Origin of the sequence: Noviherbaspirillum saxi (assembly GCF_003591035.1) — a bacterium.
GTDB classification, from domain to species: domain Bacteria; phylum Pseudomonadota; class Gammaproteobacteria; order Burkholderiales; family Burkholderiaceae_D; genus Noviherbaspirillum; species Noviherbaspirillum saxi.
Map to the genome: position 1 here is coordinate 563302 of NZ_QYUO01000001.1, position 57671 is coordinate 620972.

Sequence of the window (57671 nt, forward strand, 5' to 3'; positions counted from 1 at the left end):
GTGATCACCGACTATGCGGACAATCTCAAGCGCCTCGGCCGCATCATTGCCGCGCTCGATTCGCCGGCGGTCGGCGATCTGGATGTGGTGCCGATCCGATTTGCGGTTGCCACCGATATCGCCGTGCTCGCCAACCGCCTGCTGGAACAGAGCGGGCCGGTCGCCGGCGGCGACGCCGGCCGGGTGTCGGTGCTGGCCGATAACCGGACCAACTCGGTCATTATTCGTGCCCCGTCGGCGGCGCGCGCCAACCTGGCCAAATCGCTGATTGCCAAGCTGGACCAGCAAACCGCGCAACCGGGCAATGTGCATGTCGTCTATCTACGCAATGCGGATGCGGTCAGGCTGGCGCAGACGCTGCGCGCGGTGGTCGCATCCGATCCTTCCGCGCAAGGCGGCGCCGCACAGCAGCCGCCGCAGCAGCAGCAGGCGCAGGCGGTATCGCCGGGACAGCAGGCACAGCTCGGACAAGGCGCTCTGAGCCAGAGTCAGCCGACGCCGACCGCATTGCCGACCGGCGGCGCAGGCGGCTTCATCCAGGCCGACCCCGCAACCAATGCGCTCATCATTACGGCGAGCGAAGCCGTGTACCGCAACCTGCGTACCGTGATCGACCAGCTCGACGCGCGGCGCGCGCAGATTTACGTGGAATCGCTGATCGTTGAAGTCAGCGCGGATCGCGCGGCCGAATTCGGCATCCAGTGGGCCGGACTGTCCGGCGACGTGACCAGCAGCTATCGCATCGGCGGTGCAACCGGTTTCACCACCCAGGGTGGAGGCAACAACCTGATCAGCCAGGCCGTTTCCAAAGCGACCAACAATACCCTCTTGCCGCCTGGCAATGGCCTCAATCTCGGCATCTTCCGCCAGATCAACGGCTCGCTGACACTTGGTGCGCTGGCCCGTGCGCTGGAATCCGAAGGCAATGCCAACATCCTGTCGATGCCGAACCTCATTACGCTTGACAATGAAGAAGCCCGCATCATCGTCGGCCAGAACGTGCCGTTCGTGACCGGCCAGTTCACGACCGCCGCATCCGGCGGCGGGGCTGGCATCAATCCTTTCCAGACCATCGAACGCAAGGACGTCGGCCTGTCGCTGCGCGTGCGTCCACAGGTGTCGGAAGGCGGCACGGTCAAGATGGCGATCTACCAGGAAACCTCGAACATCCAGCCGACCAGCAATGCGTCCGACATCATCACCAACAAACGTTCGATCGAGACCAACGTACTGGTCGATGACGGCCAGATCATCGTGCTGGGCGGCTTGATCGAAGACCGCGTCACCGATGGCAACGAGCAGGTGCCGGTACTGGGTGATATTCCGATCGTCGGCAATCTGTTCAAGTACCGCAGCCGCACCGGCAAGAAGACGAACCTGATGGTATTCCTGAAACCGACGGTCCTGCGCAGCAATGAGCAAAGCGTCAGCGTCACCGGCGACCGCTATGAATACATACGGAACGTCCAGGGAAATTCGCAGTCCACCGATTCTCTGCTGCTGCGTCAGGTAACGACGCCGGTGCTGCCGCCGCTCAAGGATGGTCGCCCGGTCGGCGGTAGCGTCGTCAATGTCGATCCGCGCGATCCGGTACCGCAATCGCCGCCGGCCGGCACGGTAGCCAATCCGCCGCCGCTTGCGCCCGGACCGGCACCAGTGCCGCCGCCGGCACCGGCTCCCGATATGGCGCCGCCGCGCAGCACCAACCCGAACGCACAGTAGGACAGTTGCAATGAGCACAATCTTGACCGACGCCCGACTTTTGCCATATGCCTTCGCCCGCGACCATGCCTTGCTCGCGCGGCGCAGCGAAACGGCTGGCAATGCCGTTGAGGTATGGGTGTCGGATGCCACCGTTCCCTCAGCGATCGCCGAGGTCAGCCGCCGTTTCGGCCGCGTCAAGCTCAAATCCTTGCCGCGCGAAGACCTGGAAGCGGCAATCGCCAAAGCCTACGCCGGTTCCGGCAACGATGCGGCGCAGGTGGTCGACGAAGTCGAATCCGATCTCGATCTGGCCAAACTGATGCTGGATATGCCAGCGATCGAAGACTTGCTCGAATCGGCCGACGACGCACCGGTCATTCGCATGATCAATGCCCTGCTCACGCAGGCCTTGCGCGAAGAAGCTTCCGATATCCACATTGAGCCGTTTGAACAGGTATCGGTGGTGCGCTTTCGCGTCGACGGTGCATTGCGCGACATCGTGCGGCCGAAGAAGGCGATTCATGCCTCGCTGATATCGCGCATCAAGATCATGGCCCAGCTCGATATCGCCGAAAAACGCCTGCCGCAGGATGGGCGCATCACGCTGCGCGTGGGCGGCAAACCGGTCGACGTGCGGGTATCGACCCTGCCGACCGGCCACGGCGAGCGCGCGGTGCTGCGTCTGCTCGACAAGGAAGGCGGGCGCATGGACTTGAGCCATCTCGGCATGAGTCCGAATGTGCAGCAGCAATTCGACCATCTGATCAGCCAGCCGCACGGCATCGTGCTGGTCACCGGTCCGACCGGTTCCGGCAAGACCACGACACTGTATGCGGCGCTGACCCGGCTGAACGCGCCCGCGACCAATATCCTTACCGTCGAAGATCCGATCGAGTATGAATTGCCTGGTGTCGGTCAGACCCAGGTCAATGCGCGCATCGACATGAGCTTCGCCAAAGCCTTGCGGGCGATCCTGCGCCAGGACCCGGACATCATCATGATCGGCGAGATCCGCGACCTTGAAACCGCACAGATCGCGGTCCAGGCCTCGCTCACCGGTCACCTTGTGCTGGCGACGCTGCACACCAACGATTCCGCTTCCGCCGTCACGCGACTGCTCGATATGGGTATCGAACCTTTCCTCTTGTCATCATCGCTGCTCGGCGTGGTCGCGCAGCGTCTGGTGCGCAAGCTGTGCCCGGTGTGCCGGCGCAACGATGGCCAGCAATGGCATGCGGTCGGCTGCGACAAGTGCGGACATACCGGTTATCAAGGGCGCGTCGGCATCTATGAATTGCTGACGACCACCGATGAAATCCGCAAGCAAATCCATGACCGCGCTTCGGAAGCCGAGATCCGTGTTACCGCCCAGCGCGACGGCATGCGCACCATGCGCGAAGACGGCGAACGCTGGGTCGCCGATGGCACTACCACGCCAGCCGAATTGCTGCGCGTTGCCAAGGAATGAAACCGTGCCCGTCCATGCCGCAGGCACAATAGATCGATTGATGGAAGCCTGACATACCATGCCCGCATTTCGCTACGAAGCCGTCGACGCCGCCGGCGCCACCAGAAAGGGCGTTGTCAATGCCGATAGCGCGCGCGCTGCCCGCTCGGATTTGCGTGCGCAAGGCCTGGTGCCGATCCTGGTGGATGCGATCGCTGCCCAGGTCGACGAACTCGGGCAGGCACGCAGCCGCGCTTTCGGCGACAAGCTGTCTACTACCGAACTCGCTTTGTTCACGCGCCAGCTCGCCAGCCTGCTGGAAGCCAGCCTGCCGCTGGAGCAGGCGTTTACCGCACTGCTCGAACAGGCGGAGCGCGCCTATGTGCGCGACCTGGTCGCCTCGGTCCGCTCCGAAGTGATGGGCGGCTCCTCGCTGTCCGATGCACTGTCGCGCCATCCGCGCGACTTTGCGGATATCTATCGTGCGCTGGTCGCCTCGGGCGAACAGATCGGCCAGCTGTCGCGCGTGCTGTCGCGGCTGGCCGACTATATCGAGCGCCGCAATGCACTGGTGCAAAAGGTGCGGCTGGCGTTCACCTATCCCGCCATCGTCACCGTGGTGGCATTCGCGATCGTGATCTTCCTGTTGGCGTATGTCGTGCCGCAGATCGTATCGGTGTTCGCCAATACCAAGCAAAAGCTGCCCCTGCTAACCGTCATCATGCTGGCGATTTCCGATTTCGTGCGCAGCTATGGCTGGATCGTCGCGCTCACCGCAATAGCCGGCTTCCTGGTGTGGCGCAATGCACTGAAAAACCCCGACATCAAATACCGCTGGCATCGCTGGCTGCTGACCGCACCCTTGTACGGCAAATTTGAACGCAGCCTCAATACCGCACGCTTTGCCAGCACGCTGGCGATCACGACCGGCTCAGGCGTGCCCATCCTGCGGGCACTGCAAACCAGTCGCGATACCCTGTCCAACGTCGCCATGCGCGAACAGGTCGAAGAAGCGACGGCCAGCGTGCGCGAAGGCGTGGGGCTGGCGCGCGCGCTGTCGGCGCACAAGCATTTTCCGCCCATGTTGATCCATATGATCCGCGCCGGCGAAGTGACCGGCGAATTGCCCGCGATGCTGGAACGCGCATCAGATGCACAGGAGCAAGACCTGGAACGGCGTGCACTGACCATTGCCGGTTTGCTGGAACCGGCGCTGATTCTGGTCATGGGCGTAGTGGTGTTGCTGATCGTGCTGGCGGTACTGATGCCGATCATTGAAATCAACCAGCTGGTACGCTGACGTTGACTGCAGGGAGACAGTTGCACAACATGACAAGAAATAGAAAAGGAATGAAATGAAGCGCTTGCCGCTCGCCTTGAGCTTCGTGCTGTTCATGCTGCTGTGCGCATCGATTGCGTACTGGGGGCTGCAACTGTTCAAACCGCCACTGCGACCGGTTGCCGCCCCGCCGCGCGCCGCGCAGCCCGAAGTCCGGCCGGAAGCGGCAGCCGCGCTATTCGGCGGCCGTACCGGGCTGACCCAGGCGGCCAGCAATTTCCAGCTGCGCGGCGTCATCTTTTCCGGCAACGCACGCGACAGCGTGGCCATTCTGAGTACCGAGGGTAAACCGGCGCAAGCGGTACGCGTCGATATGGAGGTCGTGCCCGGCGTCACGGTGAAGGAAGTGCATCGCGGTTACGTGGTGTTGTCCGACAATGGCGTATCCAAACGGGTGGAATTGCCGGAAGACGCGAAGGGTGGTGTCGAGACTACGCCGCCTGTGTCGACCTCGCCGAACCCGCCCGGTCAGGGACGCAACTTCCCGCCGCCGACGCGTGCCCAAGCGGCGACGGGCGCTACGCCCGCGCCGCCAACACCGCCTGCAGCCCCACCTGTGCCCGCAAACCAGCAGGTGCAGCCGCAACTGCGCCCGCCGCCCGCACCAGCCACCCCGGTACAGCCAGCAGCGCCGCAAACTCCCCAGGTTGGAGCCGGCACGCCAAGTCCGACACCACCGCTGACGCCGCAGAATGCGCCGGCTCCGCCCGGACAAGCCATTACCGCTCCGCCGACAGTGGTCGTCACGCCGCCGCCCGCCATACAGTCTGGCGTGACCGGCGCGCCGCTCACCAACGCGCCGAACGCGGTTCCGAATACCCTGCCGGTAACCCCTCCGGCAACCGGTTCGACAGTGCCGGGCGAGCCGCCGCTGCAGAGCCGGTAGTGTGATCAGTCGTATCGACGGTACAGTCAGTCCGACACTTAGAAGCCAGTCGACAATGAACTGGCTGTCGCAGGCTATTTTTGTGCGACTGGCGGGGGCGGATGCCGGAGGTGTGGGTGCGATAGTTGGCTGAGCTTGAGCCGGAGGAGCCTGAGTCGTGCTTTCTCCCATGATGACGCTGATCAGGGTAGGGTAGTCGTATACGGCACCTGAGCTGGTATCCACGGCTGTGCCAATGATGCCACCAAAAAGGATGTTTCCAAATGCCATCGGCTTGGTACTCGATTTAACAGCGACCATGCCTGGCTGCAGGCCGTCTTTCTCGCACTTTACATTCAGGTCGTCATAAGCGCGGTGAATGGTCACTGTGCCTGGAGTCGTAACGTAGAACGTGCCTTTCGGATTGACCGGCGTGCATTGCGCGCCGGTCGAACAGGTCGAGTTGCGCCTCCTTGATGCGATTCTCGGCTTTGCCGCGGCCGCAGTAGAGCTGTTTATACAAAGCCTCGCAATCACCGTGCAAGGTGGTGACGACGAAGCGGGGATTGGCGCCACGGGCATCGTGTTCCAGCCGCGTAATCACATGACGCTCTCGATCCCCCAGGTACCGGCGGCATACACCTCGGCGATCGCCAGTTCGGTCAGTTCCACCCGCTTCAACAGCGCCGCGTTCTTTTGCAAGCCGATGATGTAATGCATGCCCCATTTCTCGAAGCGGCGCAAGGCGGCTGGCCGGCAAAAGCCGGAGTCGCCGTGCACAATCAGGCGTACGTCGGGCCAGACCTGGCACAGACGTTACGCGATCAGCTTGATCAGTGCCGACAGGATGCTGGGCGGATCGCGGCTGGACGGGCACAGCACGCAAGCCAGCAAGTCCTGGCCGCAAAACACGTGCAGCGGCAGTTAGCAATAGTGGTCGTAGTAGCGGTGGAAATGCGCCTTTTCCTGATCGCCAAAGAGCGGCACATAGATGGCGTCGATGTCGAGAATCAATTTCTGAGGCGCCTCGGTGCGGCTGGCAATGAACTGGTCGAGCAGCACGCCATGCAACGCAGTCGTGTGGACCGCAGTGGCGGCCGCTTCCAAGCGGCACAGCGTCGGCCCGGAAGCCAGTGCAGCATCGCGTCCGACAGCCGTCTGCAGCGCCAGATCATGACGCAGCGTATTGTGATCGGTAACGTTCTCCCAGCCGCAGCACAGGGCATAGATGCGCTGGGCGAGTAAGGAATGGATCGGGGGCGTGACGTTGGCGGCACGGCGCTCATCGGCGAACACCCGGGCGATCGCGCGCGTCAGCCCGATCCGCTCATCGGCGCGCCGCAACAGCAAGATGCCCGCATCACTGCTGAGGTCGCCACCATCGAACGATGCCTCGATCACGCGGCGTCCGACCTTGCCCAATTCGATCAATTCAGAGATGCGGTCAACGGTACAATGTGGCGGGGCCACCGAGGCATCGGCGATTCCGATTTTTGTTTGGCGCAGGATCCAATAACAACGCGCTTCGGCACGGAATCGCCGACCTGCGTCATAAAATATCCGGGTTTAGGGCAACGACGGGTGCGTGCTAGACTACCTTCCCCATCGCGTTTCGTTTTAGTACCATGCGTCACCCGCATATTTACCGCTGCAATACGCCGCCGCTCTATGTCAACAAATGACACCGTGCTGAGGCAGATAACGATGCTGCGGCTTATCCCCCGACAGCCACGCAGGATCGACGCGAAAACTATCAGGGAGAGGCTGAAAGAGGCCGGATACGACATTGACGTCCGTACGGTACAGCGTGACCTGAATAAACTGTCACAGACCGTGCCAATCGTCGCCGACAATGCCAAGCCACAGGGCTGGTCATGGCAAGCTGGCGCAGCATCGTTGGACGTGGCGGCGCTGGATGCACCGGCTGCACTGACCTTCAAGCTGGTCGAGCAATACCTTAGCCCTTTGCTACCGCAAACCGTGTTGGAGCACCTGCAGCCGTGGTTTGACACTGCCGAGGGTGCCCTGAACACTAGCGACAACGGATTTGCCCGTTGGTGCGACAAGATCCGCATTCTGCCAGCCGTCCAACCGCAAATCCCGCCGCCGGTCGGATCCGACGCGCAAGCCGTGCTATACCAAGCGCTGCTAGAACAACGTCGCGTCGTGCTGCACTATCAGCGACGCGGCGCGACGGCTCCACGCGACTATGTGGTATCGCCGTTGGCGCTTGTCGTGTCGGAAAACGTGATCTATATCGTCTGTACGCTGGGCGAGCGGCCCGATGTCAGGCACCTGGCACTGCACCGGCTGCGCGAGGCACGCTTACTCAACGAAACCTTTGCGCCGCCCGATGGCTTCGACATTGATCAGCATATCGCTCAAGGGGCCTTCGGGTTTCCAATATCGGGCAAAAACCTCCATCTCGAAGCGGAATTTACCACCCGCGTGGCTGGGCTTCTGCAAGAGCGGCCATTGTCAGCGGATCAGATTGTGGTTGCGGTCAACGACACGCGCAGTATTGTGCGTGCCACGGTGCAGGACACGAAGGGGTTGCGCTGGTGGCTACAGGGTTTCGGCACTGAAGTCCGCGTGCTCGGCCCGGACTTCTTGAAGGAGGAATTCCGCCGCACGGCCCAGCAGCTCGCTCAGATGTACGAGTAGGCACAGTAAGCGAGACCCGCGCGAATGCGACATACGGTGTCGCCACCGACGGCTACAGTAATGCCTGACACAACAACAACGGAGTCAGATATGCTGGGTGAGGCAATAGGCGGCGCGCTCCGGGCGGTATTCGTGGCGGCCTTTTTCAAGCCGCTCTACCAGTGGCTGCGCAGCGAGATCAGTTTTGGACGAATGCTTGCTAGATTGGCGTGTGTTTTCCTGTGCTGGCTCCTCACCCTGGCAGTCCTGTTTGCGATGCTTATGGCGCTACTCCATTCGATGGCGCAGGGCTAGCGCGGAATCGCCAATGAGGAGGTTAGCTATGAAGCTTTCCAAAATTTTCAGCAGGGTTCTTGGCCGCGCACGGCAGTCGCTGCCGGAAGAGCACGCGGCGTATGACTACTTGGTTGCCTATTTCGGCGACTTTACGGTGAGCCAGGCGTTACAACTGGAGGTCGCCGACTACGACACGCCAAACGTGCGGCGGGAGTACGACACCTTCCATGCTAAGGATCGACACATGGGGTTTAACGGTGCGGCGTTGCATGCCAATCAGCTACCGTATCTGATGCGGCTGCGCTTATGTCGGCTGATACTACAGCGACAGATCGAGACGGAACTGCGGGTCGACTGCCGTGATTAAGAACGGGGGCGCCGTCAAGGAACCGTCCACTGGTCGAGCGTAGGTTGGGGCCATACGCCATCGGTGAAGCGGCGATCGAATAACCTGTGTCCAATAATCAACTATAGGAGTATTGCGTAATGGCGCCGACAATGACCTTTGACCCGCCCGACATCACCGGCATTGATGTGGACAAGCCGCTGATTTACATGTGGGAAATTTACAAGCCCGCCGGTGAACTCGTTGGACGGTACGTTGGTAAAGCAATCCGCGGCGAGAAACGCCCGACGGAGCGTTACACGCAGAACGTGAACAAGCTTCTCCAGAAGCGGCCGTATAAGAGCGGAAAGTCCTATCGGCGCGTGCATCATGCGCTGGGCGAGGCGGTGCAGAAAGGATATCACATTGAGCTTAGCTATCTGTGCAACGTTGATCCGGCAGAGAACATCTTTCAGGTCGAGATGCGCTATATCCGTGAATTGAACTGTTTGGACGCGGCGGGCTACGGATTGAACGGGCGTGGCTTGACACCTCTGCGCAACACCAGCAAGAAGACGCGTGCCGTCCCCGGCAAGGCGACGCCATTCAAGGAAGAGCAGACTGCGCCCGTCGCCGAGGCCGCAACCAATCTCGACCACCTGATGGAACTGGTTCAGACCCGATACAGTGAGCTACTTGAGCTCGAATGCGGCAAGCGCCGCTACTCCTGGTACGTCGGGAATCAGCGCATCCTTCGTGCCAAGCAGCAAAGCCCGCGCGGCAAGGTCCGCATCAAGCTGGCGGTGTCGTCAATTTTGGATCGGGATGCAAACGAGCATACATGGGACGGCACTGAAGAACAGCTGACGCAGTTCATCGCGCAAGAACTGCAACGGTTTAGAGCTGCGCTCACATAATGCACTGGACGCGCCGCTGGCGCGCAGCAAAGATTGATTCATCGGTACAATTTTGCATCGGCGATTCCGATTGTTGTATGGCTTGAGCACCAATAACAACGCGCTTCGGCACGGAATCGCCGACCTCATTCATGAAATATCCGGGCTAAGCCGTATCAGGAAAGTTATTGCGGGCAGCGCTGCATTCATCCAATCCTGACGCCAGCAAAATGCTTGTCACTCTTTGGCGTTGAACGCCTCATGGTAGGTTACAGCGGCGGTCGGTATAGCTCCGCGCAAACCGAGCGCTTGAAAATACTCCGGCGGAACACCGGGCAAGACAAGCGCCGGTTCGGCCTTGAAGCCGAAGCGGCTATAGTAAGCCGGCTCTCCCAGCAGCACACAGCCTTTCGCATCCAGGCTTTTCAATTCGACTAAGGCCTGCCTCATGAGTCGGGTGCCGATTCCTTGCCGCTGGCGTTCGGGCGCTACCGATATCGGTCCCAGGCCATACCATCCATTCGTACCGTCAGACAGCGAAACGGGCGACACCGCGACGTGTCCGACGATGACGCCATGCTCTTCGGCGACTAGCGAAACAGATAATTGATGGGTCTTGCGCAGCGCGTTGACGATAAAGTGTTCGGTGCGGCTGGTATGCGGGGCGCGAAGGAAAGCTGCAGCGGTTAATGCTTCGATGGCTGCGATATCTGATGGTTTTTCGCGCCGGATGATCATAATCATGGAAAAGCCGATGTCGAAGATGCCGTCAAAGGTGCCAGTGCGGCGGGACGGAAGCCTCTCTCTATATGCGCTTGGTTGGCGAGATGCTTGCAGAAGCTTGATGCTAAGTTTCTTCTAGTCCGCCTATCTTATTTTCGGTCCGATTTCCCCAATATTCTGCTAAGCAAGCTCGCCTGCACCGACCCGGTCGGCTGGCTCGCCTTCTGCTTCGCGCCCGGAACCACCGCATTGCGGCCTTTCAAGGGCCGCTGCGATGGTTCCACGCGTATCGTCATTTTCTGACGCTGCGCCAATGCCTTGTTCGCCATGAGCGCTTGCAGATCACAGCACGTAGCGCGACAGGTCTTCGTCGATCGCCAATGCGCCTAGCTTGTCGTCGACATAGGCGCCATCGATCGCCACCGTTTTGCCCGACGATTCGCTGGCGGTAAACGACATTTCCTCCAGCAGTTTTTCCATCACCGTGTACAGGCGGCGTGCACCGATGTTTTCGGTTTTTTCATTGACCGAAAACGCGATCTCCGCGAGGCGCTGAATACCGTCGTCGGTGAACTCGATGGTCACGCCTTCGGTTTGCAGCAAGGCTTCGTATTGCCGCGTCAGGCAGGCATCGGTACTGGTCAGGATGCGTTCGAAATCGGCGATCGCCAGCGATTCGAGTTCGACGCGGATCGGAAAGCGGCCCTGCAGTTCCGGGATCAGGTCCGACGGTTTGGCAAGATGAAACGCGCCCGACGCGATGAACAGGATATGGTCGGTCTTGATCATGCCGTACTTGGTATTGACCGTCGTGCCCTCCACCAGTGGCAGCAGGTCGCGCTGCACACCGGCGCGCGATACATCGGCGCCGCCCACTTCCGAACGGGAAGCGATCTTGTCGATTTCATCGAGGAAGACGATGCCGTTCTGCTCGACGTTGGCAATCGCCTTTTGCTTGAGTTCGTCTTCGTTGACCAGCTTGGCGGCTTCTTCATCGATCAGGATCTTTATCGCCTCCTTGATCTTCATCTTGCGCTTTTTCTTGCGCCCGCTGCCCAGACCGGAAAACATCGACTTGATCTGCTCGGTCATTTCTTCCATGCCGGGCGGCGCCATGATTTCCATGTGCGGCGCCGCTTCGGAAATGTCGATCTCGACTTCGCGATCGTCCAGCGCGCCTTCGCGCAGACGCTTGCGAAAGGTCTGGCGCGTGGTGTTGCTGCTGCTGCCGGCGTCGCTTTCCACGGCACTCGGCGTTGCGCTGAATCCGAAGTCGCGTGCCGGCGGCAACAGAATGTCCAGCACCCGGTCTTCCGCGGCATCTTCGGCGCGCGCTCGCACCTTGCGCATTTCGGATTCGCGCGTCTGCTTGATGCCGATGTCGATCAGGTCGCGGATGATGGTGTCGACATCGCGGCCGACATAGCCGACTTCAGTGAATTTGGTCGCCTCGATCTTGATGAACGGGGCATCCGCCAATTTCGCAAGACGACGCGCGATTTCGGTCTTGCCTACCCCGGTGGGCCCGATCATCAGAATATTCTTGGGCGTGATCTCGTGGCGCAGCGGATCGGCCACCTGCTGTCGACGCCAGCGGTTGCGCAAGGCAATGGCGACCGCGCGCTTGGCGCGTGACTGGCCGACCACATGCTTGTCGAGTTCGGAAACTATCTCTTGAGGAGTCATGTTCATGATGGATATTCGGGACGATGGAAACGCGTTATTCAAGGGTTTCGATGGTGTGCGACAGGTTCGTGTAAATGCAGAGCTCGCCGGCGATAGTGAGCGCTTTCTTCACGATTTCGCCTGGCGGCAAGTCGGTGTTTTCCTGCAGCGCCTTCGCAGCCGATTGCGCATACACGCCGCCCGAACCGATGGCGCCGATGCCGCTTTCCGGTTCCAGTACATCGCCGTTGCCGGTAATGATCAAGGTTGCTTCGCGATCGGCCACCAGCAGCATGGCTTCCAGCCGGCGCAGGATGCGGTCGGTGCGCCAGTCCTTTGCCAGTTCGACCGACGCGCGCATCAGGTTGCCCTGGTGCTTTTCCAGCTTGGCTTCGAAACGCTCGATCAGGGTGAAGGCATCCGCTGTGCCGCCGGCAAATCCGGCCAGGACCTTGCCCTGGTACAACTTGCGTACCTTGCGCGCCGTGCCTTTCATCACCACATTGCCGAGCGTCACCTGACCATCGCCGCCCAATGCAACGGTGTTTCCGCGCCGCACCGAAAGGATGGTCGTGCCGTGAAATTGTTCCATGCTTTCCCCAACAGGATGAGAGTCTGTAATCCAGCGCAGATGAGGGCGGACAGGATTAATACAAGTGTAATTGAGGATCGGGGATGCGACAGACTGGCCTCCGAAATGGGAGGACCATAGGGAAACATAATCAGTTTTTGCGTGGCAATATACGCACGATATTTTTCAACCCGATCACGTTCAACAATGCAAGGACAAGATGGTTGACGTGGTGAAATTCAAGCGATTTGCCATTGCCGCAAAATGGGCTCAAGCCGGTAACCAGCCGTCCCGCGGCGTTGAAGTCGACCCGGTTGAGCCGAGAGCAGTCGACGATCGCCGGATCGTGGTCGTCGGAATAAGTGGCAATCGCGACGATCAGTTCGTCGATGCGGCCCTCGACTACCGCCGGCATCATGAAGCCTTCTGCCTGCGCGGTGTTCGCCGGCTCGGCCGTTGCCGTGGTGACCTTGTTTTGCGGCGCAATGAAAGCAGGGGGGAGACTTCGAAGGTCACGCAATAATCGATGCTGATTTCTTCGAATTCTTTCTCGCGATTGAGCAGGCGCAGTACTTCGAGCAGCAGCAGCCAGGCGTCTTCGGTGTCGTCGCGACGACCGACTTCAAGAATCGCGCGGATCTTGTCGGTCAGTTCCGGCGCGCCGACCAGGATCAGGTCATGGCTGGATTTCTGCAGCTTGCGCAGGATGCCGAGCAATAGCCTGCATCCGGCAGCATCGACTTCGGTCACACGCACGAACTCAAGGCGCAAGGCACGGAAGTTTTCCGCCAGCTTCTGGATACGCTCGATTTGCTTGGCGCAGCTGGCGTCCAGCTTTGTATTGAACGGCACCATGGGGGTGGTGCCGGCCGCAGGCGTTGCAGACGTGGCGGTTCGCGCATCGGCTCCATGCCAGGCCGGCGGCGAGGTCTCGAACTTGTTCGTGTATTCGATTGCAAGGTTGTCGAATTCCTGCTGCTTGCCGACGATCTGGTACAGGTCCAGCAGCATCAGCCACGCGGTCTTCTCGACCTCGCCAAGATCGCCGGCGGCGATTGCCGCATGCAGCATGTGCTCGACCATGTCGGACTGGCCGTTGGCAAACATGATCGCGGCTTCTTCGATCACGGCAACCGCTTCGGAAGATGGCGATGCGATGTCGCTGACGGCCGTCTGGCCGTCAAGCAGGAATTCGGTGGTGCTGCCTATCCCGGTTGCCAGCGGCTGCAGTGTCAGGTTTTCTGTCGTGAGTGCCGCGCTGTCCGGGTTTTCCGGCGAAGGCTTCGGTGTTGCGGCAGCAAGTTGGGGCGTGGCAGCCGGTTTTATACTTACCGGTTTGGCCTTGGAGCCAGTGGCGGTTTGTACGCTGACGAATTCGGAAGACATTTCCGATTCGATCGCATCGATTTTCAGCGCGGTCTGCAGCGCAGTCTGTGCATCGCGCCTGACCGTGGGTGTCTTGGTATTGGATTTGCCGGCATCCGGGCGCGGCTTCGTCGCGGTGCTCTTGGAACGGGAAGCATCTTTGTCAGCAGGCTTGGCCGGCTGACGATCCTTCTTCCCGAAAAGCGAAAAAATACCCACTTGGTCCTTGGCTTGAAAGGAAACGTCCTCTTCCGGTTACACGGAAGAGGAAATTACAAGTGTGTAAAGGTAACACAGACATACGTCGGGATGCCATTCTAGGGATGGAAAAGATGACTTTCTGTTACTGGCCTGTTGCTTCCCGTACGCGCAATTCAACAGGCCTCGGTACGATCGTCAGAAACGCGTGCGCAGTCCGATCACGATATTGCGGCCCGGTTGGGGCGCGACATCGCGCAGCAGCGAAGTGGACAAGCGGACATCGCGGTTCATCAAATTCTTCGCCAGCGCGAACCAGGTCCATTGAACGCCACCCTGCCTTAGCGTATAGGACAGGTTCGCATCCAGCAGCGTATAAGCCGGCGTCTCCGTTGTCTCGAACGCGGCCAGACGGTCCTGTCGCAACGCGTGCAGCGCCGATACGCCGCCGCGCCATCCGTCTTGCCGATAACCGAGATCGATTCCGACGCGGGTCGCAGGCTGCAAGGGCAGGTTGCCTTGTCCAACCAGGACGCCGCGCGAGGTATCGGCATAGCCGCGCAGGGACAGGCCTTCGCCGCGCTGGTTATAGCTGAGCTCGGCTTCGGCGCCGCGGATCCGCGCGCGGTCTTGCGCCCAGAGGCGACGTACAAACTCGCCTGCTGGATCGTCGATGCCGCTGTCGTCGACCGTGCTGCCGTCGGTGCGGCCATAAACGTAATTGCGCAGCCGGTTCTCAAACAGGTTGGCCTTCCAGCGCACGAGCCCTTCGGTTTTTTGCAGGCTTAGTTCCAGGTTGCGCGAGCGTTCCTTTTGCAGGGAAGGATCGCCGATGTCGAAGGTCGCCGTCGATTCATGCGGGCCGTTGGAATACAGCTCTTCGGGTGCCGGAGCGCGTTGCGCGATCGAATATGTCGCGCCGATGCTATAGCCCGGCAAAAAGCTCCACAGGCCACCGAGCGAATACGAATTCAGGTTGATGCGGCGGTCGCTGAAACCCGGATCGTCGGGTCGTCGCCGTACCGATTCGATGCGCAGGCCGGCGCTCGCACGCAGCGGTCCGAAATCGCGTTCCTCGACCAGGAAAGCGGCAATCGATGAGGACTTCGTGGTAGGTACCGTATCGGAGCGTCCGGTCGCAGCCGATAGCGCAGACAGTTTGCTATTGTCAGTCTGCATGCCGATGGTGCCGCGCCATCCGGCGATCGGCAGGTGGGCAATTTCCCAGCGGGTTTCGAAAGACTTATTGGCGAAGTCGGTGGCAGGCGTGCCGTCTTCTTCCTTTTCGGTATGCGTATAGTCGCTTGCCGCCAGCTTGAATGCGAACGATGCGGCACCGGCGAATGGTTCGCGCACCAGGCCGGCAATATCGCCGCGTGTCTGCGACAGATCGATATAGGCTCGTTCGGCTGTCGGGATGCCGTAGCGGTCGCTGCGGGTATCGATGGAGGCGCCGACATAACCCCAGCCGGCGATATGGGATGCGCCAAAGCCCAGGCTATGCGCACGCGTAAAGGACGATGGCAATCGTCCCGATGGCGACGCCGGATCGTTGCGTAGCGCAGTGCCTGGAATACGGTAATCGCCGCTATCGCGCACGCTGCCATCGACATGAAGCCCCAGGCTGGCCGCCGATCCATCGGCGGAAAACGACAGGCTCTTTTCCCGATCGACGGAGCCGAAACGCATTTCCGCTTCTCCGGTCGGTTTGGGCATCAAGGCGGTCGGGATACGGTCATTGACGACATTGACCAGTCCGCCGATGGCGCCGGAGCCATACAGCAGCGACGCTGGTCCGCGCAGGATTTCGATCTGGCGCGCGGTAGCCGGATCGGTGGCAACCGCATGGTCGTTGGATAGGCTGGACAGGTCAGAGACCGCCATGCCGTTCTGCAGGATTTTCACGCGAGGCCCCTCCATTCCACGAATGATGGGGCGCGATGCCCCCGCGCCAAAGCCGGAAGACGATACGCCCAGTTCTTGGGAAAGCGTGTCGCCCAGCGAGCTGCCGAGTTTGTTGCGCAGCTCGCTGCCGGAAAGCACCTTTGCAGGCGCGAGTATTTGCGCATTTTCGTCGCCGCCGAGAGGTGTCGCCGTCACGGTGACGGTCGGAAGCGACTGTTCCGCGGATTGGGCGAAGGCGAATGAAGTGGAAGCGAGCGCGGACAGAACCGCACTCGTCATGAGTGTGTATTGAATGGCCATGATGGATGCTGAATGAGTCAGAAAGCCGCGAAGCGCATGCAGGGCGTTGCAACGCCTTGCATGCAGCTGGCGGATGGACAGCGTACGGCGCTGTCCTAACGAGATCAGGCGCCGTGATGCATCAGGCGAGGGGCGGTGCGCGGGAAGAGAAATGGCGGACGAGCGGAGCGTCCCAGGACGTGAATGCCGTCCAAAGGGCCAGCACGCGCACGCTGGTGATAAGCGGTGCGGTAAACGGCGGCAAGTGAACGATGTCGCCGACTGTCGTTGCGTCGAAGGCAAGACAGGAATGGGTCAGCTTCTTGTTTTCGTCGGTAACCTTGGAAGAAACCTGCTGCGAGGCCTGTGCGGTGCTCGCATGTTCAATGCGGTGCTGCAATCCTGTCCACTGCGCAAACAGCAGCGCGAGCGCCAGCGATGCCGCGAAGCCGTTGCGTTGCGAGGACAGGCGGAACAGGTTCATGGGCTTATTTTGCCGTCATGGTGACCGGCATTGCATCGGTGAGCCGGTAGTACAGCCCCATGGGATCGTCTTTCAGCACAGCCATCCTGCCGCTCAGGATGACGGGTTCGAAGGTGTACTTCACCGGCGTCTTCGTTTTCACTTCAACTACGCCTTCCGGTCCGGCGGGCAGGCAGAACGAGCAGGATTGCGGGTTCATGGAAATAAGAAAATGCTTTTGCTTCTCGCCCGGTTCCAGCGGCATCATGAAGCCTTGCACTTTGACTTCCTTGTCGTTCAAGGCGACGATTTCCTTGGAAAATTCCGGCAGGATCCGGTCCTTGGTCTTGATCGGCGTGACTTTGGCGAGCGTGTTCCACGACACGACGCCATTGATTTCCGGTAGTTGCTGCATCGCTGCAGGCGGCACGCCGGACGGTACATGTCCGGCCGGCGCGTTCTGAGGCTGCGGGCTCGGTGTTGCCGACAAAGCAAGCAGCGGTACAGCCAGCGTCATTGATAAGACAATGCGAAATGTGAAGTGCATGACATCTCCGGAACTGGACCGTAACGGTCCCGCTATAAACTATCGGCTATTGTAGGTGGCTGCCGAGCCGGCCAGCAATCTTCATCGCGCCAGGGTCGCCGCTATATCGGTACGGTAGGCGCGCAGCGCCGGCAGCAAGGCGGCAAGCACACCGACGGCGACCGCCACGAGCAGTAGCCATGCTTCGTCGGCATACACCGCAAGGCCGGACAATGCGAGATTCTGTTCCTGCGAAAGCAGCCTGCCGACCGCTTCCACCGCGGCATGCCCGACCAGCCAGCCGAGTGCCGCCCCAGCCAGCGCCAGCAGCAAGCCTTCGGACAGCAGCAGCAACACCAGTTTGGCGGGTCCGGCGCCCAAGGTGCGCAGAATCGCGAGATCGGTTTTTCGTTCTTCCAGTGCGTTGTACAACGCGGCGAACATCGACAAGGCAGCCGCGATCAGCATGATGGCGGCGATACCGCGCAATACATCGACTCCGACACCGAGCATGCGTATCAATTTCGCGGATTCGAATGCAGGCTGCGCAGCCTGCAATTCGCTTTGACTATTGATGGCGCGCGGCAGCATCGCGGCGGCGAGAGGCGATGCATACTGGACCAGCAGCGCCGTGATTTCACGCTTTGCGTGTTCATCATCGTCACCATGGTCTTTGTGCTCGGCTTCGTCTTTCGCACCGTTGTCGTGCCCGGCTTCGTGGACGTGCCATACCGATTCCACCGGCGTCAGAACAAGGCGATCGAGTACCGTGCCGGTCGGCTTGAGAATGCCGACGGCGACAAACGGTCGCTCGGCATGCGCGTCGCCGCTTGCAGCCAGTCCATGTGAACCCGAGAAATGTGCATTCAGCCCGATCCCGGCCGCCTTCGCCGCGTGCGCCCCGAATACGGCCTGCATCGGCGCATCGAACAGCTTGCCCTCGGCGAGCGTGCCGCCATAATGCGCTATGTAATCGGTGCTGGTGCCGACGATGCGGAAACCGCGATAACTGTCGCCCAGTGCGAGCGGAATCACTTTCTTGACCAACCGGTTGCGTGCCAGTTGCGCTTGGGCGGCGAGCGGAATATTGCCGGTCGGGATATCGATGTGATACAGCGACGACAGGATGAGTTGCAGCGGCGAGCCTTTGGCACCGACCACCAGGTCGATCCCTTGTGCATCGCGCAGCGCATGGTCTTCCAGTTGTCGGGATGCCGACAGCACAAACGTCATCATGGCGATGCCGACCGCCATCAGCAGCAGGTTCAGCGCGCTCGACAGCGGCTTGTGCCGCAGCGACTTGAGCGCTAGCGCAAAGGCGTTGAGTCGCATCATGCGGTACCTCCCAGGCGCAAGACAGCCGCATCAGGCAGCGCGGCAAGCACGCGTGCGTCATGGGTGGCGATGACGAGTGAGGCGCCGACGGCCGCCGCCTGCGTGTTCAGCAAGCCGATCGACGCTGAGCAGGAAGCATCGTCCAGATTCGCTGTCGGTTCATCTGCCAGCAGCAGGGCAGGGCGATTGAACATCGCCCGCGCGATCGCCGCGCGCTGCTGCTGCCCCTGGCTAAGAGCATGCGGCTTGGCCGTCGCCTTGTCCGCGAGGCCCAACGCGGCAAGCAATTCGGTGGCACGCACGATTTCCGGGGCACGGCCTGTGGCATAGGCGGCAACCGTCAGGTTCTCGAATACGCTCAGGCTGGGAATCAGCGCCAGCTTCTGCGGCAGGAAGCCGACAGTGCGGCCGCGCCATGCATCGGCTTGGCGTGGGGTGAGTGCACGAAGGTCGGTCCCGGCGACATGCAAGCTTCCTTGTTGCGGTGTCAGGATGGCGGCAAGCAGATGCAGCAGGGTGGACTTGCCGCAGCCGGAAGGACCAAGAATGATGGCATGCCGCCCGGCCTCGAGCGAGAACGATGGCACGGTCAGCTGTGCGGAGGTCGATGTCGGATAGCGATAGTGGAGATCTGTAATTTGCAACATGGTTGCATTATATGGATCACAGGCGGGAAAAGAAAGTCAATAAGAGATATATGGCATCGCCGTATCATGTGCCTTCACGTCGCGCAGTCCGCGGCGGGACGCAAAAGCAAACAAGCGTACGAGGCAGGGCATCGTACGCTTGTGGCGTGGGGTTTCCGGAACAGTCCAGTTCCGCTGACGCGGCTTAGTCGCCGTACAGCTTTTGCTTGAGTTCGCGGCGCTGTTGCGCTTCGAGCGACAGCGTCGCGGTCGGGCGGGCCAGCAGGCGAGGAATGCCGATCGGTTCGCCGGTTTCTTCGCACCAGCCGTATTCGCCGGCATCGATACTGGCGATCGACTGCTGGACTTTCTTGAGCAGCTTGCGTTCACGGTCGCGCGTGCGCAATTCCAGGGCATGCTCTTCTTCGATCGTCGCGCGGTCCGCGGGATCGGGCACCAGCACGGTTTCGCGCAAATGCTCGGTGGTTTCGCCGGCGTTTTTCAGCAAGTCTCTCTCAAGCTGCTGCAAGCGCGCCTTGAAGAAGGCCAGCTGCGCCTCGTTCATGTAATCCTTCTCGGTCATCTGAAGGATTTGCGCTTCGGTCAACAGGGTGCCATCGGAGACGGCGGGGGTCGATTTAGTTGTTTTGGTAGCCACTTCGCTTACTTTCGAAACTGCGGGTTTTTCCATTGTATCCATTAATCCGGCACTTGCATTGTTACCGCTCATTGACGCGCCGGACGTCTCTTTGGAACCGACCTTTGAAGCGCCGGCAGTCGGCGACTGCTTCAAATTTGTTGCTGCCTTCTTACTGGCGGGAGCCGCATCGGCAACCGGCGGTGCCGCTTTCGATGCCACCCCTTCGGATTTTTTCCTGGCCGCTGATTTCGCGGCGGTTTTCACTCTGCTTTTTACCGTGCTTTGGGCTGGTTTGGCAATCGATTTTGTTGCTGCGGGGGTATTTTTACGCCCGGATGGCGTTTTCGATACCGCGGCGGCCGGAACGGCGGTCTTTTTTTCCGACGTCGTGCCGGCTTTTTTTGCGGTAGCGCGCTTCACGACAGACCTGGTAACGGTTGCGTTCATGGTGACCTCGCTGATTGAACCGCCCGGCTTTCAGCTTGAAACCGCTGCTTGTCCCCGTGCCGGCGGGCTCAGGCTCGACCAAGCGGTATATGACGTGCTTGCCTATCTTGCCAAATGACACTCTCCATTGCATGAATAAAAATCAAAAGCGACAACAGTTTATACCAAACACTGTTCCAGCCCCTGCACAAACACGTCCTTGGGAAGGTTCTTGCCGATGAAGACCATTTTGCTGCCGCGCGGCTCGGCATCGTCCCATTTGGCGCCGATATCCGTTCCCATCATCTGGTGCACACCCTGGAACAATACCTTGCGATCGGCATCTTCCATCCAGAGTACTCCTTTGTAACGCAGCATGCGCGGCCCGAATACCTGTACCAGGCCGCCGAGGAATTCATCGAGCCGCGCGGTGTTGAACGGACGCTCGCTGCGGAACACGAATGCCGCAATATCGTCGGAATGATGCGCGTGATGATGGTCATGGTGCGCATGCTCATGTCCGCAATGGTCGTCGCAGTCGTGATCCGCGTGTGCGTGCTCGTGTTCTTCGTCAGTCAGGAAATCGGGATCGATTTCCAGCTTGTCGTTGAGATTGAATCCGCGCAGATCGAGCACTTCAGCGATGGGTACGCGGCCGAAGTCCGCAGTCGATACCGGCGCGCGCGGATTGATCCGTTTGAGGCGGGCGGTCAGTGCAGCGACTTCCTCCGCACCGACCAGATCGGTCTTGGATAGCAGCAGCTTGTCGGCGAAGCCTACCTGGCGCTGGGCTTCTTCATGTTCATCGAGCTGATGCATCGCATGCCGGGCATCGACCACTGTGATGATCGCGTCGAGAAGAAAGTGCGCGGCGACTTCATCATCCATGAAAAAGGTCTGTGCGACCGGACCGGGATTGGCCAGCCCGGTCGTTTCAATTACCAAATGGTCGAAATCCAGCTCCCCGGCGTCGCGCTTTTGTGCCAGTGTGCCCAGCGCGACAATCAGATCGCCGCGCACCGTGCAGCAGATGCAGCCGTTGCTCATCTCGACAATCTGTTCCTTGCTGTCCTGGACCAAGATTTCATTATCGATGTTTTCCTCGCCGAACTCGTTCTCGATCACGGCGATGCGGTGGCCATGCGGTTCGCGCAGGATGCGGTTGAGCAGCGTGGTTTTGCCAGCGCCGAGAAAGCCGGTCAGTATCGTGGCGGGTACAAGTTTCATGATGGCCTACCTTTGTTGTGCGCAGTCGGCGCACCATCCCTTAATGGTGAATTCGATGTCATGGCTCTGGAAGCCCTTGCCGAGGCTTTCGTCGAGCGCATTGCGCAACAGGCCGGCTTCGCCGATGCTGTCCAGGCAGAACACTTTCGCGCAGCGGGTGCATTTGAAATGCCCATGCTGATGATGCGGCGCGGCATCATCCTGGGCGACGCCGTGTTCCGCGCCCGAGCTGTAGCGAAATACCCGGTCGTCGCCTGCAATCTTGTGCGCCAGCCCGGCATCGGTCAGGCAGTCGAGCGCACGATACAGCGTGACGCGGTCCATGTCGGTAAACGCATCCTGCATGTCCTGGTGCGAAAAGGCGCGCTGTGCATCGAGCAATGTCGCGAGAACCTTCACGCGCGCTGCAGTAATGCGTACCGCGGCTTCACGCAGTTGCACTTCCGCACGTGCCATGCTGGCTTCGGCCGGACTGGAAAAATGTTTTGCTTTGATACTCATCTTGGCAAAGCGCTGATCGTACTGAAATAAAAATTATGACGCATTTTTGCAATCCAGTTGCAGAAATCGCTACCGCGAGCTACGGCTGCCGGATATTACGGCTTATACAGCATCAATCCCTTCAGGTATTCGCCCTCCGGAAAGCTGGTTGTCATCGGGTGATCCGCCCCGGCCGACAGCCGCTTGAGAATGCGCGCATCGACCTTGGCATCGTTGGCGGCGCCGGCCACGATCTTCTGGAACAGGTCGGCACTGATGGCGCCCGAGCAGGAATAAGTAAACAGCAGACCGCCTTCACGCAGCAGCTGGAAGCCGAGCAGATTGATGTCCTTGTAGGCGCGCGCCGCACGCTCGACATGGTCGGGCGAGGAGGCGAACTTGGGCGGATCGAGCACGATCAGATCGAAGCTTTTGCCCTGCTCGCGGAAGGCGCGCAAGGCCTTGAACACGTCCGCATCCTGCCATTCGGTCTTGTCGGCGGCAAAGCCGTTGAGTTCCACGTTGCGCCGGCCGATCGCAAGCGCTTCGCCGGAAGAATCGATCGACACCACGCTGCTGGCACCGCCCTTGAGCGCGGCAAGCGAAAAACCGCCGGTATAGCAAAAGCAGTTGAGTACGTCGCGGCCCGCCGCATGCTCCATCACCAGCCGACGATTGTCGCGCTGGTCGACGTAAAAGCCGGTCTTGTGCCCGGTCTTGATATCGACGGCATAACGCACGCCGTTCTCGGTCACGATGGTTTCATCCGACGGCTCATTGCCGGCCAGCGTCCCTGTCACCAGCGGCAATCCTTCGCGCTCGCGCACCGAGGCGTCGGAGCGCTCGTACACATTCGGGCAACCGGTCTCGGCGATCAGGGCCTGCACGATCGGTGCCTTCCATGCCTCTACGCCTGCCGACTGGAATTGGCACACCAGATGGCCTTGCTTGCCTGCGTACCAGTCGACCACCAGCCCGGGGAAGCCGTCCGCTTCGCCAAACACCAGACGGATCGCGTCGGTATCCTTGACGGTCGCCATACGGTAGGCAATGGCTTTCTTGATACGGCGCTTGATCAGCGCGTGATCGATGGGTTCGCTTTCATTGAAGCTCCATACGCGGGCGCGGATCTGCGATTTGGGGCTGTATGCGGCGCGTGCCAGGAACTGGCCTGATGCCGACTGCACGACCGCGGTGGCGCCGGACTTGTTCTTTTCTTCGGGCTTGCCATCGATATGGTCGATGGCGGTCGGAAAAATCCAGGGGTGGCGACGCAGCAGGCTTTTTTCCTTGCCGGGCTTGAGAGTGATGGTGAGCATATGAAATGAATGTGGGTTATCCGGCCGCGTTGGCGTCGGTGAAAAGCATGCGGTCGCCGCGGGAAAATGTTGAAACGATGACCCGGGATTCAGTCTCCGGAGACTGCCTTCTTTTTCGCCCGGGGATGAGCGGCATCGTACACCTGCGCCAGCCGCTGGAAATCCAGCGAGGTATATACCTGCGTGGCGGCGATCGAGGCATGTCCTAGCATTTCCTGCACCGCGCGCAGGTCCCCCGAGGATTGCAGCACATGCGATGCGAAGGAATGGCGCAGGACGTGGGGATGCACGTTCGCCGGAATGCCCAATGCCTGCGCATGGGCCTTCAGACGCGTCTGCACCATCCCAGGCGTGACCCGCTTGCCGCGATCGGACAGGAACAAAGGGTGCGGGTCCAGTCGCACCAGGCTATCGCGTACCGCCAGCCATGCGCGCAGCGCTTGCAATGCATGGCTGCCGACCGGCACCTTGCGCTGCTTGCTGCCCTTGCCGGTGACATTGACTTCGCCTTCGGCAAAGTCGATCCAGCCCGCCGATTGGTATTCGCCGTCCTTCACGAAGCGCACGTCCAACGAAGTCAGCTCGGAGACACGCAAGCCGCTGGAATACAGCAGCTCGAACATTGCGCGATTGCATAACTGGGGAGGCGATTGCGCATCCTTGCCCGGTGTGCTTTGAGCGACGACGCGCACCGCGTCATCGGCCGACAGCGCCTTGGGCAGCGGTTTGCTGCGCTTTGGCGCCTTGACGCCGTCGACCGGATTCGCCGCCAAGGTCTCCTGGTCGGCCAGCCATGCGAAAAAGCCGCGCCATGCGGACAGCTTGCGGGCGATCGAGCGCGGGTTCAAGCCTTTCGCGTGCAATTGCGATGCGAACTTGCGAATATGAAAATGACCGACCGCCGCCATGGCCGGCGCGCCGGGCAACGCGTCTACCATGACGGTGAGTTCGCGCAAGTCGCTCCGGTATTCGGTAACGGTGCGCGGCGACAGCTTGCGCTGTTTTTCCAGATGCTCGACGTAGCCGGCGATACGGGCCCGGTTGGTCTCGGCAGACACGGTATTCTCAGTCAAGCAGGCAATTCATCGCGGCGCTGGCGATTTCGGCAATTTTCGACAGGTAGTCGGTCGCCATTTCGGTGCCGAATCGGCTTGGGTCGGACGAACCCAGCACCAGCAAGCCGAATGCTTCCGGTGCGGCGCCGATGCGCAGCGGCAGCATCGCGATCGATTGTATCGATTCCGCGTCTTCCAGCCAGGAGGCAGCTTCAAAGTCTTGATTCGGGCCGCAATAAGGCGCGGTCAGACCGTTGCAGAAAATTTTTGCATCTTCCGATACCGGCGCGGCGAACCAGGTATGCGCGAATTCTTCTGCCACGCCCCAAATGCGCAGCGTGGCATGGGGTACCGAGAAAATCGTCTGCAGGCCGCTGATCAAGGTATGCGGCATGTCGACATCGTTACGCGCCAGCAGCAGCGAACGGGTCCACTCCAGGAATTTTTGCGTGATCGCGTCGTTTTCCTGCGCAATGCGCAACAGATCCGCCATCCGCAATTCATGGATCTTGATCTTTTCGCGCAAGACTTCCATCTGGCGTTCCTGCAGCGATACCGCACGGCCGGCGACCGGGCTGGTCAGCTTGACGCGGGAGAGCAGTTCGCTGTGCTCTTCAAAGAAATGCGGATTGTCGGACAGGAAATCGGCGACAGCGTTGGAGTCCAGTTCGTAAGTCATAGCGCAGTTCGGTTAGGTCGCAGTGTGGAAGGCGTGATTTTAACCGACAACCCTCGATGCAGGACGCTGTATCAAGGGCGCAGGGATGCCGGAGCCTGTCGGCCGATGACAGGGCAAATCCTTGTTCAGATGTCGATTTCGCCTTCAAATACGGTAACGGCGGGACCGGTGAGCAACACCGGCGCTGCACCGCCATCCCAAGCGATCGATAATTCGCCACCGCGTGTCGCGACCGTGACCGGCGAATCCAGCAAACCGCGCCGGATTCCGGCGACGACCGCGGCGCAGGCGCCGGTGCCGCACGCCAGCGTTTCGCCGGCGCCGCGTTCGAACACGCGCAGCTTGACGGCGTGGCGGTCGACTACCTGCATGAAGCCGGCATTGACGCGCGCGGGAAAGCGCGGATGGTTTTCAATCACGGGACCATCGATGCCAACCGGTGCCGCATCGGCGTCCGCCACGACTTGAACCGCATGCGGATTGCCCATCGATACCGCTGAAATCCAGATGGTCTTGCCATTGATTTCCAGCGGCCACAGCATATCCTCGTGCTCAGCCCGTGCCTGCAACCCGTTCGCGTCGAACGGTACACGAACGGCGTCAAGGATGGGCGCGCCCATGTCGACCGTAATGCGTCCATCCGCTTCCAGCCGGGGTTCGATCACGCCCGACATGGTTTCGACCTTGATCGCGCGCTTGTCGGTAAGGCCCTTGTCGGTCACGAATCTCACGAAGGCACGCGCGCCGTTGCCGCATTGTTCGACTTCGCCGCCGTCGGCGTTGTAGATGCGATAACGAAAATCGACGCCATCGGATTGCGGCTTTTCCACCACCAGCATCTGGTCTGCGCCGACGCCAAAACGGCGGTCGGCCAACGCTTTCCACTGTTCCGGAGTGAATGTTACCTGCTGGTTAACCGCATCGATCACGACGAAGTCATTGCCGGCGCCGTGCATTTTTGTGAATTTGAGTTTCATGCCGAAATTATAGTCTGGCTGCTTGCGTCGGTTGCCGCTTGCATCCGTCGTTCATGCGTTTGGAGCGTTTGCCGCGTAGAGACTCGGCACACCGGGCGGCCGGGTCTTGAAGCGTTTGTGCGCCCAGAAGTATTCAGATGGCGCTTCCATCACTCTTTCCTCGATGAATGCATTCATGCGGCGGGTGGCCGCCACCATATCGGTCCCCGGATAGTCTTCCCACGCGGGATAAAAGCTGACTTTCCAGCCACGGTAATTCGGCAGGAAAGTCGCCACCACGGGAATGACCTTGGCGCCGGTCGCACCAGCGATACGCGCCGGCGCCGTCAGCGTGGCGGCGGGAATGCCAAAGAAAGGTACGAATTCCGCATCCTTTTCGCCGAAATCCATATCCGGCAACATGAAAAACGGCAAGCCATCGCGCATTGCACGAATGATAGGTTTGACGCCTTCAGCGCGGGAGAACAGTTTCACCGGACGAAAACGCGAACGTCCCTTGCGCAAGGCTTGATCGAACACCTGGTTTTGCTGGCGGGTATAGATGGAGCACAAGGCCGAATCGAGCATGACGGCTACGCCGGCCACATCCAGGCATACGAAGTGTGGGCAGAGCAGAATGGTCGGTCCTGATCCTATCTGGTCCAGCGGCACGCGCGGCTCGACGACCAGCAAGCGCTTCAGGCGCGCTTCCGACGCCCACCAGAGCACGCCGCGTTCGAGCACGCTGCGCGCATACGCCTGGAAATGTCTCCTGGCAATAGTGCGGCGCGCCTGATCCGACACTTGGGGCATGCACAGCCGCAGATTGGTCAGTGCGATATTGCGGCGCGAGCGCACAAGGGCAAACAGCAGCGAGCCGATCCCTTCGCCGATGCGCCCGAGCAAGGGCAGCGGCAACCAGTGCAGCAGCCACATCAGGCCTAACAACAATCTCATGAGTGGCCTTCTTGTAAATGGGGTGGGGTGACGCCGTCAGGAACCTTGTAACGGTTATAGCTCCAGAAATACTGCGCCGGACTCTGTGCGATCAATTTTTCCATCGCGGCATTGATCGCGCGCGCCTGTTGTTGCTGGGTATCGCCGAGCGTTTCGTCAAAGGCAACGAAGCGCATCACATATCCAGCACCGTGCGGCAGGCGTTCGGCATAAGTCAGGATGATAGGCGCGCCCGATAGTTGATGCAGCTTGACCGGCAGCGTCATCGTATACGCCGGTTTGCCAAAGAATTCGGCCCACACGCCTTCGCCATGCTGCGGCACCTGGTCCGGCAGCACGCCGACCGGTTCGCCCTGCCGCAAGGCTTTGAGCAGCATGCGTACGCCCGACAGGTTGGCTGGCGCGAGGCGCAACTGCCCGCGTGCGCGTGCGCCTTCGATCAATGGTTTCAGCGCTTCCTTGTGCGGAGGGCGGTAAAGCACGGTCAATGGTGTCTTGGTGCCAACGATTTGCGCGGTGATTTCAAAGCAGCCCAGATGCGGTGTCAAAAATACGACACCGCGTCCGGCATCAAAGGCGGCCTGCACGATATCCCAGTTTTCGATACGGGTGCTATCGATCACCCGCTGTGGCGGGGCACACCAGACGAAGGGTAGTTCCAGGATGTTCTTGCCTGCTTCCGTAATTGCCGAAGATAAATGGTCGCCGAAGCCGGCAGCAGTAATGTTGCTTTTCAGTCTACGGCGATAGGAAGGCGTGAGCAGATACACCAGCCAGCCAAGAATGGCGCCAATTGCATGCAAAACCGGTAATGGCAGCCTAGAAAGCAGGCGAAAAAGAGAGACAAGCATCAAGATACGCTTTAGAAAATTTGTGATTTTTTTCCAGACGCGTAAAATATCATACGATGCAATCCAAATTGGACGCGAATCGGATGATTTGGGACGAACAGGATTGCATGAATCATGCGTTCCCGCCGAGTTAATAGACAACTTGCGAGGCGGTTTACAAATTTCGCTAAAGCGTCGCAGGCTCATTGGGTTGGCCGCGACAAGGTCCTCACCAACTATCCTTACAGGGAGCCTGCGATGGCAAATGAATATCTGTTTACTTCCGAATCCGTATCCGAAGGTCATCCCGACAAAGTCGCGGACCAAATCTCGGATGCGATCCTCGACGCAATCCTGACGCAAGATCCGAAAGCCCGTGTCGCAGCGGAAACGCTGTGCAATACCGGTCTGGTCGTGCTCGCCGGCGAAATCACCACGCACGCCAACGTCGATTACATCAGCGTCGCGCGCGATACCATCAAGCGTATCGGCTACGACAACGCCGACTACGGCATCGATTACAAGAGTTGCGCGGTGATGGTCTGCTACGACAAGCAGTCGCCCGACATTGCACAGGGCGTCGATGAAGGCAAGGGCATCGACCTGGACCAGGGTGCTGGCGACCAGGGCCTGATGTTCGGCTATGCCTGCGATGAAACACCGGAACTGATGCCGGCCGCAATCTACTATGCACACCGCATCGTCGAGCGCCAGTCGCAACTGCGCAAAGATGGCCGCCTGCCATGGTTGCGTCCGGATGCCAAGTCGCAGGTCACGCTGCGCTATGTGGATGGCGTGCCGGTCGCGATTGACACCATCGTGCTGTCGACCCAGCATGCACCAGATATCGAGCACAAGACCATCGAAGAAGCAGCGATCGAAGAAATCATCAATCCGGTCGTGCCGAAGGAATGGCTGAAAAACACCCGTTACCTGATCAATCCGACCGGGCGTTTCGTAATCGGCGGTCCTCAGGGCGATTGCGGCCTGACCGGCCGCAAGATTATCGTCGACACCTACGGCGGTGCGGCGCCGCACGGCGGCGGCGCGTTTTCGGGCAAGGATCCATCGAAGGTCGACCGCTCGGCCGCCTATGCAGGTCGTTACGTCGCCAAGAATATCGTGGCCGCCGGCCTGGCAAAGCGCTGCCAGATCCAGGTGTCCTATGCGATCGGCATCGCCCGTCCGACCTCGGTCATGGTGACGACCTTCGGTACCGGGAAGGTCAGCGACGAGCATCTGTCCCAGCTGGTACAGGAATTGTTCGACCTGCGTCCGAAAGGCATCGTGCAGATGCTGGACCTGCTGCGTCCGGTCTATGCAAAGACTGCGGCCTACGGCCACTTTGGCCGTGAAGAGCCGGAGTTTTCCTGGGAGCGTACTGACAAGGCTGCGGCATTGCGCGCGGCAGCGGGGCTGTAAAGAAAAGTCGCAAAGTGGCGGCATGCGCGGGAGCATGCCGCCAATCGCGCATTGAATTCGATGCCGTCTTTTAGCGGTGGATCACGCAGCAGCTAAGGTATAATCCCGCATTCCAAGGAGCGTTGCAGCATGGTGTTTTCGACACCGTGTCAGGCTTGGATATCTTTATCGCAACGGCGCTCACGTTACTTTTTTCTATCTTTTCAGGAAAGGAGGGCGTGATGAGCGCCGTTATCTCGAATACCACTTCCCAGGATTTTTTTGTTGCCGATCTCAGCCTTGCCGACTGGGGCCGCAAGGAAATCAAGATTGCCGAAACGGAAATGCCCGGCCTGATGGCCATCCGTGAGGAATTCGCCGCCGCGCAGCCGCTCAAGGGTGCGCTGATCACCGGCTCGCTCCACATGACGATCCAGACCGCGGTATTGATCCAGACGCTGGAAGCGCTGGGCGCACGCGTGCGTTGGGCATCGTGCAACATCTATTCGACCCAGGACCATGCAGCCGCCGCGATTGCCGCCAACGGCACGCCGGTGTTCGCATTCAAGGGCGAAAACCTGGACGAATACTGGGACTTCACCCATCGCATCTTCGAATGGCCGAACGGCGAATATTCGAACATGATTCTCGATGATGGCGGCGATGCGACGCTGTTGCTGCACTTGGGCACCCGTGCTGAAAAAGACATCAGCGTGCTCGACAAGCCGGATTCGGAAGAAGCGGTTTGCCTGTTCAATTCGATCAAGAAAAAGCTGGCGACCGACCCGACCTGGTATTCCGCCCGCCTGGCGAAAATCCAGGGTGTGACCGAAGAAACCACCACCGGCGTGCACCGCCTGTATCAGATGCACAAGGAAGGCAAGCTGGCTTTCCCCGCGATCAACGTCAATGACTCGGTCACCAAGTCGAAATTCGACAACCTGTACGGCTGCCGCGAATCGCTGGTCGACGGCATCAAGCGCGCAACCGACGTCATGGTTGCCGGCAAGGTCGCCGTGGTCGCAGGCTATGGCGATGTGGGCAAAGGTTCGGCACAGGCTTTGCGCGCGCTGTCGGCACAGGTATGGGTCACTGAAATCGATCCGATCTGCGCACTGCAGGCGGCGATGGAAGGCTATCGCGTAGTGACCATGGATTATGCCGCCGAACATGGCGACATCTTCGTGACCGCGACCGGCAACTACCATGTGATCACGCACGAGCACATGAAGAAGATGAAAGACCAGGCAATCGTCTGCAACATCGGCCACTTCGACAATGAAATCGAAGTCGCCGCATTGAAGCAGTACACCTGGGAAAACATCAAGCCGCAGGTCGACCATGTGATTTTCCCCGATGGCAAGCGCATCATCCTGCTGGCCGAAGGCCGCCTGGTCAACCTCGGTTGCGGTACTGGCCATCCGTCGTATGTGATGAGCTCTTCGTTCGCCAACCAGACGATCGCGCAGATCGAGTTGTTCACCAATACCGCGGCTTACCCGGTCGGTGTTTACACCTTGCCCAAGCATCTCGATGAAAAGGTCGCGCGCCTGCAGCTCAAGAAGCTCAATGCGCAACTGACCGTGCTGACCGACGAACAGGCAAACTACATTGGCGTGAAGCAGACCGGCCCGTACAAGCCGGACCACTATCGCTACTAAGCGTTGCCAAGGACTGCATGCTGCGCCGGCTGCATGGCTTGCGCAGCAAACGTCTGAATGAAGCGGATGAGCAGGGCGCATCTCGGTGCGTCTTGCCCATCTTCCTGCAATGCCGGCGAGAAGAGGTCGACATGCGTTTGCTATTTGCCTGGCTAATCAATGCTGCGGCGCTGTTCGCAGTGTCTTATTTGATGAAGACGGTGTACGTCGAGGACTTCGTGGTTGCCTTGATCGCAGCCCTGGTGCTCGGGTTCGTCAATACACTGATACGACCTGTGCTGTTGCTGTTGACGCTACCGGTGACTTTATTGACGCTGGGATTGTTCATCTTCATCGTCAATGGCTTGATGTTCTGGGCAGTTGCCAATTTCGTCGGCGGTTTCTATGTCGCCGGATTTTGGTCGGCGGTCGGTGGCGCACTGTTATACAGCCTTATCTCGTGGGGACTTTCTGCTCTCCTGCTAAAAAAATGACTCAGAAAAATTTCAGCATCGAGTTTTATCCGCCCAAGACGCCGGAAGGGGCGGAAAAACTGCGCGTCACGCGCGCCAAACTGGCGGAATTGCATCCCAAGTATTTTTCGGTAACCTTTGGCGCCGGCGGTTCGACGCAAAAAGGCACGCTCGAAACGGTATTGGAAATTAAGCGTGAAGGACATGAAGCCGCGCCGCATCTGTCTTGCATCGGCAGCTCGCGCGAAAGCCTGCGCGCCATACTCGGCGAATACAAGGCCAATGGCATCCGTCGCGTGGTTGCCTTGCGCGGCGACCTGCCTAGCGGTTACGGTGCTTCGGGCGAATTCCGCTATGCCAACGAACTGGTGGAATTCATTCGTGCTGAAACCGGCGACTGGTTTCATATCGAAGTCGCGGCTTATCCGGAAACCCATCCGCAAGCCCGTTCGCCACAAGACGATGTGCAAAGCTTTGCACGCAAGGTCAAGGCTGGAGCGAATGCCGCAATCACCCAGTATTTCTACAATGCCGACGCGTATTTCCGCTTCGTCGACGATGCGCACAAGGCTGGCGTGGACGTACCTATCGTGGCGGGCATCATGCCGATCACCAATTACTCGCAGCTGATGCGGTTTTCCGACATGTGCGGCGCCGAAATCCCGCGCTGGATACGCTTGAAGCTCGCCAGCTTCGGCGACGACAGCGAATCGATCAAAGCTTTCGGTCTGGATGTGGTGACCGGATTGTGCGAGCGCTTGCTGGCCGGCGGCGTGCCGGGTATGCATTTCTATACGTTGAATCAGGCGGCGGCCACGACTGCGTTGTGGAAGCGTCTGAAGTTGTCTGAATAGTCGTCGTAGCGCTCCTTCGCCCACGCAGGGGAAGGAGCGCTAATGCTAATGCGCGCTAAGTTAAACCACGGAGTATTGCCACTCAGTACGTTGCCGACTCCGTAATCACCGCATCCAGTGCGATGTCATGTGCATCCGGTGAAAATGTAGCCAGTGCCGATGCATAGGCAATGCCGATCGCCGCCGGACGCGGTATGCCCGCCAGCGTACGATCATAGAAACCTCCGCCATATCCGAGCCGATAGCGCATGTGATTGAATCCGATGCAGGGCACGAGCACCGTTTGCGGCGTCATGTCGATCTCGCAAGCGGGAATCGCGACGCCGTAGCTGTCCTTGCGCATGCTGTCGCCCGGTGTCCAGCGCAGGAATCGCAGCGCTGTGTTTTTTTCTACCACGACCGGCAATGCCAGCTGCACGCCGCGCGCAGCGATGATGCCGTATGCATCGCGCAGATCGGGCTCGCCGCGTATCGGCCAATACACACCAAGTACCGCAACCGGATGCGAATCCAGCCACGCGATCAGTCGTTCGCCGATCGATCGATCGGATTGGCGACGAACTTCGGGCACAATCGCTTGTCTGTCGGCAAGCAGCTCCTGTCGCAGGATGGTTTTTGTCGGGCTTGATTCTGGCATGGTGATAACGCTTTATCCGTGGTTGCGCATGCTATTCTAGAATTCGTGATTCCAGTACCTTTTTATAGAAAGCGGTATGCAATGTTTGCAATGAAATGGATGGCCGGCGTGACGCTTGCCGCAGCGTCGGTTGTGCTTTTGGCACCCGTCGCGGAAGCAAAGAAAACGGCGGCTGCCGCAACCTTCGCCAACGACGATGACGCCTTCCTGGCGCTGCGCGACGCCGCGCGTAATGGTGATGCCGCACGCGCCTCCGATCTTGCTTCCCGCCTTGGCAATTATGCCATTCCTTCCTATGTCGATTATTTCCGCTTGCGGCCGCGCATCGGCAGCGCATCCGAGCAGGAGATTCGCGATTATCTGCAGCGCTACGATGGTCAGGCGATTGCCGATCGTCTGCGCAACGACTGGCTGCTCGAGCTTGGCCGCACGCGTAACTGGACGCTGTTCGATGAGCAATACCCATTGTTTGTATTGGATGACGATACGCAGCTTAAATGCTATGCCTTGATGTCGAAAGTCGCCAAAGGTCAGAGCGTGACCGATGAAGCGCGCGCCGTCATGGTCGCTCCGCAAAATTATGGCGAAGCCTGTCCATCGCTGGTGAGCGCTCTAGCGCAGGCAGGACAATTCACCGCGGACGATGTCTGGGCTCAGATCCGCCTGATTGCGGAATCCGGCTTTCCTGGCATGATCCGCCGTCTTGCCCCGTTGACCGAGATTAGCGACACTGTATTGATGCAGGCGCTGGAAAAACCGGATGCGATCCTTGCGCGCGGCCCCGGCAGCGGACGCGCCGCGCACCAAGTCTTTATTCTCGCACTTGGCCGCAGCGCAAAAAACAATCCCACACACGCCGTCAATGTGCTGGTGCCTGCCGCCGATCGGCTCAATGAGCGTGAACTCGCGCAAGCCTGGGCGCAGATCGCCTTGCAGGCTTCGCTCAAGCTTGCTCCTGAAGCCGTGGTGTACTGGCATCGTACCGAGGGCGCGCCGCTGACAACCGAAGGCTATCAATGGAAGGTGCGCGCCGCCTTGCGCGCCGGCGAATGGAAACTGGTCAAGGCCACCATCGATGCGATGCCGGCCGCGCTGGCATCCGATCCCGCATGGATCTATTGGCTTGGCCGCGCCTATCGCGCCGAAGGCAAAACTGAACTGGCGCAAAAGCAGTTCGAGAGCATCGCGGAACAGACAAATTTCTATGGACAGCTCGCGCTGGAAGAACTGGGCCGCAAGATCGTGATTCCTCCGCGTGCGCAAGCGGTGACCGCCGACGAGCTTGCTCCGATGGCAAACAATGCAGGCTTCCGCCGTGCGCTCAAATTCTTCGATCTCAACATGCGTTTCGAAGGTTATCGCGAGTGGAATTGGGAATTGCGCAAGATGAACGATCGCCAGCATCTGGCCGCTGCCGAATTCGCCCGGCAAAAGACTGTGCTTGATCGGATGGTCAATACCTCGGATCGCACCAAGACGGAATTCGACTTTACCCAGCGTTTTCCCTCGCCTTTCCGTGATGTGATGCAAGCATCGACCGAGCGCCTGGGCCTGGACATGGCATGGGTTTACGGCCTGATCCGCCAGGAATCGCGCTTCATTCTGAATGCGCGTTCGCATGTCGGCGCTTCCGGCCTGATGCAATTGATGCCGGCGACTGCGAAGTTCGTCGCACGCAAGATCGGCATGAATGACTTTTCGCAGGGGCAGGTCAACGACATCAGTACCAACATTACACTCGGCACCAATTACCTCAATATGGTGCTCAATGATCTGGACGGATCGCAGGCAATGGCGACGGCCGCATATAACGCCGGTCCGGGCCGTCCCAGAGCCTGGCGGTCCACCTTGCCGCGGGCTGTCGACGGTGCGATCTTTGCCGAGTCGATTCCCTTCAACGAAACACGGGATTACGTAAAGAAGGTGTTGTCGAATGCTACCTATTACGCTGCGCTATTCGAAGGCAAGCCGCAATCGCTGAAAGCGCGTCTTGGCATGGTTGCACCGAAGGGATTCGCTCCAAGCGACTTGCCGTGATGTAGCGCTCCGCATGGACAGTTTGGCAAATGCGGGCAAAAGCTATATGCTCGAATGCCGCACCGCAGCGTAACAGGCCGTGGTGCGGCATTTTTGCATGAACACCCGATAAGATTGGATTGGACAAGACGTATGCACACCACAGAACTCGACCCGACTCTTTCGCAAACACTGGATGCCGCCGGCAAGGCAGGCTACAAGCTCATCATCGGCAACAAAAACTATTCATCCTGGTCCATGCGGCCTTGGGTGGCGATGAAAGCCTTCGGCATTCCTTTTGAAGAAGTACGGATTTCGCTTGGTCGCGCCGATACGTCGTCCCGCATTGCACAGCATTCCAACGCAGGCCGGGTGCCGGTGCTCGTGGCGGGAGAAACCACGGTCTGGGATTCGTTGGCCATCTGTGAATTCCTGGCCGAACAATTTCCCGACAAGGCGATGTGGCCGCAGGAAATCACAGCCCGCGCCATGGCACGGTCGATATGCGCGGAAATGCATTCGGGCTTTACCGGCTTGCGTTCCGCCATGTGGATGAATGTCAAGGCCAGCTTTCCAGGCAAGGGACGCACGCCGGAAGCCCAGTCTGACATCGCCCGCATTTGCGAGATCTGGGACGATTGCCTCGCGCGCTCCGGACCGCATCATTTCCTGTTCGGCGATTTTTCGATTGCCGATGCCTATTTCGCCCCCGTCGTCATGCGCTTTCGTACCTATGGGGTCTGGCTGGCGCCGTCGCTGCAGGCCTATGTCGACCGTGTGATTGCCCATCCCGCCGTCGCGCAATGGATGGAAGAGGCGCTGCGGGAAAGCGAGTCGCTGGAAAAGTACGATACCTATCCGGATTGATGGTCCTGCAATGAAAACCTATGTCGTCGGTGGCGCTGTTCGTGATGCTTTGCTCGGTTTGCCGGTGCAGGATCATGATCATGTGGTCGTCGGCGCAACGCCGGAGCAGATGGTTGCGCAGGGTTACACGCCGGTCGGCAAGGATTTCCCGGTATTCCTCCATCCCAAGACGCACGAGGAATATGCGCTGGCGCGTACCGAACGCAAGACCGCGCCCGGCTACAAGGGTTTCGTTTTTCATGCCGATGCCGACGTCACGCTGGAACAGGACCTGATACGGCGCGACCTCACGATCAATGCCATGGCGCAGAGCGAAGATGGCCGGATCGTCGATCCCTTCGGCGGTCAGCCCGATCTGCAGGCAAAGCTGTTCCGCCATGTATCGGATGCCTTTGCCGAAGACCCGGTCCGCATTCTGCGGGTCGCCCGCTTTGCTGCGCGCTTCACCGGCTTTACCGTCGCGCCGGAAACCAATGCGCTGATGCGCCATATGGTCGCGGCCGGCGAAGTCGATGCCCTGGTGCCGGAACGCGTCTGGCAGGAATTGTCGCGCGGCCTGATGGAAGCGCAGCCGTCGCGCATGTTCGCGGTGTTGCGCGATTGCGGCGCATTGGCGCGCATCCTGCCCGAGCTCGATGCGCTGTGGGGTGTTCCGCAACCGGAAAAACATCATCCGGAAATAGACACCGGCGTGCATGTGATGATGGTGATCGACTATGCGGCGCAACAGCGCTTCAACCTGGCGATCCGTTGCGCGGCACTCATGCATGATCTGGGCAAGGGGCTGACGCCCCCCGAAGAATGGCCAAAGCATTACGGTCATGAAGGCCGCAGCGTGCGACTGGTCGAGCAGGTATGCAGGCGCCTTAAAATTCCCAACGACTGCCGCGATCTCGCCGTCATGACCGCGCGCGAACATGGCAATGTCGCACGCGCGTTTGAACTGCGCGCCAATACCATCGTGACCCTGCTCGAACGCTGCGACGGGTTTCGCAAGCCGGAACGCTTCATCGACATGTTGCGCGCTTCCGAATGCGACCATCGCGGGCGCACTGGATTCGCCGATCAGCCGTTTCCGCAGGCGGCCTATCTCGAAGTTGCCTTGCGAGCCGCGCAATCAGTCAGGTCCGGCGAGGTGGCACGCCGCTACAAGGATCAGCCGCAAAAGATCCCGGAAGCCATTCATGCGGCGCGAGTCGAAGCGGTTGCTGAAGTGGTCGATACGACGCGGCGTACGCTCTGAACACTGTCATGACTTCCGGCGGCACATAAAGGGCTTGGGGAGCCATCGATGATGACGGGACAAAATATCGATGGCAATCCGTTTACACCTGTCTGCTTTGCTTTACAGTACTATTGCCGTCGCCTAAGATGCGACGGCCGTTAGGCTGTGACCGAAGGAGTGCCCTTCGCGCCGTCGGAGATCGGTGGCTGAACTCATCATCCAGGATATTCCCGCATGCGCTTTACTGATTCACTCGCATCCAATGATGCGGGTTGGCCGGAACAACAGCCATCCTCCCCGCTCAATATCGCGGGCCTGCTGGTCGCCTACCTCGAACAGCTCGGTGTCGAGCATGTGTTTGGCGTGCCGGGTGGTGCGATCGAGCCCTTATACAATGCCCTCGCCCAGAGCAGTCGACGCGGCGGACCGCGCCCTGTGGTTGCGCGTCATGAAGCAGGGGCGGCATTCATGGCCGACGGTTATACCCGCGAAACCGGCCGGATAGGGGTGTGCTGTGCGACGTCCGGCCCTGGAGCAACCAATCTGATCACCGGCGTGGCATGCGCCTACGACAACGGCATTCCCATGCTGGTCATTACCGGCCAGCCGGCATTGCCAGGATTCGGCAAGCGCGCGCTGCAGGAATCGTCGTGCACCGGTATCAATACCCTGGCGATGTTCCGTCATTGCACCCGGTACAATTCCCTGATTTCGCATCCCGAACAGCTCGAAGCGAAGCTGATCGCGGCCCTGATGCGGGCAACGCGCACACCGCGCGGACCGGTTCATCTCAGCATCCCGCTTGATATCCTGAAAAGCCCGGCGGCGGTGGCCGCGCCTTCCTACGACTTGCGCACCATGCTTCAGCCCTCTTCGATGCTGGACGGGCAGGCGGTGGAAAGGCTGGCGCAATTGCTCGATCAGGCCGTTAATCCGGTGTTTCTGGTCGGCGGCTGGTGCGGCGAAGCGATCGCATCGATCCTGAGCCTGGCCGAACGCAGGCGCGCGGCGTTTGTGACGACGCCCGACGGCAAGGGACTGGTCGATCCGCGCCATCCCTTGTATCGGGGCGTATTCGGTTTTGCCGGCCATGCATCGGCGGAAGCCGTCCTGCGCGACACGTCGGTGGACCTGATCCTTGCCATCGGCAGCAGCATGAATGAATGGACCAGCAGTGGCTGGAGCGATTCGCTGCTCAATACCCGCCTCGTGCATATCGATGAATCGGATGATCATCTGGCGCGCACGCCAATGGCGAAATTGCATGTATCCGGCCGCATCCTGACCATCTTCGAACGCCTGCACGAGCATTTCGAAGCGCGTCAACACCTGTCGCCGGCATTGACCGAACCGCGTCTGGCCGCGCTGCCGGCGGTTGCCGCGCAAGCGCCCGCCGGCCCGGTCAAGCCGCAACAACTGATGCATGAGCTGGGACGATTGTTTCCTGCCACGACACGGTATCTGGCCGACGCCGGCAACAGCGTCGCCTGGGCGGTCCATCATCTCTCCCCCCAAATCGAACATCCGGACGAACGCGGTCCCGACAGCATCGGCGGCTGGCTGCGCACCACAATGGATTTCGCCCCCATGGGATGGGCCATCGGCGGGGCCGTCGGCACTGCCCTTGGCAACCCGGATGGGCCGGTGGTGTGCATCACCGGCGACGGCAGCATGCTGATGAACGGGCAAGAGCTATCGGTCGCGGTTGCTGAAAGATTGACCGTGATCTTTGTCGTGCTCAATGATGCTGCGCTCGGCATGGTCAAGCATGGACAGCGGCTGGCCGGTGCGGAAGCCATCGCCTTCGCGTTGCCGCCAACCGATTTCGCCATGCTGGCCAGGGCTCAGGGTGCAGCTGCCTACACCATCCGGAATGCGGCGGATCTGGCGGCGCTGGATATCGACGCCATTTCCCGGCACCCGGGCCCGACCCTGCTTGACGTGCAGATCGATGCGGAAGAAGTGCCGCCGATCGGCGTGCGCATGCGGGTGCTCGGCACCGCAATGTAAATAAACACCGGCCATTCATGAAAGACAAGGAATTGAGCGAAAGACCGCTACCGCTGATCCATACCGAGATCTGGCAGGAAGAACCCGAACCCGGAAATCGCTTTGCGACTCGTGCCGCGTATTGCCGTGGCTATGACGTGTACGGCGAAATGGTGGGCAATGCGCGCTGGGTCGAGATGCTGTTCCTTCTGTTTCGCCCCGAGTTGCCCACTCCGGCTGCGCTCGATCTGCTCGAAGCGCTGGCGGTCGGCCTGGCCAATCCCGGTCCGCGCGATCCTTCGGTGCATGCCGCCATGTGCGGCGGCATTGCCGGCTCGAACGCAGCCGCTTCACTGATGGCCGCGCTGGGCGTCGGGGCGGGGCGCTATCACGGCGCGCGCGATGTGCATGATGCAATGCTGCTCTGGGCGCAATGCGGGATGGATGCCGACGCATGGAAGAGCGGAGCGGCGAACACTCCCCGATCGAGCGCCGATGTATGGCCGCAAGCCGAGCATCCGCCGGGATTCGAGCCGCATGCAAAGACGGCGGCCGGCGCTACCTGCGCGTTGCTCGACGCCCTGGCGCGGATTGAGGGCACGCCACGTCTGCGCTGGTTGCAGCAGCAGCGCCGCGCCTTGGAAGAAGCGCTGGACATGGGCCTGGAAATGAGCGGCGTCGCTGCGGCGGCGTTTGCCGATCTGGGTTTTAACCCTGCCGAGGGCGAAATGCTGTATCTGTTGCTGCGCCTGCCGGGCGCCGCCGCCCATGCATTGGAACAGCAGCGCAAGGATTACACCCAATTCCCGTTCTATCCAGTCGAACTGGAAGACGACCCCGCGCGCAAGGAGGCAACATGAACGGCCCCATATTGCTCGAATCGCATGTCGGCATCCTGCGCACGCGCGTCGGCGCCTGCTGGCCGGGCAGCCGCGCGGTGTTTCGCGGCGTCGACCTGCATCAGGAATTCAACGACGCGGACTGGATGGCGCTGTACCTGTACGGCATCACCGGTCGCCGCTTCACGGCGCAACAAGTCAGGCTGCTGCATGGCATCTGGGTCAACACCAGCTATCCGGATACCCGGCTCTGGAATAATCGTGTTGCCGCGCTGGCCGGCAGCGTGCGCAGTTCGCCGGTGCTGGGCGTGGCAGCGGCGCTGGCGGTGTCCGAAGCCCGCATTTACGGCGGCGGGCCCGGCTTGCGGGCGATCGATTTTTTCCAGCGGGCCGGGCGGGCAGTCGACGCCGGCCAGTCGCTGCGTGCATTTGTGGAACAAGAACTGGCCGCGCGCTATATCTACGGCTATGGTCGCCCGATCGACGCGCATGACGAGCGCCTGCCGTGGCTGGGCGGTCTGGCGCGGTCGCTGGGACTGGCCGAAGGGCGCTTCTTCAAGATGGCGTTCGAGGTCGAGCAGACCCTGGCCGAGCTCGGCAAGCCTTCGCTGAAAATGAATTATGCGGCGATGACGGCGGCTCTCGGTGCGGATATGGGACTGTCGCCGCGTGAATTCCAGTTGTTCCGCGTGCCGCTTTTTCTGGCCGGGATGCCGCCCTGCTTGGTGGAGGCTGCCGAAAAACCGGAAGGTGCACTCTTTCCGACTCCCTGTGACGGTGTTGCTTACACTGGGCCGGGCAAGCGGTCATGGCGAAAGTGAAATCCGTTCTGGCAAGCTGTTGCGGGCGTGTGAAAAATTTGCTCCCCGGAATGGACTGATGAAGACCGTTGCACTAGACTGTTACCGCATTGCACAACAACAAGAGTGAGGGAACCGATGAAATCCGTTTATGCGCTTCCCTTTGCTGTTGCATCCTTGCTCCTCGCCGTACCGGTTGCCCATGCCGCAGATAGCGCTGAGGAAGAAGACCTGACACTGGTCTACGGTGACAAATCAACCATCAGCATTGCAACCGGCAGCAAGCAGAAATTGCGCCGTGCGCCCGCCGTCGCCACGGTCATTACCGCTGAAGACATCGCCGCCATGGGGGCGGTCGACCTCGACGATGTGCTTGAAACCGTGCCGGGTATCCATGTCAGCAATGCTCCGAATACCTATAGCTCGCTATACCTGATACGGGGTATCTACAGCGGGCAGAATCCGCAAACCCTGCTGCTGCAGAACGGCGTGCCGATGACGACCCTGTTTCAGGGCAACAAGGGCAATATCTGGGGCGGCTATCCGGTCGAGAACATCGCCCGCATCGAAATCATTCGCGGACCCGGCTCCGCCCTGTATGGCGCGGATGCCTATTCCGGCGTCATCAACATCATTACCAAGACCGCCGCCGATCAGCGGGGCACTCGCGCGGGCTTGCGCGCCGGCTCCTTCGGCACGCGCAGCGCCTGGGCCCAGCATGGCGGCACCGCAGGCGATATCGATGTGTCGGCCTATCTGCAGGTTGGCAGCACCGATGGCCACAAGCGCATCATCGAAGCCGATGCGCAGACCGCGCGCGACCTTGCCGCCGGCACCCGCGCCAGCCTTGCACCAGGGCCGGTCAACGTCGGTTATGACGCAGTCGACGCGCAGCTTGCGCTAGGCTACGAAAAATGGCGCGCCAATGTCGGCTACAAGCTGCGCGACGACCTCGGCACCGGCGCCGGCATTTCCTCGGCACTGGATCCGGTCGGCAAGGAAAAAAGCGAACGCTTCAATACCGATCTGTCGTGGACCGATGCCCACCTTGCCAATGGTTGGGGCGGCGGCGTCACCGCCAGCTATTTCGAGTACCGGCAACGCATCCCGGTCAATCTGCAGTTGTTCCCGCCGGGCACGGTATTGCCGACCGGGTCGTTCCCGCAGGGGATGATCGGTCATCCCGATACGTCCGAGCGGCAGTTGCGCCTGTCCGCGTTTGCCACCTATTCCGGCTTTGAAAACCATAGCCTGCGCTTCGGTGTAGGGCATGACGACCTCAATCTGTACGAAACCCGGACGTTCAAGAATTACATATTTAATCCGGCCGGCGTGCCGGTTCCTACCGGCCGTCCGGTCGAAGACTATTCGACGATACAGCCATTCATGCTGCCGCAGCGCCGGAAAATCAACTACCTGTATGTGCAGGATGAATGGCAGTTCGCACGCGATTGGGCGCTGACTGCCGGCGTGCGGCATGACCGTTATTCGGATTTTGGCGGCACCACCAATCCGCGGCTTGCGCTGGTCTGGGATGCGGCGCTCGACCTGACTGCCAAACTGCTGTATGGCAGGGCGTTTCGCGCGCCCTCGTTTTCCGAGCAGTACAGCATCAATAATCCGGTGCAACGCGGCAATGCCGACCTGAATCCGGAAACCATCAATACGCTGGAAGCGGCATTCTCGTGGCAGGCGCGACGCGATCTGCAACTCAACCTGAGCATCTTCCGCTACAACATGGATGACATCATCCGTGCCACGCCCAACCCGGCGCCGGTCCTTGGATCGACCTTCAACAATGCCGGCGGCCAGCACGGCCGCGGCATGGAACTCGAAGCGGTATGGGATGCGAGCCGCACCGTGCGGCTATCGGGCAACTACTCCTATCAGCGTTCGATCGACGAGACGACCGGCACCGATGCCGGCTATGCGCCGCACCACCATCTTTATACGCGCGCCGACTGGCGCTTGACCACCGGATGGCTGGCCAGCACGCAGCTCAACTGGGTCGCCGACCGCAAACGCGCCGCGGGCGATACCCGTCCCCCGATCGCCGACTACAAGACGGTCGATCTGTCCTTGCGTACCAGTCGCGGCAAAGGACAGTGGGAGTTCGGTGCCACGGTGCGCAACCTGTTCAACGCCGATGCGCGCGAGCCCAGCCCTGCGCCAGGCCTGATCCCCAATGATTTGCCGCTGGCGCCGCGCGCACTTTATCTACAGGCGGCGTACAGCATGTGACGGGCAAATGTCCGCGACACCATATTCTCGAACAAATACAGCGATACAGTCGGCCAGACGTGGCGCGACCCTCGCTACAACAACAATAAGGCAGTCTGCGCAGCCGCGCAGGCCATGCCGGAATAACACGATGGATAACAAGCCGAGTACGCATTATCAACCGCCGTTCGTCACGAAATTCAACCGCAGCACGCGGTTGTGGAATCTGTTCGGACAAAAGAAGATCGACCTGTCCGAGGAATCGCTGATCGCGGCTGCCCGCGCCGAAACCGGACTTGAACGCTTTGGCGATGAAAGCTTCCTTGCGCCCCTGCGCATGCTGCTGCAATCGCTCGAGACCGAAGCCGACCTCAATCCGTTCGGACGTTTCAATGCCCGCATGCGCACCATCCGGTCATTGAAAAACCGCTTATGGGCCAATGCCTGTTTTGAAGCGCATCCCGAAATTCTGGCGCAGAACATCGAGACGCCGATCGTCATCGTCGGGCCGCATCGCTCCGGCACCACGCGCCTGCAGCGCATGATGGCAACCGATACGCGCCTGCAGCATCTGAAGACATGGGAAGGTTTCAACCCGGCGCCGCGTCCGGGCCAGCCCGAGATGGGCAAACAAGCCCGGCGTGAAGAGGTCCGGCAATTCCTGGACATGGGAAAGCAGATCTATACCGGTGGCCATATCGCCCATCCCATGGATGCGGACTGGCCGGAAGAAGACATGCTGCTGCTTAACCATTCCTTCTGCGGTTTTTCCGTGCTCGGCATGTTTCATGTGCCGAGCTACTACCGCTGGTTTCTCGACTACGACAAGACCGAGGTCTATCGCTATACCGCCAAGCTGATGAAGCTGATTTCCTGGTCGCGCGGCGATGGCGCCGACAAGCGCTGGGTCTTGAAGAACCCTCAGCACATGCTTGACCTCGACACCTTGCTGAAGGTGTTTCCGGACGCGCGGCTGGTGTTCACCCATCGCGACCCGCTCAAGACAGTGGGCTCGGTCATGTCGCTGATGTGGTATTTCGCCGTGCAGCATACCGATGTGCCGTGCCGCGCCAGGACGCGCGATGTGTGGATGGATTTCTGCGAGCAGGCGGCGCGGCGCGCAATCGATGCGCGCGAACAGATTCCCGCCGCCCAGCAAATGGATGTGCACTACGACGACATGAATCGCGATTGGCGCGCGGCGATGCACAGAATTTATGCATTCGCCGGCATGGAATTCACGCCGCAGGGCGAGCAGGAAATGCAAGCCTGGCTGTCCGCCAGCGAAAGCGAAAACCTGCATGGCGGTCACCGCTATGCTCTGGAAGACTTCGGCACCAGCGCCGACGAAGTGGATCGCCGCATGATGTTCGTGCGCGAACGCTACGCTATTGCCTACGAGGGCAAATGAACGCGCGCCCGAACTTGGTCGATATCGCCGGCGTAGTCGGCGGCAGGGTAAGCGCCGATATCAGCTGGCATAGCAGCAAGGTGGCATCTTCCGATCGTGCACGCCTGTTGCGCCAGCAACCCGCGACCGTGTGGCTGACCGGTCTTTCCGGCTCCGGCAAATCGACCATCGCATTCGAGCTTGAGCGCCGGCTCGTCGCGCGCGGGCATGCCGCTTTCGTGATGGATGGCGACAATGTGCGGCACGGACTGAGCCGCGATCTCGGTTTTTCGCCTGCGGACCGCAAGGAAAATATTCGCCGGATCGCCGAGGTTGCCAAGCTGTTCAATGAAGCAGGGCTGCTGGTGATCACCTCATTTATCTCGCCGTACCGCGAAGACCGGGCCGCAGCGCGCGCCATCGTCGGTGCGGATTGCTTCATCGAAGCGTATCTGAGCGCCCAGCTGAGCGTCTGCGAAGAGCGCGATCCCAAGGGACTGTACAAAAAGGTGCGCGCCGGAGAAATCCGGGAATTCACCGGCATCAGCGCACCCTATGAAGCGCCGGAAACGCCGGAAGTATGCATCGATACCGGCAGCATGACGGTCGAGGACAGTGCGGATGCGATCATCCGCATACTGGAACCGCGCCTGGGAGCAGCGTCACATGGTTAAGAGCGCTTGTAAAAATGCTTCTGGCGCCGTCCAACATTGTTTATGTTGATAACGATATGTTTGCCGCTCAAGGTTCGCTAAGCAGCATGGCCAGGTCCGGTGCCCGCATTCTGTGCGTCGCGCTGAGCCTGTTGTCGGCGATCGTGCCCGGAGTCGCGTCGGCCAATGGAAAAATCGGCACCATCCTGCTGGCGGAAGCGGGGGATCCGCCGCGTCGCAATGAGTCGCCTGCAAACGGGGCGGTTGCGGTGGTTTATCCGGATCTGGGCGAACCATATCGCAGCATCTTCGCAAGAATCATCGAAGGCATCGAGGACGGCGCACGATCCGCCGTGCGGTCCTATCCGATCGGAGCGAATGCAGCCGAGACCGCCGAACTCGGTAGCCAGCTCAAGCGCAACGGGACCAAGGTTGTGATCGCCCTGGGGCGGCAAGGGCTGAAAGCCATGTCCGCCATCGACCGCGACATTCCGGTGGTAGTGGGCGCTGTGCTGGCGGTACCCGAGACCGACAATCGCAGTGTGACCAGCATCAGCCTGACGCCCGATCCCAACCTCCTGTTTGCTCGCCTCAAGGGCCTGGTGCCGTCGGTCAGGCGTGTGACCGTTGTCTACAATCCGCAGCAAAACGACTGGCTGATCCGGATTGCACGCGAAGCCGCACGCGCCCAGGGGCTGGAACTCGTGGCGCTCGAAGCGCGCGATCTTGCCAGCGCGGCCCGGCTGTATGAAAACGCATTCGCCGTCAGCGACAGCAAGCGTGACGCCATCTGGCTGCCGCAGGATTCCACCACGGTCGATGAAACCACGATTCTGCCGCTGGCCTTGAAGGAAGCATGGAACCGCAACGTCGCGGTGTTTTCCAGCAGTTTTCTGCATGTGAAGAAAGGCGCCCTGTTCGCGCTGTATCCGAATAATGTCGAGCTTGGCCGCACGCTGGCCGCTGCCGCGCTCGGCGTGCTCGCCAACGATCCGCGCCGGCGCGGCATCTTTCCGCTGCGTGACGTACAGATGGCCGTCAACATCAGAACCGCCAACCACATCGGTTTAAGTATCGGGTACCAGCAACAACGCAGTTTCGATGCCATTTTTCCGGAGCCATGATGAATAACGACAGCACTGCCCCTATTCAGCCGCTGCCCGACATCGCCCTGCATACGCGTGCCTTTACAACGCGACAACCGAAATCCTGAACCTCCATGCTGCGCCACTACTTCAGCCGTACCGGCTTCCGCCGCCAACTGACGATCACGGTAAGTGCCGCCATTCTAGGACTTGCCCTGTTTTCATCGCTGATGAATTCCTGGGAAGCCAGCCGCCGCATGGAAGGCTATCTGGTCGAGCAAGGGCAGCGCATTGCGGAAAACCTGGCACGTCAGAGTATTCTGGCATTGCTGTATCGCTCACCCGACAATGTACGTGACGGCGTCGCCGCCACGCTCGCCTTTCCCGATGTGTTGCAGGTGGAGATTACCGATCCCGCTGGCGCTCCGCTGCTGTCGCAAGCCAAGCCGGGAGTGGAAGCATTAGGCAAGCAGACGCAGCAAGCCCGGCAGAGCGGTGCCAGCGCCGCGCTTGCAGTGCTCGACAGCGAAAGCAGCAGCCAATGGCATTTCAGTGCGCCGGTCTATGGCGGCCAGTCCGTTTCATCGCCGTTCGACATGCATGACGCCAAGCCGCAACTGCTCGGCTATGTGCATGTGGTGATCGGCAAGGGCACATTGAACCGGCTCGTGACTTCGCTCCTGATCGGCAACCTTGCCATCACCCTGTCGTTTGCGGCAGTCTTGCTGGGCATTATGCGCTTGCTGGCGCGGCATATGATCCGGCCGCTCAATGCCTTGTCCATGCTGATGGGTCGCGCCGAGGCCGGCGAATCCGGCATGCGCGCGACGCCGGGCGGCCCGCGCGACATCGTCGAGATGGCGCATGCGTTCAACAAGATGATGGATGTGCTGGAAGAACGCGAAGCCGAACTCAAGCAGTCGCGCGACGATGCGGTGCGCACCGCGCTGACCAAGACCCAGTTTGCCGCCACCGTCAGCCATGAAGTACGCACGCCGCTCAACGGTGTGGTCGGCATGCTCGACATGCTCAAGGAAATGCGCCTGACCAAGCGTCAGCAGGAATGCGTCGATATCGCATGGAATTCCTCCCGTGCACTGATCGAGCTGATCAACGACATCCTCGATTTTTCGAAGATGGAAGCCGGCAAGCTCGAACTGGAAGAAATCGAATTCGATTTGCGCAAGCTGATCGAAGAAGTGATCGAGCTGTTGGCCAAGCAGGCTCAGCAGAAGGGATTGGAACTTGGTTACCTGATGGCGCCCGGCGTGCCGGAGCGCATCCGTGGCGATTCACTGCGCCTGCGCCAGGTCTTGCTCAACCTGATCAGCAACGCGGTCAAGTTCACCGAACACGGCGAAGTCGCGGTGCATGTCGCGGTCATGCCGGCCGAAGGCGACAACCTGATCCTGCATTGCAATGTCGTCGATACCGGCATCGGCATGAGCCCGGACGCCGTCAAGCATATTTTCGAATCCTTCGCGCAAGCCGACCGTTCCACCACGCGCAAATATGGCGGCACAGGCCTTGGCCTGGCGATCTGCAAGCAACTGGTCGTGCTGATGCGTGGCGAGATCGGCGTATCGAGCGAACTGGGCAAGGGCAGTACCTTCTGGTTTGAAACCCGATGCAAGGCAGGCATCAACCAGCCGGCCGTGGCCGACGATACCGCATTGCGCGGCGTGCGCGTGCTGGTGATCGAAGAAAGCCTGATCGTACGCAGTTTCGTCTGTCAAAGCCTCGAGCAGGCAGGCATGCGTTGTCACGCCGTATCGAACGGAGCGGAAGCCTTGTCCGAACTGGCACGGGGCGAACAGGCGCATTCGCCTTACCAGCTAGCCATCATGGATATCGACACCACCGACGACCGTGGGACCGATCTGGTGCGCCGCCTGCGCATAGAAATCGGGGCCGTGGTGCCACGTTTGCTGGTGCTGGACCGCTATGCGTCGCCGATGGGCAGCAGCTCGCTCGGCGCCGATCTTTACCTGGGCAAGCCCTTGCGGCTGGAGCGTCTGTTGGATACGGTGCGCCGCCTGCTGCCGGGCGCGCCTATGCCAGCGCCCGCATTTGCGGCGAGCGCGCCGGTGGCCGCAAGCGGCAACAGCAAGGATTACCGGGTGCTGGTTGCAGAAGACAACCGCACCAACCAGATGGTGGCCGGCGGCATGCTGGCGATGAACGGTTGCGAATGCCAATTCGCCGCCAATGGCCGGGAGGCGGTCGAAGCAGCTCGCCGCGGCCGCTTCGACCTGATCCTGATGGATTGCAGCATGCCCGAGATGGACGGCTACGAAGCGACCGCGCATATCCGCAATTTCGAGGAAACGCTAGGCCTGCGCACGCCGATTATCGCCATGACCGCCAATACCCAGCCCGGGGATGCGGACAAATGCCTCGCCGCCGGCATGGACGATTACCTGGCCAAGCCAATCACCTTGGTCGAACTGCGGCAAAAACTGGAACGCTGGCTGGCACGCCTGGAGCCGAGTGGACGCGCGATGCTGCCCGAGGTCGACCCCTACGAAGCCGATGGCAGTCCGCTCGACCATGAAGTGTTCGACAAACTGCGTGAAATCCTCGGGCCCGCGCTGCAACAGACGGTCAATCCCTTCCTCGAAGACACGCCAGACTATCTGACGCGTCTTGAGCAAGCGGTGCAGGAAGGCAATGCCGACGTGGCCCGCGCAATGGCACATTCGATCAAGGGCAGCAGCGGCAACCTCGGCGCGCCGACGCTGGCGCAGCTTGCCAAGGAAGCCGAAGAGCTTGCGATCGAGCATAGGGTTGAAGAAATCCGTCCTTTGATCGGGCGCCTGCGGCAGGCGTTTGATGCGGTATCGGCGGTGCTCGGCACGGAAGTCCTGATCGAAGACCGGCTGAGCGTGCGCGAAGGCGAGGAAATCGCCCAGGTACTGGTGGTTGACGACGACCGCAGCACCCGCAGCTCGCTGCGCCACACGCTGCAGCGCGACGGTTTCCGCGTCGAGGAAGCCGCCGACGGCGCGCAGGCGCTGCAAATGCTCAAGCGCATGCAACCCGACGTGATCCTGATGGATGCGGTGATGCCGGTCATGGATGGGTTTACCGCTTGCGCGCGCGTGCAGGAATTGCCCAACGGGCGCGCGATTCCGGTGCTGATGATTACCGCGCTGGAAGACAACCAGTCGGTCGAGCGCGCGTTTGCCGCCGGCGCCAGCGACTACATTCCCAAGCCTATCCACTTTGCCGTGCTGTCGCAGCGGGTGCGCCGCATCATCGAAGCCAACCAGGCCGAAAAGCGGATTCGCCATCTCGCCTATAACGATTTGCTGACCGGTTTGCCGAACCGCGCGCTGTTCATGGATCAACTTGGGCGCCGGATTGAACAGGCGCGCGTTGCCGGTGAATCGGTGGCGGTGCTGTTCCTCGACCTGGATCGCTTCAAGAATGTCAATGATTCGCTCGGCCATGATGTCGGCGACCGCTTGCTGGTGGCAGTCGCGCAGCGTCTGCGCCGCAGCGTGCGCAATGCCGATTGCGTCGCTCGTCTCGGCGGCGATGAATTCACGGTGGTGCTGGCGGAAATCGTCGGCCCGAATGCGGCGGTGTCGGCTGCGCAAAATATCTGCCGTGCACTGTCCACGCCGTTCCAGATCGACGGGAACGATATCTTTGTCACGACCAGCGTCGGCATTTCGATGTACCCGCATGATGCGACCGATGTCGGCACGCTGCTCAAGCATGCGGATACCGCGATGTACCGTGCCAAGAAAACCGGCAGCGGTTTCCAGTTCTTCGAAGCGTCGATGGAACACTCGATTTCCGAGCATGTGCGCATGGAAAACGACTTGCGCCGTGCGCTGGATCGCAACGAGCTGGAAGTGTATTACCAGCCGCAGGCACGGGTCGACAGCGGCAAGATCATCGGCGCGGAAGCGCTGGTGCGCTGGCGCCATCCGACGCGCGGCATGGTGTCGCCGGCAGAATTCATCCCGCTGGCCGAAGAAACCGGGCTGATCAGCGCACTCGGCGAATGGGTATTGCGTACCGCATGCGCGCAGCTGCAGGCATGGATTGCCTCCGGCCTGCCGCCGATCCGGATGGCGGTCAACCTGTCGGTCAAGCAATTGCTGAAGAAGGATTTCGCGAGCTCGGTCGAGCAGGCGCTGGCGGATACCGGTGTTTCCGCCAGTCTGCTGGAACTCGAAATCACCGAGAGCACCTTGATGGAAAACGCGCAGGATACGCTGGAGGCATTGCATCGCCTGCGCAGCTTGGGCGTGCGGCTGTCGATCGACGATTTCGGCACCGGTTATTCGTCGCTATCCTATCTCAAGCGCTTCCCGGTCGATATCATCAAGATCGACCGCTCGTTCGTGCGCGATGTACCGCATGATGCGGACGATGCATCCATCGTCACCGGCATCATCGCGCTGGCCCACAGCCTGCGCCTGGAAGTGGTGGCCGAAGGCGTGGAAACCGCGTCCCAGCTGGCCTTCCTCAAGGATCAATCCTGCGATCTGATGCAAGGCTATTACCTGAGCAAGCCGGTCCCGGCCGAGCAGTTCGGACGCGAGCTGCTTGCGGTCAGCCAGCCGCAATGGCAAGGGATGACGCGCAGCCTGCCGGGCTTGTGAGACGCACTCTCCGCAGATCGCTGCGGAATGACTGCTTCACACCAGCGGCAAGGCCGTCGTGTCCTTGATCCTCTGCAGCGCGAAGCTGGACTTCACATCCATTACCGCCGGATGCCGCAGCAAGGTTTCCATCATGAAATGCGAGAAATGCTCCATGTCTTCCACATGGACGCGCAAGAGATAATCCATTTCTCCGGTCATCGCATAGCAGGCGACAACCTCCGGCCAGTTTGCAACCGATGCGGAAAAATCCGCGCGCGGCGAACGCCCGCCGGCCGGATGCACATCGTTATGCTTTTCCAGCCGCACATTGACATAGGCTAGCAAGCCCAGTCCGATCTTGTCCGGATCCAGCAGGGCGACGTATTGGCGTATTACCCCACGGTCTTCCAGGCTTTTGATACGGCGCAGGCAAGGCGACGGCGACAGGCTGACCCGCTCCGCGACTTCCTGATTGGTCAGCCTGCCATCGGATTGCAAGATTGCAAGGATTTTGCGGTCCGTTTTATCCAGTTCTATCTTGGGCATATTTGGCCAATATATGAAATTAATAAGCAATATTATTGCTCACTAATACCAAAGTAGCGCAACTATCGCAATTATCTGCTTTGGCAACTTGTCTATACTGTGCGAAAGGAATTTGCGCATGGCGCGCGTCACAGTGTTGGAGACACGATCATGAATACCTCAGTAGACCAGGCGGACTTTTTCAAGACGCTGGAAGAAAAATCCGATGGCGGCACATTGCGCGGTGACTATAGCCGCTGCGATGCCAACTATGTGGTCCAGCAGGATTGGTCGGCATATACCCCAGAACAGCATGCGCTCTGGCGCCGACTCTATCAGCGCCAAGCGAAACTGGTTCCGGGCCGCGCCTGCGATGTGTTTATCGATAGCCTGGCGAAAATGGATGCCAGCGAGGAGATTCCGCGTTTCGACCGCACCACCGAGGCGCTGCACAAGGCAACCGGTTGGGAACTGGTTGCCGTGCCTGGCCTGGTGCCGGACCTGACTTTCTTCGAGCATCTGGCCAACCGCCGTTTCCCGGTGACGGTCTGGCTGCGCGATCCGCATGAATTCGATTACATTGTCGAGCCCGATGTATTTCACGATTTCTTTGGTCATGTGCCGCTGCTGTTCAACCCGATCTTTGCCGACCACATGCAACAATACGGACAGGGTGGATTGAAAGCGCTCAAGGTCGATGGCCTGACCTATCTGGCGCGGCTGTACTGGTACACGGTGGAATTCGGATTGATGGAAAGCCCGCAAGGGTTGCGTGCCTATGGCGCCGGCATCCTGTCATCCGGCGGTGAAGTGGAATACTGCCTGACCGCCCCTGCGCCGCGGCGCATTCCGTTTGAGGTCGAGCGTGTGATGCGCACCTTGTACAAGATCGATTCGTACCAGGAAACGTATTTCGTGATCCGCGATTTCCAGCAATTGTTTGAAGCGACCACCCCCGACTTCACGCCTTACTATGAGCGTTTGAAAACCCAGGAAGCGCTGCCGGCAAATACCTTGCTGCCGGGCGAAATCAATCTCGCGCCAAACCCGCACTAACCCGGGGACTAACTCGATAGCCTGCTGCGAAGCAGCAGGCGAATCTCTTCGCGCGTGACCTTGCCGTCTTTGTTCAGGTCCAGCCGGTCGAAGCTGCTGACCACGCGGTCCATGTTGGCGTTTTGCGCTTCGGCCTTGCTGAGTGCGCCATCCTGATCGATGTCCGCAGTCTTGAACTGCTCATCGAATTTCGCTAGATGGCGCTTCGGTTTTGACTCTGAAACGGGGGCCGGGGCGGGCTCCGTAGCGATCGCAAGTCCGGCACCAAACACGGTGCCCGCCACCATGCATGCCAGAATATGTTGCATTGCTTCCTCCACAGACGTGCTGATTACGGTTTTAATGTAAGCAGCGCCTGTGCCTTTCACTAAGGCATTTACGCCTTGTTACAGCTTGGCCGTGCTTTTTGTTTGCAGAACGGCTATTTTTCGACGCAGTACGCAGCAGAACAATGCTTCTTCATTAAGAATGTCACAACCGCCCGGCATGTAATGTCGTCCAACTGTAAGCAATCACCTCAGGCCAATCGATACTGCAAGGCGGACAATTCAATATGCGTAAGAATCACCGCGCTTTTCAATGCGTAGGTCATGCCATCGGAAGGGTGCAGGCGATGCTGGGCTTCATCGCTGATTCGCGTCAGGTCATCAATACTCTGCCGCACCCGGGATTCATCCCGTGCGCGCAGCGCTTGCTGTGCCTGCCGGGAGCGCTGGCGTAGACGGAACACGCAATTCCTCAGTTCCATCGGAACATTCTCATCGTGATGACATGCCTTGGCCGCATGAATGATCGTGCGATCGATAAAGGCGAGTCGATTGAGAATTTCTTGTTGATGCACTTTCATTCAAGACTCTCTTCCTGCGGCGCAGGTGCAGTTGATTTCCAGTGCATGGCTTGGGCGACCATGCCGATATCGCGGCTCCCCGCAACGAATGCTTATGCAAAGTCGATACAGTGGAACTCGCTCTCCGTCACACCCATGGATGTAGTCGATGATGGACTTCGTGCACGGGTCTGGTCTCAGAGTGCGGTGACTCGATTGTGCTCCCGCTTCTGATGCGGATCAATTCGCAGTGCACAATGTCTAAGCGCTATACCAACAATGCAGTCAAGGAATTGGTGCACCGCGGCGCAAATCGGGATCGGACATCGCATGCAAAACAACTCATCTTCTTCCCTATTCATTGGATGCGCAGGCTGGAGTGTTCCCTCCGCCGCCGGCGCACACTTTCCCGCTGACGGCAGTCATTTGCAGCGCTATGCGCAGGTATTGAATGCGGTCGAAATCAACACCTCCTTTTATCGCCCGCACCGTCCTGTGATTTATGTGCGCTGGCGTGACAGCGTGCCCGAAACATTTCGCTTCTCGGCCAAGGTGCCGAAACACATCACCCATGAACTACGTCTGAAAGAATTCAGGGAACCCCTGAAGCGCTTCATCGGAGAAGTGCGGCACCTCGGGAACAAGCTGGATTGCCTGCTGGTCCAACTGCCGCCCCGGCTGTCCTACAATGCCGGGAATGCGCGCAGCTTTTTCGTCGCCCTGCGAGAAATGGTTGAGGTCGATGTGGTGTGCGAGCCGCGCCATGCAAGCTGGTTCACGTCGGCAGCGGCCGACATGCTGCATGAACAGGATGTGTCGTACGTCATCGCGGATCCCCGGGTCACTCCCGTCGCCATCGACAGCATTGCCGGACATATGCCGACGATCTATCTGCGGCTGCATGGCTCGCCCGAAATGTACTATTCAAGTTACTCTGATGCCTCTCTGGAAGCGCTGGCGGCACGGATCAAAACCTATTTGCAAGAGGGCAGCAAGGTATGGTGCGTATTCGACAATACCGCCAACGGCGCAGCCGTGCCCAATGCCTTATTCCTGTTGCAAGCGCTGGCGCGCACTGCCGGAGCGGGCGAGCCGCATGCGGAGGTGGAGGATTCAACTGCTGCCGGGGCTCTTTACAACGGTCACCGTGCAATCGGCCTGGGCTACCACTTGCGTTGATACGCTGCCGAGGTAACGGCGGAGTACCGAACTGCCGCGCGAACCGATCACGATGTGGTCGACATCATTGCCAAGGTAACGATGTCATTGGCGTGCGCAGGCGTTGCGAGATTGGTGTCTCTGCTCAGGCCTTGCCGGCAATGAACTGCCGGTAGCCGCGCGCACGCAATTCGCAGGCGGGGCAGGTGCCGCAGCCATAGCCCCAGTCATGCAAGGCGCCACGCTCCCCAAGATAGCAGGTATGCGTGTCGGCACGGATCAGATCCACCAGCGCCTGTCCGCCCAGTTCGTCGGCAAGTTTCCATGTCGCGGCCTTGTCGATCCACATCAGCGGCGTTTCCAGTTTCAGGCGCGTCGCCATGCCGAGATTGAGCGCGACCTGCATGGCCTTCATCGTATCGTCGCGGCAATCCGGATAGCCGGAAAAATCCGTCTCGCACATGCCGCCGACCAGGACATCGAGGCCGCGGCGATAGGCAACCGTGGCCGCCACCGTCATGAACAACAGATTGCGCCCCGGCACAAAGGTATTCGGCAAACCATTGTCCTGCATGGCGATGGCGACGTCGCTGGTCAGCGCGGTATCGGAAATTTTCGAGATCAGGGACAGATCGATCATATGATCTTCACCCAGTTTACCGGCCCAGTCGGCGGACTGCAGTCGCATCTTTTGCAGCAGCGCAGGTCGCACGCTCAATTCGATCGCATGGCGCTGCCCGTAGTCGAAGCCTATGGTTTCCACCCGCTGGTAGCGGGATAGCGCCCAGGCCAGGCAAGTGGTCGAGTCCTGTCCGCCGCTGAATAAAACAAGTGCACTGATGTTCGTGGTCATGTATCGAAGGAAAGATTGACTGGATAGGTGCGCGTACCTGAAACGCGAATTCCCGGCGCCGTCACCCTGGTAGTGGCGATTGTAGCGGCAGCGCGGCGTTACGATCCCTTTTTCGTCACCTGCTGCAGGTTCTGTTCGATGAAGTCGCCATCGTCTTCGCTGTAGCGTACCCGCACCGGATACCACTCCATCGACGGCGCCAGCCAGACGTCGAGATGTTGATCCTTCGAATCGGGGGTCGGGACCCGTTGCAGGTGCAAGCTGTTGATGTTGCCGAGCGGCGTGCGTATGGTTTCCTGCTTTACGACCTGGAACGACCACTCGTCCGCGTCGCGCTGGCCCGCGACAAACACTTTCCATGCATAGCCTGGCTTGAATCGGGCCGGCGTGGCACGTGCCACCGATACCAGCTGCCAGATCACGCTGTTGCGATCCTGTTCACCGCCCTGAATAGGATAGCGCCGGTCGGAATCGCTGAAACTGATGGTCCGTGCCGCGCGGTCGAACGATGTGGTGGTGGGCTGCCGGCGCAGGCGCTTTTCGACAAAGGCGGTCGGCGCCAATCCGAAGGCATCGATGCCGCCCTCGCTCCTGGCATCGAGAATTTTTCCGATCAGCATGGCGCGTGCTTCGTTGCTTGCGCTGAAGGTGCTGGGGGTAACGCTCCAGCGCATGAGTGCATCACCTTCGACGGCAATGCCTTTCTGCTTTGCCTTGATGGTGTAACTTAATTCGGCCGAAGGCGGCAGGTTCACTTTCTGTTTCACCGGCGGCGCGGCAATGCCGGCAGGCAGCGCGCCGCACAGTGCGACAGCCAGCATCATCGTTAACAAAGGATGTTTCATCATTCAGTTTTCTTGGTTGGCCGGCGCGGCGCCGGCATTCAGGTGCGATAAGGACATGTCGAGATAATCGCCATTCGCCGACGTCTGCCGCAGCCTGACCGGATACCATCCCTGCTGCGGGGCGAGCCAGATGTCGATGGTCTGGTCATAGGCTTTTTGCCGCGGCGCGCGCCGCACATGCCAGGCCTGCATCGCGCCGTATGCTGTCTCGATATTTTCTTCGCCGATCACCACGATGCGCCAGGTTTCCGCATCGCGCGCGCCGGCCACGACCATGTCAAAGATGGCGCCGGGCGCGAATCGACCGGGTTCGCCGCGGCCGATGCCGGACAATTGCCACATGATGCTGGCCCTGTCCTGTTCGTCGCCCTGGTAGGGATAATTTGCCTCCGACGCGGAAAAGGTGATCTTGCGGTTGTCATGCTGAAAATGCGTATGGGTCAATGATTTGTTTCTCGGCTTTTCGCTGTAGAGCACCGGCGCGACACCTTGTTCATTGATTACGCCTTCGCTCTTGAAGTTCAATACCGTCAGGTTGATCAGCAGCAGGGAGGCGCTGGCTTCGCCGGTGATGCGATAACGGCCGCCCGCGTTTTCCCAGACAAAGCTTCCCGCGCCATACCATTTCTGGTTGCCGCGCATTGCCGTCACGTCATAGTGCAATTCGGCCGACGGCGGTAGCGCGACGGTATAAGGCGCCGGTGCGGGCGGACTCGCTTCCGCTGCCGGGGGCGCGGTTTCGATGACAGGTTCGGGTGCGGGCATGGCCGGAATTGCCGCGACCGGCGCTTCGGTACTGGTGCCGGGCGTTTCCATGCCTGCCGGCGGCAAGCTTGCAAGCGTCTCGGCGGATGATTCGACAGGCGGCGGGGGGCGCGGCTTGGGCGCAGGTTTCGGCTTGGCGGCACGCGGCTTGGGCTTAGCCTCTGCGGCACGTTGCGGCGGCGGGGGCGCAGCAGGAGCCGGCGGTTCCTGGCTCAGGGTCACGCTCACCACTTGGGGCGGCGGCTCTTCCCGCATCGATGGCAAGCCGAAGCTCCCTTGTGCCCACTGGTAGGCAAGCAGATGGAGCAGAGCGGAAAGAAGCAGCAGCACGACGCCCCGCCGTGCCCGGGGTTTCTGCGCCTGCCTGCCGGGCAAGGAAAACTGGATCATCCCGCTAGTGTAACAATCTCTTCTTCCAGCTCGAAGGTATGCGTCAGGTTTCATGCGGGCAATGGCGCTTGTCTGAGCGGTAGCATGGCCGACAGGTTCTGCGTTTGATCCGCCGCACATGACAGGGCCGGCATCGCGGTGCATACTTGGGGCTTGCGCGGTAATCCCGCATGTTCACGTTTTCTATGCCTGGAGGTGTTCGATGATTAAACCAGAAATGCCAAACTTTTCCGGAATGGGCGCGATGACCGACACCCTGGACTTCGTGAAAAACCTGTGGGGAAGCATGGGCATTCCTGGCATGAATGTGCCCGGGGCCAATGCGCCCGGCATGTCGATTCCAGGAATGAATATACCGGGCATTCCCGGCATGGTGATGCCGACCCTGTCGGTGGAAGAAATCAATAAAAAGATCGCGGATCTCAAGGCGGTCGAAACCTGGCTGACGCTCAACATGAACATGTTGCGCGGTACCATCCAGGCACTGGAAGTGCAGGCCGCCACCATTTCCACCCTCCAGACCATGGGCGAAACATTCGCCGCGACCATGCAGGCCGGCGCAGCCGCCGCCAAACCGTCCGCAAAAGCGTCGAACGGGAATGGCAGCAGTGCCAGCAGCACATCGAGTGCGACAAGCGAGGCAAGCGCCGGCGACAAACGCAAGGGCGTTCCCGAGCCAACCAGCAAGGATGAAAGCGATGCGGCCAACCTGACCGCGCCGCTCGTCAATGCCGCCGCATGGTGGAACATGCTGCAGGATCAATTCAAGCAAGCCGTCAATACCGCGATGACAGAAACGCCGAAATCCGACGAGCAAGCCGG

Annotated in this window: 54 protein-coding genes, 2 pseudogenes and 1 riboswitch (2 of these 57 only partly in view); of the genes and pseudogenes, 27 read left to right on the forward strand and 29 right to left on the reverse strand. The window is 60.1% G+C overall.

Going from position 1 to position 57671, the window contains the following annotated elements; all coding sequences use genetic code 11:
- The 4 genes in view from gspD to D3871_RS02800 are tightly spaced (at most 58 nt apart) and all read left to right on the forward strand, a layout consistent with a single transcriptional unit that may run on beyond the window.
- On the forward strand, positions 1-1722 hold the 3' portion of the coding sequence (gene gspD / locus D3871_RS02785; protein WP_119767519.1) for a type II secretion system secretin GspD. 531 nt of this gene lie to the left of the window's left edge; only the last 1722 of its 2253 coding nucleotides appear in the window; the start codon falls outside the window, past its left edge; its stop codon occupies positions 1720-1722.
- Positions 1723-1732: 10 nt separating this feature from the next.
- On the forward strand, positions 1733-3172 hold the full coding sequence (gene gspE / locus D3871_RS02790; protein ID WP_119767520.1) for a type II secretion system ATPase GspE: 1440 nt from the start codon (positions 1733-1735) through the stop codon (positions 3170-3172).
- A 58-nt stretch (positions 3173-3230) separates the two neighbouring features.
- Entirely contained in the window at positions 3231-4451 is a 1221-nt protein-coding gene (gspF, locus tag D3871_RS02795) for a type II secretion system inner membrane protein GspF (RefSeq protein WP_119767521.1), read from the forward strand.
- Between the two features lie 55 nt (positions 4452-4506).
- On the forward strand, positions 4507-5376 hold the full coding sequence (locus tag D3871_RS02800) for a type II secretion system protein N (protein ID WP_119767522.1): 870 nt from the start codon (positions 4507-4509) through the stop codon (positions 5374-5376).
- Positions 5377-5794: 418 nt separating this feature from the next.
- Here the strand turns inward: D3871_RS02800 and D3871_RS02805 are convergent.
- Positions 5795-6825, reverse strand: a pseudogene (locus D3871_RS02805) (IS1380 family transposase); the annotation flags it as partial.
- Positions 6826-7059: 234 nt separating this feature from the next.
- Between D3871_RS02805 and D3871_RS02810 the strand changes: the two are divergent.
- The 4 genes from D3871_RS02810 to D3871_RS30465 all read left to right on the forward strand — a co-directional run bounded on the left by D3871_RS02810 (position 7060) and on the right by D3871_RS30465 (position 9537).
- Entirely contained in the window at positions 7060-8019 is a 960-nt protein-coding gene (locus D3871_RS02810) for a helix-turn-helix transcriptional regulator (RefSeq protein WP_158597862.1), read from the forward strand.
- A 60-nt stretch (positions 8020-8079) separates the two neighbouring features.
- The gene (locus D3871_RS02815) at positions 8080-8313 is read left to right on the forward strand and encodes a hypothetical protein (RefSeq protein ID WP_147376737.1); all 234 of its coding nucleotides are present in this window, start codon (positions 8080-8082) and stop codon (positions 8311-8313) included.
- Between the two features lie 28 nt (positions 8314-8341).
- Positions 8342-8662 (forward strand): hypothetical protein, encoded by a 321-nt coding sequence (locus tag D3871_RS02820; RefSeq protein ID WP_119767525.1) that lies wholly within the window; start codon positions 8342-8344, stop codon positions 8660-8662.
- Positions 8663-8781: 119 nt separating this feature from the next.
- Entirely contained in the window at positions 8782-9537 is a 756-nt protein-coding gene (locus D3871_RS30465; protein ID WP_199724716.1) for a hypothetical protein, read from the forward strand.
- Here D3871_RS30465 and D3871_RS30135 read toward each other — a convergent pair.
- The 12 genes from D3871_RS30135 to dksA form a co-directional block, all read right to left on the reverse strand.
- Complete coding sequence (locus D3871_RS30135; protein WP_158597863.1) at positions 9530-9670, reverse strand: hypothetical protein; 141 nt, start codon at positions 9668-9670, stop codon at positions 9530-9532. The genes D3871_RS30465 and D3871_RS30135 overlap by 8 nt on opposite strands.
- Before the next feature lie 83 nt (positions 9671-9753).
- The gene (locus D3871_RS02830) at positions 9754-10260 is read right to left on the reverse strand and encodes a GNAT family N-acetyltransferase (RefSeq protein ID WP_119767526.1); all 507 of its coding nucleotides are present in this window, start codon (positions 10258-10260) and stop codon (positions 9754-9756) included.
- Positions 10261-10581: 321 nt separating this feature from the next.
- Positions 10582-11931: an ATP-dependent protease ATPase subunit HslU gene (hslU, locus tag D3871_RS02840; protein WP_119767528.1), complete on the reverse strand. Its 1350-nt coding sequence runs from the start codon at positions 11929-11931 to the stop codon at positions 10582-10584.
- Between the two features lie 28 nt (positions 11932-11959).
- Positions 11960-12496 (reverse strand): ATP-dependent protease subunit HslV, encoded by a 537-nt coding sequence (hslV, locus tag D3871_RS02845; RefSeq protein WP_119767529.1) that lies wholly within the window; start codon positions 12494-12496, stop codon positions 11960-11962.
- 130 nt (positions 12497-12626) lie between these two features.
- On the reverse strand, positions 12627-12893 hold the full coding sequence (locus D3871_RS30680; RefSeq protein ID WP_233575490.1) for an STAS domain-containing protein: 267 nt from the start codon (positions 12891-12893) through the stop codon (positions 12627-12629).
- A complete protein-coding gene (locus D3871_RS02850; protein WP_233575491.1) occupies positions 12890-14059 on the reverse strand; it encodes an STAS domain-containing protein in 1170 nt (389 codons plus the stop codon). Before D3871_RS02850 ends, D3871_RS30680 begins: the two co-directional genes overlap by 4 nt.
- A 177-nt stretch (positions 14060-14236) precedes the next feature.
- Positions 14237-16243: a TonB-dependent receptor gene (locus D3871_RS02855; protein ID WP_119767530.1), complete on the reverse strand. Its 2007-nt coding sequence runs from the start codon at positions 16241-16243 to the stop codon at positions 14237-14239.
- Positions 16244-16364: 121 nt separating this feature from the next.
- The gene (locus D3871_RS02860; protein ID WP_119767531.1) at positions 16365-16706 is read right to left on the reverse strand and encodes a hypothetical protein; all 342 of its coding nucleotides are present in this window, start codon (positions 16704-16706) and stop codon (positions 16365-16367) included.
- 4 nt (positions 16707-16710) lie between these two features.
- Positions 16711-17232 (reverse strand): DUF3299 domain-containing protein, encoded by a 522-nt coding sequence (locus D3871_RS02865; RefSeq protein ID WP_119767532.1) that lies wholly within the window; start codon positions 17230-17232, stop codon positions 16711-16713.
- 81 nt (positions 17233-17313) lie between these two features.
- A complete protein-coding gene (locus D3871_RS02870; protein WP_338016828.1) occupies positions 17314-18546 on the reverse strand; it encodes an ABC transporter permease in 1233 nt (410 codons plus the stop codon).
- Positions 18543-19193 (reverse strand): ABC transporter ATP-binding protein, encoded by a 651-nt coding sequence (locus D3871_RS02875; RefSeq protein ID WP_119767533.1) that lies wholly within the window; start codon positions 19191-19193, stop codon positions 18543-18545. Before D3871_RS02875 ends, D3871_RS02870 begins: the two co-directional genes overlap by 4 nt.
- A 184-nt stretch (positions 19194-19377) precedes the next feature.
- The gene (gene dksA / locus D3871_RS31510) at positions 19378-19872 is read right to left on the reverse strand and encodes an RNA polymerase-binding protein DksA (RefSeq protein ID WP_199724717.1); all 495 of its coding nucleotides are present in this window, start codon (positions 19870-19872) and stop codon (positions 19378-19380) included.
- On the opposite strand from dksA, the gene D3871_RS31515 reads away from it, so the two are divergent.
- Positions 19784-20377, forward strand: coding sequence for a hypothetical protein (locus D3871_RS31515; protein ID WP_147376738.1), 594 nt, complete (start codon positions 19784-19786; stop codon positions 20375-20377). The genes dksA and D3871_RS31515 overlap by 89 nt on opposite strands.
- Positions 20378-20418: 41 nt before the next feature.
- Here the strand turns inward: D3871_RS31515 and D3871_RS02890 are convergent, their stop codons facing one another.
- From D3871_RS02890 to D3871_RS02925, 8 genes are all read right to left on the reverse strand, one after another.
- Positions 20419-21465 carry a CobW family GTP-binding protein gene (locus D3871_RS02890; RefSeq protein ID WP_119767535.1) on the reverse strand — a complete coding sequence of 349 codons (1047 nt, stop codon included), beginning with the start codon at positions 21463-21465 and terminating at the stop codon, positions 20419-20421.
- Positions 21466-21471: 6 nt separating this feature from the next.
- Complete coding sequence (locus tag D3871_RS02895; protein ID WP_119767536.1) at positions 21472-21966, reverse strand: Fur family transcriptional regulator; 495 nt, start codon at positions 21964-21966, stop codon at positions 21472-21474.
- 95 nt (positions 21967-22061) lie between these two features.
- Positions 22062-23264, reverse strand: a complete 1203-nt coding sequence (locus D3871_RS02900; RefSeq protein WP_119767537.1) for a class I SAM-dependent rRNA methyltransferase — start codon at positions 23262-23264, stop codon at positions 22062-22064.
- 89 nt (positions 23265-23353) lie between these two features.
- Positions 23354-24337, reverse strand: coding sequence for a tyrosine recombinase XerC (gene xerC / locus D3871_RS02905; RefSeq protein WP_420799624.1), 984 nt, complete (start codon positions 24335-24337; stop codon positions 23354-23356).
- A complete protein-coding gene (locus tag D3871_RS02910; RefSeq protein WP_119767538.1) occupies positions 24330-24998 on the reverse strand; it encodes a DUF484 family protein in 669 nt (222 codons plus the stop codon). Before D3871_RS02910 ends, xerC begins: the two co-directional genes overlap by 8 nt.
- A 125-nt stretch (positions 24999-25123) precedes the next feature.
- The gene (gene dapF, locus D3871_RS02915) at positions 25124-25975 is read right to left on the reverse strand and encodes a diaminopimelate epimerase (protein ID WP_119767539.1); all 852 of its coding nucleotides are present in this window, start codon (positions 25973-25975) and stop codon (positions 25124-25126) included.
- Between the two features lie 51 nt (positions 25976-26026).
- Entirely contained in the window at positions 26027-26911 is an 885-nt protein-coding gene (locus D3871_RS02920) for an LpxL/LpxP family acyltransferase (protein WP_119767540.1), read from the reverse strand.
- Positions 26908-27762, reverse strand: a complete 855-nt coding sequence (locus D3871_RS02925; protein WP_119767541.1) for a lysophospholipid acyltransferase family protein — start codon at positions 27760-27762, stop codon at positions 26908-26910. Before D3871_RS02925 ends, D3871_RS02920 begins: the two co-directional genes overlap by 4 nt.
- 237 nt (positions 27763-27999) lie before the next feature.
- On the opposite strand from D3871_RS02925, the gene metK reads away from it, so the two are divergent.
- The 4 genes from metK (at position 28000) to metF (ending at position 32109) form a co-directional block, all read left to right on the forward strand.
- Positions 28000-29163, forward strand: coding sequence for a methionine adenosyltransferase (metK, locus tag D3871_RS02930; RefSeq protein WP_119767542.1), 1164 nt, complete (start codon positions 28000-28002; stop codon positions 29161-29163).
- 108 nt (positions 29164-29271) lie between these two features.
- A riboswitch (S-adenosyl-L-homocysteine riboswitch) is annotated at positions 29272-29352 on the forward strand.
- Between the two features lie 32 nt (positions 29353-29384).
- The gene (gene ahcY / locus D3871_RS02935; protein ID WP_119767543.1) at positions 29385-30803 is read left to right on the forward strand and encodes an adenosylhomocysteinase; all 1419 of its coding nucleotides are present in this window, start codon (positions 29385-29387) and stop codon (positions 30801-30803) included.
- A 131-nt stretch (positions 30804-30934) separates the two neighbouring features.
- Complete coding sequence (locus D3871_RS02940; protein ID WP_119769850.1) at positions 30935-31276, forward strand: phage holin family protein; 342 nt, start codon at positions 30935-30937, stop codon at positions 31274-31276.
- Positions 31273-32109 (forward strand): methylenetetrahydrofolate reductase [NAD(P)H], encoded by an 837-nt coding sequence (gene metF, locus D3871_RS02945; protein WP_119767544.1) that lies wholly within the window; start codon positions 31273-31275, stop codon positions 32107-32109. Before D3871_RS02940 ends, metF begins: the two co-directional genes overlap by 4 nt.
- A gap of 82 nt (positions 32110-32191) precedes the next feature.
- Here the strand turns inward: metF and D3871_RS02950 are convergent, their stop codons facing one another.
- Positions 32192-32746 (reverse strand): 5-formyltetrahydrofolate cyclo-ligase, encoded by a 555-nt coding sequence (locus tag D3871_RS02950; RefSeq protein ID WP_119767545.1) that lies wholly within the window; start codon positions 32744-32746, stop codon positions 32192-32194.
- Between the two features lie 81 nt (positions 32747-32827).
- On the opposite strand from D3871_RS02950, the gene D3871_RS02955 reads away from it, so the two are divergent.
- The 11 genes from D3871_RS02955 (at position 32828) to D3871_RS03005 (ending at position 50449) form a co-directional block, all read left to right on the forward strand.
- Complete coding sequence (locus D3871_RS02955; RefSeq protein ID WP_119767546.1) at positions 32828-34783, forward strand: lytic transglycosylase domain-containing protein; 1956 nt, start codon at positions 32828-32830, stop codon at positions 34781-34783.
- Between the two features lie 132 nt (positions 34784-34915).
- On the forward strand, positions 34916-35629 hold the full coding sequence (locus D3871_RS02960) for a glutathione S-transferase family protein (RefSeq protein ID WP_119767547.1): 714 nt from the start codon (positions 34916-34918) through the stop codon (positions 35627-35629).
- Positions 35630-35639: 10 nt separating this feature from the next.
- Entirely contained in the window at positions 35640-36872 is a 1233-nt protein-coding gene (locus tag D3871_RS02965; protein WP_119767548.1) for a multifunctional CCA addition/repair protein, read from the forward strand.
- Positions 36873-37088: 216 nt separating this feature from the next.
- Positions 37089-38864, forward strand: coding sequence for a thiamine pyrophosphate-binding protein (locus tag D3871_RS02970; protein ID WP_119767549.1), 1776 nt, complete (start codon positions 37089-37091; stop codon positions 38862-38864).
- Between the two features lie 17 nt (positions 38865-38881).
- Entirely contained in the window at positions 38882-39703 is an 822-nt protein-coding gene (locus D3871_RS02975) for a citrate synthase family protein (protein WP_199724718.1), read from the forward strand.
- Complete coding sequence (locus tag D3871_RS02980; protein ID WP_119767550.1) at positions 39700-40503, forward strand: citrate/2-methylcitrate synthase; 804 nt, start codon at positions 39700-39702, stop codon at positions 40501-40503. The genes D3871_RS02975 and D3871_RS02980 overlap by 4 nt, the downstream gene beginning before the upstream one ends.
- Before the next feature lie 117 nt (positions 40504-40620).
- On the forward strand, positions 40621-42723 hold the full coding sequence (locus tag D3871_RS02985; protein ID WP_119767551.1) for a TonB-dependent receptor plug domain-containing protein: 2103 nt from the start codon (positions 40621-40623) through the stop codon (positions 42721-42723).
- Between the two features lie 130 nt (positions 42724-42853).
- The gene (locus D3871_RS02990) at positions 42854-44113 is read left to right on the forward strand and encodes a sulfotransferase family protein (protein WP_158597864.1); all 1260 of its coding nucleotides are present in this window, start codon (positions 42854-42856) and stop codon (positions 44111-44113) included.
- Entirely contained in the window at positions 44110-44766 is a 657-nt protein-coding gene (gene cysC, locus D3871_RS02995) for an adenylyl-sulfate kinase (protein WP_119767553.1), read from the forward strand. Before D3871_RS02990 ends, cysC begins: the two co-directional genes overlap by 4 nt.
- A 56-nt stretch (positions 44767-44822) precedes the next feature.
- Positions 44823-45869: an ABC transporter substrate-binding protein gene (locus D3871_RS03000; RefSeq protein ID WP_233575493.1), complete on the forward strand. Its 1047-nt coding sequence runs from the start codon at positions 44823-44825 to the stop codon at positions 45867-45869.
- Positions 45870-45964: 95 nt separating this feature from the next.
- Positions 45965-50449: an EAL domain-containing protein gene (locus D3871_RS03005; RefSeq protein WP_119767554.1), complete on the forward strand. Its 4485-nt coding sequence runs from the start codon at positions 45965-45967 to the stop codon at positions 50447-50449.
- Positions 50450-50485: 36 nt separating this feature from the next.
- Here D3871_RS03005 and D3871_RS03010 read toward each other — a convergent pair whose 3' ends face one another.
- Positions 50486-50977, reverse strand: coding sequence for an Lrp/AsnC family transcriptional regulator (locus D3871_RS03010; RefSeq protein WP_119767555.1), 492 nt, complete (start codon positions 50975-50977; stop codon positions 50486-50488).
- Between the two features lie 150 nt (positions 50978-51127).
- On the opposite strand from D3871_RS03010, the gene phhA reads away from it, so the two are divergent.
- The gene (gene phhA / locus D3871_RS03015) at positions 51128-52012 is read left to right on the forward strand and encodes a phenylalanine 4-monooxygenase (RefSeq protein ID WP_119767556.1); all 885 of its coding nucleotides are present in this window, start codon (positions 51128-51130) and stop codon (positions 52010-52012) included.
- 8 nt (positions 52013-52020) lie between these two features.
- On the opposite strand, the gene D3871_RS03020 is transcribed toward phhA, so the two are convergent.
- Positions 52021-52320, reverse strand: a complete 300-nt coding sequence (locus tag D3871_RS03020) for an EF-hand domain-containing protein (RefSeq protein WP_119767557.1) — start codon at positions 52318-52320, stop codon at positions 52021-52023.
- A 209-nt stretch (positions 52321-52529) separates the two neighbouring features.
- Positions 52530-52859 (reverse strand): hypothetical protein, encoded by a 330-nt coding sequence (locus tag D3871_RS03025; RefSeq protein WP_119767558.1) that lies wholly within the window; start codon positions 52857-52859, stop codon positions 52530-52532.
- 309 nt (positions 52860-53168) lie between these two features.
- Between D3871_RS03025 and D3871_RS03030 the strand changes: the two genes are divergently transcribed.
- Positions 53169-54017, forward strand: a complete 849-nt coding sequence (locus tag D3871_RS03030; protein ID WP_119767559.1) for a DUF72 domain-containing protein — start codon at positions 53169-53171, stop codon at positions 54015-54017.
- 6 nt (positions 54018-54023) lie between these two features.
- Here the strand turns inward: D3871_RS03030 and D3871_RS30690 are convergent.
- The 4 genes and pseudogenes from D3871_RS30690 to D3871_RS03050 form a co-directional block, all read right to left on the reverse strand.
- Positions 54024-54068: pseudogene (locus D3871_RS30690) on the reverse strand (hypothetical protein); the annotation flags it as partial.
- Between the two features lie 73 nt (positions 54069-54141).
- Positions 54142-54849, reverse strand: a complete 708-nt coding sequence (queC, locus tag D3871_RS03040) for a 7-cyano-7-deazaguanine synthase QueC (protein ID WP_119767560.1) — start codon at positions 54847-54849, stop codon at positions 54142-54144.
- Positions 54850-54947: 98 nt separating this feature from the next.
- Complete coding sequence (locus D3871_RS03045; protein WP_119767561.1) at positions 54948-55697, reverse strand: DUF3108 domain-containing protein; 750 nt, start codon at positions 55695-55697, stop codon at positions 54948-54950.
- The gene (locus D3871_RS03050) at positions 55698-56849 is read right to left on the reverse strand and encodes a DUF3108 domain-containing protein (RefSeq protein ID WP_119767562.1); all 1152 of its coding nucleotides are present in this window, start codon (positions 56847-56849) and stop codon (positions 55698-55700) included.
- Positions 56850-57051: 202 nt separating this feature from the next.
- On the opposite strand from D3871_RS03050, the gene D3871_RS30470 reads away from it, so the two are divergent.
- On the forward strand, positions 57052-57671 hold the 5' portion of the coding sequence (locus D3871_RS30470; RefSeq protein ID WP_199724719.1) for a PhaM family polyhydroxyalkanoate granule multifunctional regulatory protein. 106 nt of this gene lie beyond the right edge of the window; the window shows 620 of its 726 coding nt (coding positions 1-620); it begins with the start codon at positions 57052-57054; its stop codon lies beyond the right edge, outside the window.

Bases quoted from the DNA above. Each gene is read 5' to 3' on its own strand.
- D3871_RS02975 (WP_199724718.1), top strand. From the start codon at position 38,882: ATGAAAGACAAGGAATTGAGCGAAAGACCGCTACCGCTGATCCATACC.
- metK (WP_119767542.1), top strand. From the start codon at position 28,000: ATGGCAAATGAATATCTGTTTACTTCCGAATCCGTATCCGAAGGTCAT.
- D3871_RS02925 (WP_119767541.1), bottom strand. From the start codon at position 27,762: ATGCTTGTCTCTCTTTTTCGCCTGCTTTCTAGGCTGCCATTACCGGTT.
- D3871_RS02800 (WP_119767522.1), top strand. From the start codon at position 4,507: ATGAAGCGCTTGCCGCTCGCCTTGAGCTTCGTGCTGTTCATGCTGCTG.
- D3871_RS02820 (WP_119767525.1), top strand. From the start codon at position 8,342: ATGAAGCTTTCCAAAATTTTCAGCAGGGTTCTTGGCCGCGCACGGCAG.
- D3871_RS02890 (WP_119767535.1), bottom strand. From the start codon at position 21,465: ATGAAACTTGTACCCGCCACGATACTGACCGGCTTTCTCGGCGCTGGC.
- queC (WP_119767560.1), bottom strand. From the start codon at position 54,849: ATGACCACGAACATCAGTGCACTTGTTTTATTCAGCGGCGGACAGGAC.
- D3871_RS02860 (WP_119767531.1), bottom strand. From the start codon at position 16,706: ATGAACCTGTTCCGCCTGTCCTCGCAACGCAACGGCTTCGCGGCATCG.
- ahcY (WP_119767543.1), top strand. From the start codon at position 29,385: ATGAGCGCCGTTATCTCGAATACCACTTCCCAGGATTTTTTTGTTGCC.
- cysC (WP_119767553.1), top strand. From the start codon at position 44,110: ATGAACGCGCGCCCGAACTTGGTCGATATCGCCGGCGTAGTCGGCGGC.
- metF (WP_119767544.1), top strand. From the start codon at position 31,273: ATGACTCAGAAAAATTTCAGCATCGAGTTTTATCCGCCCAAGACGCCG.
- D3871_RS30680 (WP_233575490.1), bottom strand. From the start codon at position 12,893: ATGATGCCGGCGGTAGTCGAGGGCCGCATCGACGAACTGATCGTCGCG.
- hslV (WP_119767529.1), bottom strand. From the start codon at position 12,496: ATGGAACAATTTCACGGCACGACCATCCTTTCGGTGCGGCGCGGAAAC.
- D3871_RS03045 (WP_119767561.1), bottom strand. From the start codon at position 55,697: ATGATGAAACATCCTTTGTTAACGATGATGCTGGCTGTCGCACTGTGC.
- dapF (WP_119767539.1), bottom strand. From the start codon at position 25,975: ATGAAACTCAAATTCACAAAAATGCACGGCGCCGGCAATGACTTCGTC.
- D3871_RS02940 (WP_119769850.1), top strand. From the start codon at position 30,935: ATGCGTTTGCTATTTGCCTGGCTAATCAATGCTGCGGCGCTGTTCGCA.
- D3871_RS03025 (WP_119767558.1), bottom strand. From the start codon at position 52,859: ATGAAAGTGCATCAACAAGAAATTCTCAATCGACTCGCCTTTATCGAT.
- D3871_RS03020 (WP_119767557.1), bottom strand. From the start codon at position 52,320: ATGCAACATATTCTGGCATGCATGGTGGCGGGCACCGTGTTTGGTGCC.
- D3871_RS03000 (WP_233575493.1), top strand. From the start codon at position 44,823: ATGTTTGCCGCTCAAGGTTCGCTAAGCAGCATGGCCAGGTCCGGTGCC.
- D3871_RS02900 (WP_119767537.1), bottom strand. From the start codon at position 23,264: ATGCTCACCATCACTCTCAAGCCCGGCAAGGAAAAAAGCCTGCTGCGT.
- D3871_RS02895 (WP_119767536.1), bottom strand. From the start codon at position 21,966: ATGAGTATCAAAGCAAAACATTTTTCCAGTCCGGCCGAAGCCAGCATG.
- D3871_RS30135 (WP_158597863.1), bottom strand. From the start codon at position 9,670: ATGAATGAGGTCGGCGATTCCGTGCCGAAGCGCGTTGTTATTGGTGCT.
- D3871_RS02970 (WP_119767549.1), top strand. From the start codon at position 37,089: ATGCGCTTTACTGATTCACTCGCATCCAATGATGCGGGTTGGCCGGAA.
- D3871_RS30465 (WP_199724716.1), top strand. From the start codon at position 8,782: ATGGCGCCGACAATGACCTTTGACCCGCCCGACATCACCGGCATTGAT.
- D3871_RS03050 (WP_119767562.1), bottom strand. From the start codon at position 56,849: ATGATCCAGTTTTCCTTGCCCGGCAGGCAGGCGCAGAAACCCCGGGCA.
- D3871_RS02990 (WP_158597864.1), top strand. From the start codon at position 42,854: ATGGATAACAAGCCGAGTACGCATTATCAACCGCCGTTCGTCACGAAA.
- D3871_RS03005 (WP_119767554.1), top strand. From the start codon at position 45,965: ATGCTGCGCCACTACTTCAGCCGTACCGGCTTCCGCCGCCAACTGACG.
- D3871_RS02830 (WP_119767526.1), bottom strand. From the start codon at position 10,260: ATGATTATGATCATCCGGCGCGAAAAACCATCAGATATCGCAGCCATC.
- D3871_RS02980 (WP_119767550.1), top strand. From the start codon at position 39,700: ATGAACGGCCCCATATTGCTCGAATCGCATGTCGGCATCCTGCGCACG.
- D3871_RS02865 (WP_119767532.1), bottom strand. From the start codon at position 17,232: ATGCACTTCACATTTCGCATTGTCTTATCAATGACGCTGGCTGTACCG.
- D3871_RS02815 (WP_147376737.1), top strand. From the start codon at position 8,080: ATGCCTGACACAACAACAACGGAGTCAGATATGCTGGGTGAGGCAATA.
- D3871_RS02920 (WP_119767540.1), bottom strand. From the start codon at position 26,911: ATGAGATTGTTGTTAGGCCTGATGTGGCTGCTGCACTGGTTGCCGCTG.
- D3871_RS02870 (WP_338016828.1), bottom strand. From the start codon at position 18,546: ATGATGCGACTCAACGCCTTTGCGCTAGCGCTCAAGTCGCTGCGGCAC.
- hslU (WP_119767528.1), bottom strand. From the start codon at position 11,931: ATGAACATGACTCCTCAAGAGATAGTTTCCGAACTCGACAAGCATGTG.
- dksA (WP_199724717.1), bottom strand. From the start codon at position 19,872: ATGGATACAATGGAAAAACCCGCAGTTTCGAAAGTAAGCGAAGTGGCT.
- D3871_RS02910 (WP_119767538.1), bottom strand. From the start codon at position 24,998: ATGACTTACGAACTGGACTCCAACGCTGTCGCCGATTTCCTGTCCGAC.
- D3871_RS02855 (WP_119767530.1), bottom strand. From the start codon at position 16,243: ATGGCCATTCAATACACACTCATGACGAGTGCGGTTCTGTCCGCGCTC.
- D3871_RS02810 (WP_158597862.1), top strand. From the start codon at position 7,060: ATGCTGCGGCTTATCCCCCGACAGCCACGCAGGATCGACGCGAAAACT.
- D3871_RS02950 (WP_119767545.1), bottom strand. From the start codon at position 32,746: ATGCCAGAATCAAGCCCGACAAAAACCATCCTGCGACAGGAGCTGCTT.
- D3871_RS02955 (WP_119767546.1), top strand. From the start codon at position 32,828: ATGTTTGCAATGAAATGGATGGCCGGCGTGACGCTTGCCGCAGCGTCG.
- gspE (WP_119767520.1), top strand. From the start codon at position 1,733: ATGAGCACAATCTTGACCGACGCCCGACTTTTGCCATATGCCTTCGCC.
- gspF (WP_119767521.1), top strand. From the start codon at position 3,231: ATGCCCGCATTTCGCTACGAAGCCGTCGACGCCGCCGGCGCCACCAGA.
- D3871_RS02875 (WP_119767533.1), bottom strand. From the start codon at position 19,193: ATGTTGCAAATTACAGATCTCCACTATCGCTATCCGACATCGACCTCC.
- phhA (WP_119767556.1), top strand. From the start codon at position 51,128: ATGAATACCTCAGTAGACCAGGCGGACTTTTTCAAGACGCTGGAAGAA.
- D3871_RS02965 (WP_119767548.1), top strand. From the start codon at position 35,640: ATGAAAACCTATGTCGTCGGTGGCGCTGTTCGTGATGCTTTGCTCGGT.
- D3871_RS02960 (WP_119767547.1), top strand. From the start codon at position 34,916: ATGCACACCACAGAACTCGACCCGACTCTTTCGCAAACACTGGATGCC.
- D3871_RS02985 (WP_119767551.1), top strand. From the start codon at position 40,621: ATGAAATCCGTTTATGCGCTTCCCTTTGCTGTTGCATCCTTGCTCCTC.
- D3871_RS03030 (WP_119767559.1), top strand. From the start codon at position 53,169: ATGCAAAACAACTCATCTTCTTCCCTATTCATTGGATGCGCAGGCTGG.
- D3871_RS03010 (WP_119767555.1), bottom strand. From the start codon at position 50,977: ATGCCCAAGATAGAACTGGATAAAACGGACCGCAAAATCCTTGCAATC.